Source organism: Actinomadura logoneensis (assembly GCF_003428695.1).
Classification (GTDB): domain Bacteria; phylum Actinomycetota; class Actinomycetes; order Streptosporangiales; family Streptosporangiaceae; genus Spirillospora; species Spirillospora logoneensis.
Map to the genome: position 1 here is coordinate 1 of NZ_QURH01000180.1, position 57,499 is coordinate 57,499.

Sequence of the window (57,499 nt, forward strand, 5' to 3'; positions counted from 1 at the left end):
CCAGGACGGCCGTCGTGCCGCGCGCGGGCGGGTGGGGCGCGCGGCAGACGCGCAGCGGACGGTCCGGCTCGTAGGTCCGGACCAGCATCACCAGATCGTTCATGTCGTCCCCGTTCACCGGGTCAGGAAGGGCGGGTCGGCGGGCGGCGTCCCCGCGATGGTCGGCGGCTGCGGCAGGCGCAGCCGCCGGTAGACGAGGCGGCGCATCAGCCGGTCGAACCGGCCGGGCCGGGAGGTGATGCGCGCGACGACGTCGCGGTGCCGGTCGGCGGAGAAGCCCTCGGCGGCCTGCGCGAGCTGGCGGGTGAGCGAGGCCCGCCCGATCCGGGGCACGACCTCGGCCAGCCTGGCCGCCGCCGAGCCGGGCGCGACCTCGCCGGCCGCGTAGCTGCCGAGCAGGACCGGCACCCCGGCCGCCGCGCCGTACACGGTCGCCGAGCCCTGGTCGCCGACGATCCAGTCCGCGGCGGCGAGCACCGCGATCCAGTCCGCCTCCGGCGGCACCAGGCTCAGCCCGCGTCTCAGCCGGCCGGCGAGCCACGTCCGCACCTGGAAGGAGCCGTGCGCGGCCCACACGTGCGGGTGCAGGAGCGTGACCACCTGGTACTCGTCCTCGGGAAGCTCGTCCAGCAGCCGCGACCACAGGTCGGGACGCCGTCCGAGCAGCGACTTCGGGCCCCAGGTCGAGCACACCACCACCAGCTTGCGGCCGTCGCCCGCGCCCAGCGCCACCTGGTAGGAGGAGCGCCGCGCCAGGCTGGCCGCCAGCACGTCGAAGCTCGGGTCGCCCACGACGTGCGCCGCGGGCACCGCCTCCGGGCAGGACCGGCCGAGCGCGGCCAGGTCGTCCTCGTGCGGCAGCACCAGCGCGGCGGGGACCAGCGTGCCGTCCCGGACGAGGCGCTGCGGGTCCAGCCCGTAGGCCACCCGCTCGCCCACCGCGCGGCCCACCCCCCGCCGGACCAGCTTGGTGTGGCCGATCCCGTGCGGCATGACGACGACGGGGGCGTGCAGCTCGGCCAGGCCGCCGTAGCCGGCCGCGAGCGCGAGGTCGAACTCGGTCCGCACCGCCTGCCGCCACGGCACGCGGGCCGCGCCGATCCCGTCGAGGAACTCGTCCACGCCCGCGCCGAACGCGTCGGGCCCCCGGGTGAACACGACCTGCACCCGCAGGTCGTTCTCCACCAGCCGCGCGGCGGACAGCAGCCGCTGCCCGGACGTCACGGTGTGCACCACCACCAGCAGCGTCTTGCATCCACTCCGGGTCACCCACCGGCCGGCGTCCATCCCGACCGGGAACGGACGCCACTCGCTGTCGGACATCTGGCTCCGAACCCCCTTCCGGGCGGCTCCACCACCGCCCACTTTGTACGACCCCGCGCTGATAGTCCGGAATGCACCTTGCGGCGTACCTTGCGGGGACGCTTGCGGCGGACGGCGCGGAAGCGGCCCGAAGTGGCCAGGGAACAAAGGGCTTGCTTCTGGTCCCCGGCGCTTGACAATGAAATGATCCGAATGTCAAAAGGCCACCCCAGGAAAACTTCCGCAGGGAGCGCGGATGGAATTCCGAATTCTCGGCCCGGTGGAGGCCCGGGTGGCGGGCAGGGCGGTCCCGCGCGTGTGGGCGAAGGAGCGGATCATTCTCGCCTCGCTCCTGCTGGCCGGCGACCGGCCGGTGCGGACCGAGACCCTCATCGGCCGGATCTGGGACGGCGAGCCGCCGCCGAACGCCCGGAACCTGCTCTACCCCTCGATCGCCCGGCTCCGGCACCAGCTCGCGCGCCCCGACGCCCGCGACCGCCTGACCCGCGCCCCAGGCGCCTACCTGCTGGACGCCGGCGCCGACGATGTCGACTACCGCCGCTTCTCGGAGCTGCGGAAGCAGGCCCGCGCGCTGGCCGGGCACGGCGAGCGCGCGGAGGCGGCGCGGGTTCTCGCCGACGCCGAGCGGCTGGTCTCGGGCACGCCCCTGCAGAACGTCTCGGGGGACTGGGCCGCCCGGACGCGCCGGAGGCTCGCCGAGGAACTGCTCCGCTCTGCCATTGAGAGATTCGAACTCATTCTCGAACTCGGCCGCCATGAAGAAGTCGCGGGGGAAGTCCCGGAACTGGTCGCCGCGAACCCGGAGAATGAACGCCCCGTCGCGCTGCTGATGCTCGCCCTGCACCGTTGCGGACGTTCCGGAGAAGCGCTCGCCGAATACGAGAACGCCCGCCGGCGGCTGGACGAGCGCCTCGGCGTCGCCCCCGGGACCGCGCTCCGCGAACTGCACCGGCGGATCCTCGCCGGGGACCCCGCGCTCGACCCGCCGGCCTCGTCCGCCGCGTCCGTGGCCTCGCGGTCCCCGGCGCCCGTCAACGACCTGCCCCGCGACGTCGGCACCTTCACCGGACGCCGGCGCGAGATGGAGGCCCTGCTCGCCCTCGCCGACGACGACAGCGTCTCGGTCATCGCGATCGACGGCATGCCGGGCGTCGGCAAGACCACCCTGGCCGTCCACCTCGCCCACCGGATCGCCGCCCGGTACCCCGACGGCTGCCTCTTCCTCCACCTGTACGGGCACAGCCGGGACCGCCGCCCCGCCGACCCGGCCGAGGCCCTCGGCACGCTGCTGCGCAAGATCGGCGTCGAACCGGACCTTGTGCCCGCCGACACCGACGGCCGCTCGGAGCTCTGGCGATCCCGGCTGGCCCACCGCCGCGTCCTGGTCGTGCTGGACGACGCGCTCGGCGTCGCCCAGGTGAACCCGCTGCTGCCCGGCGGCGCGGGCTGCCTGGTCATCGCGACCGGCAGGCGCGCCCTGGCCGGGCTCGACGACGCCCGTCCGCTGCCCCTGGACGTCCTCCCGCCGGACGAGGCCGCCGCGCTGTTCGTCCGGGTCAGCGGCACCGACCTCGCGCCGTCCGGCCCCGAGGTGGCCGAGATCGTCCGGCTCTGCGGCCACCTCCCGCTGGCCCTGCAGCTGACCGGCAACCGGCTGCGCCACCGCGCCCGCTGGACGGTCGCCGACCTCGCCCGCCGCCTGCGCGCCCGCCCCGGCCGGCTGGCCGAGATCCGGGCCGAGGACCGGCGCCTGCGCACCGCGTTCGAACTGTCCTTCGAGGGCCTGCCCCGCCCCCTGCAGGACGCCTTCCGGCTGCTCTCCCTGCACCCCGGCCCGACCATCACCGCCGAGGCGGCGGGCGCGCTGCTGAACATGCCGCAGACCCGCGCGGAGGCGGTGCTGGAGGAACTGGCCGACCACCACCTGCTGGCCGAGACCGAGCGCGGCCACCACCGCTTCCACGACCTGCTCCACGAGTACGCGCAGGAGCTCGCCGACCCGCCCCCGCCGCCCGCGGTGCCCGGCTCGGTGCGCCGCCTCCTCGGCCACTACCTCGCCCTCGCCGAGAGCGCCGACCGGACGCGGCTGGAGGAGGAGTCCGGCAACCTCGTCCCGGTGACCGCCTACAGCGCCGCGCACGGCCTCGACGACTACACCGGCCGGTTCGGCGACGCGCTGGCCGACCACCTGGAGGAGTCCGGACGCTGGGACGACGCGCTGCACGTCCACCGCGCCGCCGTCCGCGCCCGGCGGGCCCAGGGGGACGACGCCGGCACCGCGCGCGCCCTGGCTCACCTGGCCAGGACCCAGTGGCGGACGGGCGACCAGCCCGCAGCTCTGGAATCGGCCGCCGAAGCCCTCCGCATCCACCAGCGCCTCGGGGACGAGGAGGGCACCGCGGGGGTCCTGGACCAACTCGGCCTCATCCACTGGACCCGCTCGGAATTCGATGTCGCGTCCGGATATTTCGAGCAGGCGCTGCGACTGCGACGCTCTCTGGGCGACCAGAGCGGCGAAGCGACGACTCTGGACCACGCCGCCATCGTCAGATTCCATCAAGGGCGCTACGCGGAGGCCGTCGGACTTCTGCGGGAGGCTTTGAAACTGCACGAGGCCGCCGGTGACAGGGTCGGGGAAAGGAAAACGCTCAACAATCTCGCTGAACTGGAAATCACCTTCGAGCGCCCGCGGGCAGCACTGTCCTATTTTCAGCGCATCGGAAACATGGCCGGACTGAGTAGGCAGCACCGGGCCAATCTGCTGCACAATTTCGGCAGGGTGTACGACAAGCTCGGCCGATACGACGAAGCCCTCGTGAACTACCGCGACGCCCTGGCGATCTATTCCGAGATAGGGGACCGCCGGGGAGAGGCCGACTGCCTGGTCAACCTCGGCGAGCACTATGCGAACGCCGCCGGGCGGGACGGCGAGGCCCTCCTGCACCTCAACAAGGCGCTGCAACTGGCCCGCGACATCCGTGAACCGTTCCAGCAGGTCCGGGCACTCCTGGGCCTCGCGCGCACGCACCACCGGGCGGGTCGTGCGTCCGCGGCGCTCACCGCTTTCGAGGAGGCCCGCGACCTGGCCCGCTCCGTCGGGGACGCCAACCAGGAAGCCTGGGCGCTATGGGGGATTGGTTCGGTTAAGGCCGTATTGCACGGAGAAGTGGCGGCGCGTCCTTTCCTTCGGCGGTCCCTCCAGCTCTTCACCGCTCTCGGCCTCCCGCCGGCCGACGCCGTCCGAGCCCAACTCGAAGGCGGCACCGACGCCTCCTCCCACGCCTGAGTCGAAACATTCTTCGATAGCCCGGTTCTTACTTACCGGTTGGTAAAAGTCCGCCCGAGCGAGATCGTCGATCAAGGTGCGCCCTCGCTTCGATCTTGTGTAGAGTCGCCGGAGTTCGGGGGAGTAGCCCGCGTTGGCGGGAAAAGCCCGTCTTGTGGAGAGGAGGTCGAGTGCTGCCGGCACTGCTGCACGTCGTCTCGATCGTGACGATCTTCATGACGTGATCCCATAGATGAAGCGTGGCCCTCGCCGATTTCGGCAGGGCCGCGTTTTTCCTTTTCCTGAGGGAACGGGCGTGAACCGGGGCGGGATCGGGTGGCCTCCCGGCTCCGCTTCCCTCGCATCGCACCGGGTTTGAGGGGCGTGACCTGCGGGTTCGGCTGTGCGGGCGGCGAAAATCCGGTATCGATGGGGTGACCGATGGTGACGATGAGAGGCGTCCGAACCGTCGGGACAGGCGACGGCCCCGTCCCCGCGAGGTGATCGATGTTGCTCACCACTCCCGTCCCCGCCACGTCGGCCGCGCCCATGTACTGGCGGCGGACGTTCCCCGGCGACCCGGTGCAGGCCAAGGCGGCCCGCGCGTTCGCCGCGCAGCTCCTGCACGGCTGCCCGATGCTGGACGACATCCTGCTCGTGCTGGACGAACTGGCGGTCAACGCCGTGCGGCACACCCGCTCGGGGGAGGACGGCGGCTGCTTCACCGTCGAGCTGAGCCAGGACCCGCGCCAGGTGATCGTCGGGGTCGCCGACCAGGGCGGGACGTCGGTGCCCCGGCTGCGCCGGCCGTGCGTGCCGGGAGACCTGGCGCGTCTGGAGGAGTGCGGTCGGGGTCTGCTCACCGTGGACGCCCTGGCCGCCCGCTGGTCCTGGACGGGCGGTGAGCAGGGACGCACCGTCCGCGCCGTGTTCGGGAACCCGCCCGGTTGACGCGCGGGGCGACGGGGCACCGCCGGTCAGGCCACCCACGAGGGGACGATCTGACCGAGCCGGGCCGGCGAGGTCAGACCGCGGATCGCGGTGACCGCGCCGTCCGCGACCGTGAACGCCAGCACCGTGACCGGCCGCCCTCCGATGGTGATGAGGACGCCCGGAACCCCGTCCACGAGGGCCGGGTGCGCCACGGCGTCCGGATTCGCGAACCGCGTCGCCTGCGCGGCCACCTCCCGCGCGCCGCGGACGACGGCCAGACCTCCCCGGCCCTCCGTCCGCAGCTCGACCTCCGGGGCCAGCGCGTCGAGCAGCCCCGCGACGTCCCCGCGGCCCGCCGCCGCGAGGAACGCGTCGATGACCTCCCGCGCCGCGGCGTGCGAGTCGGACGCGGACGTGCCCGAGCGCAGCCGCCCCCGCGCGCGGCTGGCGAGCATCTTGGTGGCCGCGGTGCTCCGCCCGAGGACGGCCGCGATCGCGTCGAACGGAACGTCGAAGACGTCGTGCAGCACGAACGACACGCGCTCCGCCGGCGTCAGGGCGTCCATCACGACGTACAGCGCCAGTCCCACCGAGTCGGCGAGGACGGCCTCCTCCTCCGGATCGACGCCCGCGTCTCCCGGAATCCCGGACGGCAGCGCGCCGATATGGAGTTCGAGCGGCTGCTCGCCGCGCACGCCGCGCCGCCGCAGCGCGTCCAGGCAGATCCTGCCGGTCACCGTGGTGAGCCAGCCGCGCAGTTCATCGATGTCGCCGCGTCCCGTCCGCGCGAGCCGCAGCCAGGCCTCCTGGACGGCGTCGTCGGCGTCGGCGTGCGAGCCGAGCATGCGGAACGCGATCGTGTGGAGGTAGGGGCGGTGGGTCTCGAACTCGGCGGCGAGGCCGTCCTGGTCGGTCACTGTTCTCCTCGGCGTGCGGCGGTGTCACCACCACGACGTGCCGCACCCCGGAAAGGTAACCGGCCGCCCCGCGTTACCTTCCGGCGGACCGGGACGTCGTGGGGGCACAGAACATCCCGACGCGGAGGAACCATGACGGCACGCATCAAGAACACGGCCGGCGGACCGGACATCACCAAGGGCGTCCAGCACATCTTCAAGGAGGTGTACTCCGGCGGCGTCCCGAAGGAGACGCTGGAGCTGGTGCATCTGCGGGTGAGCCAGATCAACGGCTGCAGCGCCTGCGCCGACGCGGGCGTCGCGAGCGCGGCCAGGGCCGGGATCGACACCGGCACGCTGCTCGCCGTCGCCACCTGGTACGAGAACCCGGTCTTCGACGACGCGCAGCGGGCCGCGCTGGCGCTCGCCGAGGCCGCGACCCGGCTGGCGGACCGTCCCGGCGCGGTCACCGACGAGATCTGGGACGCGGCGGCCCGGCACTACGACGAACGGCAGCTCGGGTCGCTGGTGCTGATGGTGGCGATCACCAACTTCTTCAACCGGATCAACACCACGTTCCGGATCCCCGCCGGGACCGACTGGAGCTGACGCCGGATCGGTGCCGTGCCCCCGTGACACGTCACCGACCCACGCACCGGGGACGGACGGGCCTCTCGCCGTCCGTCCCCGTACCGGCGACACGCGAAGCGCTCGCAAGTTCGCGTCACCCTTCGGTGGCTGCCGCCTCCAGGACCGCGACGTCCATCCCCGGCGCGGCGGGGACCGGTCCGGCCACCACCGCGCCGCGACCCCGGCCCTCGCGGGCCGCGATGCGGACGACCGGACCGACGGCCAGCCCGCTGAGCAGGAACATCCCGCCCAGCAGCAGCCAGCCCGGCGCTCCCCAGCCGATCAGCAGGGAGGTCGTCACCAGCGGTCCCGCCATCCGCGCGATCTGCGGAGCCATGCTGAAGAAGCCCTGGTACTGGCCCTGCCTGCCGTCCGGCGCGAGCCCGAAGCCGAGTTCGGCGGCGCTCGCGCTGTGCGCCATCTCGGCGAACACCTGGACCAGCGCGCCGGCCAGCAGGAGCGCGACGGCGAGGCCCGCCCCGGAGGGGAACGACGACAGCGCGAAGACGGCGCAGGCCGCGACCATCAGCGTCCCGGCCCGCCGGGACGCCCGGGCGGCGCCGCGCGGACCGTCCACCCGCCGGCTGACCCGCACCTGGAACAGCACGACGCCGAGCATGTTCACCACGAGGATCACCGCCGCCACCGAGCCCGGCGCGTGGGTGTGCCCGACGATCCACAGCGGCAGCCCGAGGCTGAGGATCGGCATGTTCAGGTACATGACGGCGCTCAGCAGCATGAGCATCGCGTACGGACGGTCGCGCAGCACCACCAGTCGCGGCCCGCCGGTGGACGTCCCGGCCGCCGGAGCCACCTCCGGAAGCCGCCGCAGGACGAGTGCCGCGATGACGAAGCTCGCGGCGTCCATCCCGAAGACGGTCAGGTAGGCCGGGGCGGTGTCGACGGTCAGGGCGAGGCCTCCCAGGCCCGCGCCGACCGCCAACCCCGCGTTCAGGGTGGACTGCAGGTGCGCGCGCACGACCGTCCGCCGCGCCGGTTCGACCAGCCCGGCGAACAGGGCCTGCCGTGCCGCGTTCAGCCCGCCCTGGCAGCAGGCGTACACGCTCACCAGCAGCAGGAACAGCGGGAACGACCGCACGGACATCAGCCCGGCGAGCGCCGCGCCGGTGGCCAGGGCCAGCTCCACGGTGGTGCGGCGCGGGCCCCGCCGGTCGGCGAGGTGGCCGAGCGGGACGCCGGCCAGCATCCCGCAGCCCCAGCCCACCGTCAGCGCGACGCCCACCTCGGACGGCGACAGGCCGACGACGCGGGTGAAGAACAGCGCCGAGGTCGCGTAGAACGCGCCCTCCCCGACCGCGTTGGCCAGCTGGCCGAGCGCGAGGAGGCGGGCCGGGCCGGCGGGCGGGAGCAGGCCGTTCATCCGACCCGCGGGGACTCGGTGCGACCGCGCTTCAGCTCGAAGAAGCCCGGCGAGCCGGAGACGAGCAGGACGCCGTCCCACAGCCGTCCCGCGTCCTCGCCGCGCGGGACGGGCGTGACGACCGGTCCGAAGAACGCGTTGACGCGCCCGTCCGGGCCCGGGACGTGGATCGCCGGGGTCCCGAGGTTCTCGCCGACCGGGTCCAGGCCCGCGTGGTGGCTCGCCAGCAGGGCCTCGTCGTGGTCGGCGGTGTCGGCGGCGTCCGCCAGCCCGGTGTCCAGGCCCGCCGCCTCCAGCGCGCTCACGTACAGCGCCGGTCCGATCGGCATCCTCTCGTGGTGGATGCGGTCCCCGAGCGCGTTGTAGAGGTCGCGCAGGGCGGGCGTGCCGTACTTCTGCTCGGCGGCGATCGCCACCCGGACCGGCCCGAGGGTGTCGGCCAGCCACCGCTCGTACCACTCCTCCAGCCCCTCGCGCCCCTCGTTCAGCAGCCACAGGCTCATGACGTGGAAGCGCACCTCCACGTCGCGGACGCGCTCCACTTCGAGCAGCCAGCGCGAGGCGTTCCACGCCCAGGGGCATTTCGGGTCGAACCACATGTCGACGGTGGTCAAGGGGGTACTCCTCGGTCGTTCACGGTTTCGCGCGTCCCAGTCAACGGCCTACGATTGGCGCCGGGTAGTGCCAATATCCGCGTAACTCGATGGGCCAATCGCGATCGACCTGCACATCAGCCTGGACGGCTCGGGCGACCTCACCGCGCGCATCCACCGGCAGCTCCTGGACGCGATCCTGGACGGGCGGCTGCGCCCGGGGGAGCGCCTGCCCGCCACCCGCGAGTTCGCCCGGCGGCTGGACGTGTCGCGCAACACCGTCGCGGTCGCCTACGAGCGGCTGACCGCCGAGGGCCTGCTGGTCGCCCGCGTCGGATCCGGCACGTTCGTCGGCCACGCCCCCGTCGGCCGGGCCCGCACCGCCCCGGAGGGCGACGCCGTCCGTCCGCGCCCGCTCTGGGACCACCCGCCGGAAACGGCGCCGCCCGTCCCGGCGGTCCACGACTTCCGCGTGGGCACCCCCGACGCGGAGCTGTTCCCCCTCGCCGTCTGGCGGCGGCTGCTCGCCGGGGAGTGGCGCGCGTCGGCCGTCAGGACCGCCGGGTACGGCGACCCGGCCGGGCACCACGGCCTGCGCGAGGCCGTCGCCCGCTACGTGGGCCTCGCCCGGTCGGTCCGCGCCCGCGCCGACGACGTCCTGGTCACACAGGGCGCCCAGCAGGCGCTCGACCTCATCGGACGCGTCCTCATCGAACCCGGCGACGTCGTGGCCGTGGAGGACCCCGGCTACCCGCCCGCCCGCCGCCTGTTCCGCTCGCTCGGGGCGCGCGTCGCGCCCGTCCGCGTCGACCGCGAAGGCCTCGACGTGGACGCGCTCCCGGCCGGCGCGCGGCTGGTCTACGTGACGCCCTCGCACCAGTTCCCGCTCGGCACCCCGATGTCCCTCGACCGCCGCGCCGCGCTGCTCGACTGGGCCGGACGCCACGACGCGGTGATCGTCGAGGACGACTACGACAGCGAGTTCCGCTTCTCCGACCGTCCGCTCGACCCGCTGCAGAGCCTCGACCGCGCCGGACGCGTCGTCTACGTCGGCACGTTCTCCAAGACGCTGCTGCCGCTGCTGCGGATCGGCTTCCTCATCGCGCCCACCTCGCTGCGCCCGGCGCTGCACGCGGCCAAGCGGCTCTCCGACTGGCACGGCGATCCCGTCACGCAGGCGGCGCTCGCCCGGTTCATCGACTCGGGCGAGCTGCCCCGCCACGTCCGCAAGGCCACCCGCGTCTACGCCGCCCGCCACGAGCGGGTCGCCGAGGCGCTGGACGGACCCCTGTCGGCCTGGCTCGACCCGATCCCCTCGACCGCCGGCCTGCACCTGTGCGCCCTGCTCGCGTCCGGCGGCCCCGGCGACGTGCGCGCGGTGCTGACCAGGGCGGGGGAGCTGGGTGTCGCCGCCGAGGACCTCTCGGCCTACTGCGCCGGCGACACCCCGCTCCCCGGCATCGTGCTCGGCTACGGCGCCGTCCCGACCGAACGCGTCGCGACGGGCCTCCGCCTGCTCACCCGTGCGTTCCGGGAGGTCATGCCACGCCCGCCCGGACGGCCGTGAAACACCGTCCCGGCGGGCGTGAAACACCGTCCCGGCGGCCGTGGCGTACCGTCCGGACGGCCGTGACGCACTGTCCGGGCGGGCGTGTCGCACCGTCCGTCGGGTTCGGGCCCGGCTACTCCGCCGCGTCCTCGGCCGTGCCCGGCGCGGTCAGGTCGTACTTGGGGTCCTGGAACCGGAACGAGTGGCCGCCGGGCGGCAGGTGGCCGATCTCCCACCAGTTGCGGTCGAGGTCCTGCAGGTAGAACGCGTACGTCCCGTGCTGGTCGACCGGCCGGGTCAGCTTCCGGATGCCGTACTCCTCGCGGACGGCCGAGAGCTTGGCGTGCGCGTCGTCAACCTCCTCGCGGCTGCCCACGTCGATCCCGTTGTGCCCGAGCAGCGGCATCTCGTGCTGCTCGGCCTTCGGCGTCTCCACGCACACGTACACGTGGTCGCCCCCGAGCCGCACCAGCAGCCCGATCGGCGCGTGCTGGATCACCTCCAGCCCGAGGACCTCCTCATAGAAGCGCCGCGAGGCCTGGAGGTTCACCACCTCCAGCGTCCCGTGCGACAGGAACCGCGTCTTCAGCAGCGGTTCCTTCTCCGACCGCCGCGTAATCCCGGCCATGAATCTCCCTCACCCAACGTCTCCACCCCGAAGAGCCGTCCCCGCGCCCGAAGTCTGTCACCTCCCGGACCGGCGCGGACCCCCTTCCAACCAGTCAGTTGGCCGAATTTGTCCTGAAATGGCCGCAAGCGATTCCCCGCCGCGGGTCCCCGGCACACCACGTGTTTCCTTGATCACGTGCCGGTCCCTCCCAGCTCCGGAGGGCCGTGGGCGGGCCGCCGGTGCGCCGCCGTCCCGGCGAGCGCGACGCCCACCGAGCAGCCCGGAACAGTGCCCCCGCCAGGACGCACAAGTAACGCACCAGTGAGACAAGGCAACAGCGGCCGTCTCCGGAGAGGACGCCAGCAAGCTTCTCCGGGCGGGGGCGGGGGGGCGAGGAGAAGGATGGCCGATTCACTCTCTTCGCGGCGGCGGCGCATGGATTCGCCTTTCTCCGCCCGGTGAAACCATTCCGGGACTCTGGCCGACATTGGACGGCACTCGCCTTTACGGCGACAAGGCACTCGCCATGGCGGCAACGCCGTGCCTACGAGACGTGGGGGGCACCACGAGCGGCGAGGCCGCACCGGCAGCAGGTGCCCGCCGGATCGTCCAGCCGGGCCGAAAATGCGAAATGCAGGCCGGACATGTCGTCTGACCTGCATCGCGATAGTGGGCGATACTGGGATTGAACCAGTGACCTCTACCGTGTCAAGGTAGCGCTCTCCCACTGAGCTAATCGCCCGGAACGTCCACCTTGGGAGGGTGGGCCGGAGAGCGGAAGACGGGATTTGAACCCGCGACCCTCACCTTGGCAAGGTGATGCTCTACCCCTGAGCCACTTCCGCGTGTGCTGCTCGGTGCCTTCCCTTTCGGGCCGGTCCCTCGCGGCGACAAGGAAAACTTTAGCGTGGATTCCGAGTGGATGTGACATCGAGGCCCAGCCGGTCAGGGCCGCCGACCGGCTCGGCCGGGGGAGGCGCGGACGGTCAGCGGCGCCTGGCGGTGAAGCCGTGGCGGCCCGCGTAGGCGGCCAGGTCGTGCCAGTCGTCGCCGGTGTGGGCGTGGGGATCGAGGCAGCCGACGGTGGTCGGCCGGGGGACGGTGTAGCGGGGCGCGTGCAGGTTCGGCTCGGACTCGAAGTCCAGGACCTCGGCGATGTTGCGCGCGGCGGCGTCCCGGACCGACAGCGGCTCCAGGCCCCAGCGCCACTCGACGGCCTTCAGGACGGACGTGTGGTCGTAGACCTCGTGCGCGACCGAGCGGCGCCGGGCGCGCGGGGAGATCAGCAGGCAGGGGACGCGGAAGCCGCGCAGGCCGGTGCCGAGGTCGGGGCGCGGGTCCGGGCCCACGGGCGGCGGGACGTGGTCGAAGAAGCCGCCCCACTCGTCGTAGTTGATCACGAAGAGGGTGCGCGGCCAGTTCGGGGACGTGGTGACGGCCGTGTAGACCCGGTTGAGGAAGCTCTGGCCGAGCCGGATGTCGGCGAGCGGATGCTCGTCCTCGGACATCCCGGGCAGCGCCTCACCGAGGAAGCCGGGCTCGACGAAGCTGACGGCGGGCAGCCGTCCGGCCCTGGCGTCGGCGTAGAACTCGGCGATGCCCCGGCTGATGTCCAGGTGCCGCAGACCCCACAGCGCCGTGAACGGGACGTCGCTGAAGTAGTAGCGGCACGGGATCCTCTTCGCCTTCAGCCGGTCCCAGATGGTGGTGAGCCGCGAGATCGTGAAGGTGTTGGACGTCCGGTCGGTCTGCCCGGCGTGCTGGAAGATCCGGTTCGGGAAGGTGGACGACATGATCGCCGGGAAGTAGCGGTCGCAGACCGTCCAGTCCCGTCCGGCGTGGCCGTGGAAGCCCAGGTCGGCGCCCTTGTAGTAGCCGATGGCGAACACGTCGTTGCTCCCGGCGCGCAGCCAGCCGTCGCACTTGCCGCCGTTGTACTCGACGCGTCCGCCGCCGTAGGAGTGGTCGGGGTCGTTGAACCCGCACCCCCACGGGACGGTCAGGTGGTGCGTGGCGTGCTCGGCGCCCCGGGCGTCGGTGAAGGTCAGCCCCTCCTGCCTGCCGTCCGCGCCCGGCAGCCAGCCCATGTAGTGGTCGAAGGAGCGGTTCTCCATCATCACGACGACGATGTGGTCGATGCCCGAGCGGGACGGTTCGGGGAGCGCCGAGACGGGCGCGCGGGTGGACGGGCGGGTGGAGGCGGACGCCTCGCCCTCGGTCCCGCCCGCCGCCAGGACGGCCGCCGCGCCCGCCGTTCCCGCGAGGAATCCGCGCCGTGTCAGGTCGTCGATGCCCATGGGGGTCCCTCCGCTCGCCGGGCCGCGTGAGGAGTATCACCGCGTCTGAGAAGGAATGGGAAGAACGCGACTCGGAGGCTGGAGGACAAAATCCCGAAAAACCCTCACCCGAATTGTTCCGGCATGCTTTGTCACACTGGGGGAGTGCGAGACGAGGACGCGGGGGCCGAGGCGGCGTCGCGGGTCGAAGCCGTCCGGGACGGCCCCCCGGCCGGACGCCTGCGCCTCGCCGCCGCCTTCTACCGGGGCCGCCACGCCCGGTACGGCCGGGCCGAGCTGAGCTTCCTGCGCTGGACGATCCTTCGCGGCGTCCTCGACCCACCGGACGGCGATCCGCCCGGAAGCCCCTGGTGGCGGGCCGTCAACGAGCGCCTCCTGCTCGACAAGACCGAAGCGGCCCTGCTGGACGGCTCCCCGGCGTCCGATCCGCGCGTGGCGCTCTGGCAGCGGTTCCTGCGCGATCCGTCGCCGGCGTCCTGGTACCGCGCCCACAACGCCAGCGTCGTGGCCGGCTACCTGGAGAACCTGCACCTGGCGGTCGCCGAACTGCCCGCCGAACGCTTCATGATGAACGTCGCGCTGATGCGGGTCCTCTACACCCACGCCATGGTCGCCCACCCGCGCCTCGCGCTCGGGCCGCTGGCGCCGCTCGGCCCCTTCCTCGGCGACCCGCGCAAGGGCACGGTCGGGTTCTTCCTCGACCTGCGCCGCGCGTTCCCCGAGCGCTACCCGCTCACCGGCCTCAGCGCCGAGTCGCTGATCGGCGCCCAGGGCGGTCTGCCCCGGCTGCTCGACCACGGAGTGATCAAGGACCGTACCGCCGCCCTCTACCGCTTCACCGCCCGTTCCCTGGACGAACCGCGCGTCGCCGACCTCCACCACGACGGCCTGCCCGACTACGCGTGGCCCGCCGAGTGGCTTCCCGTCCGCCCGCCCGGAACCGTCCACCCCCGGACCCGCATCCTCCGGCTCGCCGCCCGCGCCACCCGTCCCGAACCCCCTCAGGGCCGCTGAGGCGGCTGTCCCCGGACGTCACTCCCTGGTGATCTCCCAGAGGATCGCCTTACGGAGAGTTACTGATTCGCCTCACCCGGCTATCAAGGGGGAGTCGACGCGTCCAGCGTCACCGGCCGCCCGCCTGCGCGCGGACGGCCGTTCCACGGTCGAAGGAGAACACGGGATCATGAGACGAGCACTGGCAGCCCTCTTCCTGGCGGCTCCGGCCCTCGCGGGCGTCGCGCTGAGCGCGTTCCCCGCCTCGGCCTCGGCGCCGCCTTCCGCCGCCCGGACGGCGTCCGCCCGCGCCCTGAACGACATCACCGAACAGCAGTGCGTCGAGGGAGGCGGCAAGGTCGTGCGGAACCCGTTCGGAGCCGTCTGCGTGGGCGGCGTCTACGACGGAATGTGGATCTTCTAGCGGGCCGTCCGCCGCGCCCGGGAGCCTGGCCCCGGGATCAGAGTTCGACGACCTTGCCGTCCTCGACGCGCAACCGCCGGGTGGTGCGGACGGCGTCCAGCATCCGGCGGTCGTGCGTCACCAGCAGGAGCGTGCCGGTGTAGGCGTCGAGCGCCGACTCGAGCTGCTCGATCGCCGGAAGGTCGAGGTGGTTGGTCGGCTCGTCCAGGACGAGCAGGTTGACGCCCCGGGCCTGGAGCAGCGCCAGCGCCGCGCGGGTCCGCTCGCCGGGGGAGAGCGTGGCCGCGGGACGCAGCACGTGGTCGGCCCGCAGCCCGAACTTCGCCAGCAGCGTGCGGACCTCCGCGGCGGCCATCTCGGGGACGGCCGCGCCGAACGCGTCGAGCAGCGCCGCGTCGCCGAGGAACAGCCCGCGCGCCTGGTCGATCTCCCCGACCAGGACGCCGGGGCCGAGCGCCGCGTGCCCCTCGTCCACCGGGACCCGCCCCAGCAGGGCGCCGAGCAGCGTCGTCTTGCCCGCGCCGTTCGCGCCCGTGATCGCGACCCGGTCCGCCCAGCGGATCTCCAGGTCGGCGGGGCCCAGCGTGAACGGCCCGCGCCGGACGACCGCGCCGCGCAGGGTGGCCGCGACCGCGCCCGAGCGCGGCGCCGCGGCGATCTCCATGCGCAGCTCCCACTCCTTGCGGGGCTCGGCGACGACCTCCAGCCGCTCGATCGCCTTCTCCGTCTGCCGCGCCTTGGCCGCCTGCTTCTCGCTCGCCTCCGACCGGAACCTCCGTCCGATCTTGTCGTTGTCGCCCGCCTTCCGGCGCGCGTTCTTGACGCCCTTGTCCATCCACGCCCGCTGCGTCTGCGCCCGGTCCTTGAGCGAGGACAGCTTGTCCGCGTACTCCTCGTAGTCGGCCCGCGCGTGCCGCCGCGCGACCTCCCGCTCGGCCAGGTACGACTCGTACCCGCCGCCGTACGCCTTGATCTGCTGCTGCGCGAGGTCGAGCTCCAGGACGCGGGTGACCGTCCGGGCCAGGAACTCGCGGTCGTGGCTGACCAGGACCGTCCCCGCCCGCAGGTCGGCGACGAACCGCTCCAGCCGCTCCAGCCCGTCCAGGTCCAGGTCGTTGGTCGGCTCGTCCAGCAGGAACACGTCGTACCGGCTGAGCAGCAGCGACGCCAGCCCGGCCCGCGCGGCCTGCCCGCCCGACAGCGACGTCATGGGCTGGCCGAGGTCCACGGTGAGGCCGAGCTCGGCGGCCACCTCGCCCGCCCGGTCGGCCAGGTCGGCGCCGCCCAGCGCGAGCCACCGCTCCAGCGCCTCGGCGTACGCGTCGTCCGCGCCCTCGACGGCGTCGACCAGGCCCTTGGTCGCCTCGTCCAGATCGGCCTGCGCCGGGGTGACGCCCGTCCGGCGCCCCAGGAACGCCTCGACCGTCTCCCCGGGCCGCCGCTCGGGCTCCTGCGGCAGGTACCCCACCAGCGCGTTCGGCGGACTGAGCCGCACGCTCCCGGCCTCCGGCGCGTCCTCCCCGGCCAGCAGCCGCAGCAGCGACGACTTGCCGGCCCCGTTCACCCCGACCAGCCCCACGACGTCGCCGGGGGCGACGACCAGGTCGAGCCCGGAGAACAGAAGCCGGTCGCCGTGCCCGGCGGAAAGGTCCTTGGCGACGAGAGTGGCGCTCACCCTTCAACGGTACCGGCCTGATCAGCCCGGTCCGATCGCGTCTCCGGCGCCATGTTCCCTCAGCAGGTTCGTGAACTGATCCCTGTCGTTGCGCCAGGGGAACGGCTCGTCCGGTACGGGCTTCTCCAGGAAGGCGCACAGTGGTTCCCACCCGTCGGCGGCCTGGAAGAGGAGCAGCCGATCGGCGGGCAGCGATCGCTGAACGTCGACCATGTGTTCTTCGAAGACCCGCAGTGCGTGCTCGCGATCGGCGAATCGTCCGTCGAACAAACCGTCCCAGACCACCTCGCGGGACATCTCCCGCATCTCGGTGAGGACGGAGGAGGCCGCGGACGAGGTGTCCACGGCGGCCCGGTAGATGGTGCCGAGGGCGCTCTCGTACCAGGAATCGGGGTCGCGAACACCAAGGATGACCTTGGCCTCGGGGAAGTGGCCGGCGAGTTCACGCCAGAAGCGAGCGCCCGGCCAGTCCACGGTCGACCGGTAGCCGCGGTAGACCTCGTCCCAGTCCACGGTTCCACCGTTGGCGGCGGCACGCCAGAGTCGGATCTCGGCGGGCTTGTGCAGCATGCCGAGCATGTGATGACAGGGGCCGAACCCAAGCCGTTCCAGGGCGGCCTGGAGAGACAGGGTTCCGGTTCTGCCGAATCCTGCCCCGATGACTTCGAGCATGGGGATCTCCTTTTGATCAGAGGCGGGTCAGGCGCCCCTCAGCAGCACGGCCCAGACGGTGGCGCCCGGACCGAACGCGACGGCGACGCCGTACTGGCCGGGCGCGAGCGGGCGGGTGGCCTGCAGCCGGCCGAGGACCGCCATGACGGCGGGCGCGGCCGTGTTGCCGTACTCGCGCATCACCGCACGCGCCACGTCGGTCGAGGCGGAGGGCAGGTCGAGCTCCTCGCCCACCCGGTCGATGATGCGGCGCCCGCCGGGATGCAGAGCCCACCAGCGGACGTCGGTTCGCCGCAGGCCCGCCCGGGCCAGGAGCCGGTCGACCGGTGCGGCCACCGCGGACGCCGTGACATCGGGCATGGTGGGGGCGAGCCGGATGCGCAAGCCCGAATCCCCGAGGTGGACCTGGAGGTCGTCAGCGAACTCGGGCACGTACAGCATCTCGGTGTCGAGGATGTCCAGGCCGGGCGAAGACGTCCTGTCCGGCCGCAGGACGATCGCCGCGGCGCCGTCGCCGAAAAGGGTGAGTACCACCGCCTGCTCCTTGTCGTAGGGCGGGGCCTGCACGTGGGGTGAGAACAGGTCGACGAGGAGCAGGACGGCCGGGCGGTCGTGCACGATGACCCAGTTGCGGACCGTCGACAGCGCGGGCAGTGCCGCGTAGCAGCCCATCGGGCCGATGGACTGGAACTCGGTGCCGGGTGCCATGCCGGTCTCGTGGACCAACGTGTCCAGACCGGGCGCGGAGTGGGTCGTGGTGGTAGCCGTGGCCAACAGGCCGATCTGGTCGGGACGCAGTCCGGCATGGCCGAGGGCGCGGCCTATCGCTTCCCGGCCGAGAGCGCGGGCCTCCGCCAGGCTCACGGCCATCCGGCGGTCGGTTCCCCAGGAACCGGGATCATCCGTGAACGGATTGACCGCCATTCCCTTGGACTCGATGGCGGAGTTGCCGATGGTGTCCACGACATGTCGGCCACCGGGACGATCGGCGAGATGGCCCGCGATCTCTGCCATCTTGACCTGCGGAGGGGTGACGAATTCGATGGTGGTGATGCGCGCGGTGGGCATGACAGGCCTCTCCGAGGAATGCCGCGGCGGGAACGACTCCGTCTGCGACGCCGGAATCCGGCGACCGGGTCTACCGGCCGATGCGGGGGGTGGGGTTCGAGGAGCCCATCGGTTCGCCCTGAGCGTCCAACGCCTCGACTTTGACGAGCGAGGCGTCGGCGGCGGACGGAGGAAGCGGGATTCCGGTGTCCAGTCCGTTCCACGCCGTGTCGGCGACCGGCTTCATGGAACTCTGGGCCGATCCGGCGTACAGGCGCCAGCGGGCGACGCCGGTCGCGCCGTTCCAGACGGCGTGCACGGTCTCACCCTGGACGACCGCGGTCGGTGGCGATTCCGGCTTGGCGTGCCAGGGGAACCGGAACATCCGGTACGTGCTCCAGTCCTTGTCGAGCGCGGCGTCGAACAGCAGCCCGCCGCCCTGGGAGAACTCGGAGATCCGGCCTGCGGGACCCCAGCTGACGGCTGTGTTGCCGTTCGGCAGGCTCTGCGCGTTGCCCTCCTGGATGCTGGAGAGATGTTCGGGGTGGGTCACCTGCTTGACGAGCCTCGTGGTCTTCCGCTCGGGGTCGACCTTGATCCAGGCGACCCGTGACTCGTACCCGTCCCAGAGGAACAGGCAGCCGTTGTCGAACAGCTTGATCGTGTTCTTGCCGGCCCACTGGGCGTCGTGCTGCCAGGAGAAGCGGACGCCGATTCCGAGCGGGAAGGAGCTGCGGCGCCCGCCCAACCGCCATTCGATCTCCCCGGTCCGCCGGTCGATCTTGAAGATGGTGGAGACGAAACGGCCGGAGACCAGAAGATCGCCTTCAGCGTCCTCGTCGACCGAGTTGATGTGGAAGTAGTCGTAGGGGGCGCCGTCGGGCCGCGCGGCGTACGGCAGGTCGGTCTGGGCGACCGGGACGTGGTCGAGGGCGCTCCATCGCCACAGCGGTCTGCCGGTGGCTATGTCGATCTCTTCGACGACCCCGTCGAAGACGGTGCCGTCCTTCGGGCCGCCGACCGCGGTGAGGTCGCGCGTCGCGCGCGGGTACAGGGTCAGCAGTGCGGTTCCGCGCGAGGTGAGCCGGAACTCGTGGAGGTCGGCCGGACTGCTGGAGCCCTTGACGGTGGCGATGACGCGGTAGTTCTCGTCCGCGATGTAGCCGACGCCGCCCCCGGAACCCACGTCGACGAGCCTGCCCTGCCACCAGGTGATGACCCTGCGGCCCTGGTAGGTCTGGACCCGCAGGTCGGTGGCGATCTCCCCGGCGGGAACCGGGCGGAACCATACCGGCCGCCCCTTCCCGTCAGTGATCGTCGGGCCGTGGGGGACCGCCAGGTCCGTCGGGTTCTGGGGGGTGGTGAAGAACAGGCCGGGCGCGGTGCCCGGACGACTGCGCAGCACGGTCACCTTGGGCGCAGGCGGCAGCCCGGAGGCCGGCGAGAAGGCGCCGGCTCGGACGGCGTGGCCGGGGCGGGCGCGGTCGGCTCCCGCGTCATGCGCGAGGACGACCGTCAGGATCGTCGCCGCACCGATGGCGGGCAGTGCCCATCGCGCGTTCGAGAACAGCATGAGGAGGGTCTCCTTAGGGCTCGGCGGGAGGACGTTCGATCGGTTCGATCTCCGCCAGGCGCAGGTCGCCGTCGACCAGCGAGAGCAGGAGCCGTTCAATACCGAACAGAAAGGCGCGGATGGTGGGCGGAGGCAGGTGGGCGGTGTCGGCGAGAAGGCTCAGCCGGATCACGGACGTGTCCGACAGGTCCTCGTGGACTTCAAGGAAGAACGTGACCGTGGCCCGGTCCCGTTTGCGCTCCCAGTGGAACGTGGTGGGGAGCGGGGCCTCGGGACCGGGGAGGCCGGGGTCACGGACCGGCGTCCAAAGATCGTTGAACGCGATGGCGAGATCGACGTCTGATCCCGCGGTCAGAGCGGCGACGTCGTCGGCGTCGAAGCGGCCGTTGCGCTGCACGCGCAGGGAGGCCGCCCAGGTGTTCCGCACGACTTCCCCGAAGGTGTCGCCACTCAGGTCGATGACCGTCAGCACCTCTTGCGCCAGGTTGCCGACGGCATGGCGGAGCGCAGGGGAGACGCGGTTGCCCGCCATGAGCCTCACCGCGCAGCGGTCCACGCCGGTGTGGCGGCCCAGGAGGACGGCCGTTGCGGCCAGCATGACGTGCGTGGGCCCGGCCCGGTAGCGCTCGGCGAGGACGGTCAGGGCAGTGGGGAGGGCCTGGGAACGAATACCGCCGCGCCAGTAGCGTGGCGTCTGAGGTTTGTGGCGCGCCGCCGGAAACATCCTCGGCGGGGCCGCAGCCAACTCCCGGCGCCAGTGCTCCAGACCCCTCGCCAGAGCGCGGCGCCCCCGGGGTGAACGCTCTTCCTCGGCGACGTCGACGGGCGCCAGGCCCGGCGGGTGGTCGAGCCCGCCTTCCAGCAGGTGGACCAGTTCATCGGCGAGAATCCGGCCGCTGATGAAGTCCGCGGCGAGATGCGACATCCACAGTTGGAAGAACACCGGCCTGCCGTCGAGCATCCCGATCCGCGCGCCGAAGGGAATCATGGTCGCGGGGTCGTGGGGGGCCTCCGCGCAGAACGGGGACCAGTCGCCCACCGTCTCCTCCGGACCGAGCGCCGCCAGGTCGACGAACCCCACGTCGACCTCCCCCTCGGCGACGACCTCCTGAACGAGGGTGCCGTCGTCGGTGAGTCGGAACAGGGTGCGGAGTGACTCATGGCGTTCGACCAGGGCACCGAGACCCGACAGGATCGTCGCGATGGAGATGCCGTCGGGCAGCGTCCCTCCCGCGGTCATGTCGCCGAACGAGGGCTCGTCCGGACGGTGCGTCCGCAGCCAGAAGTCCCACTGTCCCACCGTGCAGGGTGCCGTGACCGCCCGATCACCACGGAACGGGATACGGCACGGTGAATACCTGGTCATTGCTTTCCCTCTCGCCGACGGAGCAGCGCCGCCCGGCGCACCGCCCTGTAGTGGTGCTCCATCCACGCGGGCAACGCGGCGTGCGGAGAAATGCAGAAGGGGAACAGCTCCCGGCGGTGGGTCGGCCAGCTCGTCCGGGCGCGGTGCACCCGCGTTGAGGCCGGAAGCGTGAACGCTGGAGGATCAGTGGCTCCTCCCGCCCAGCGTTCGGCGAGCTCGAGCCGCCGGACGGCCTCCGGGAGAGGGAGGTGTGCGAGCCCGGTCCACGCCACCGCCCGGCTGGTGAAACGCGCGCCGCGCAGTTCGGGACGGTGTTCCGCACCGAGCACGATCGGCAGGACGGCGCGGGAGGTGAGCTTCTCGCACGCGAGCATGGACAGTTCCGGCTGGTCGTCCGTGCCGCGCATCGGGGCCGGCCAGCACCTGTCCGCACCGCTCACGCCGCAGACCGGACAGGTGACGAGGCGCACCCGGACGGATGGGCCTGCTCGTCCGGTGGGCGTGAACGGAGGGGCCGTGAGTTCACTGCGGGCCTCCCTGACGGCCAACCGCGCCAGCAGCTCACGCAGTTCAGCGGACATGGGCACCACCATGGGCGGCGAGGGCGCACCGTACGGCGGCGACGCCCAGGTCGATCAGCGGGTCCAGGGCGAACGCGGTCCGGTCGGGTTCCGCTAGTCCGCTCTCGACCCAGGAGGAGACGGCCGGGCGGGTCAGCGGACCACCGCAAGTGGGAGGCGGGGCGAGCGCGGAGGCATGGGCGACGTCGGCGCCGAGGAGATATCCGGCCGCCCACACCTCGACGGCCACGGGGACCTGATCGCTGGGGACCGCGCTCAACCACGGCTCCGCCCGGTCGAGGACCTCCTCCGGGTCCGGACCGATCGACGAGCACGCGTCGTACCAGTACCAGCCGTACCGGTGCTCCACCGGCTCGCCGTGCACGATCCGGACAGCGCAGAGGGAGTCGAGGAGCTCCACGGTGTAGGGACCGGGTTCGAGGCCCTCCCTTCGCCGCCAATGCCCGTCGCGGATCGGCATGCCCGGTGTGTGGACAGTGGCGTGCAGGCGGCCATGATGACCGACGATCGTCGTTTCGTGGCCGTGGTCGAGCAGATGCGGCACGGTCGCGACGACCGGGATCCCCTGTTCGCGGCAGAAGATGACCACCATCTCGTCGTCGTCCTGCGCTTCGTCCGGCATGTCCGCCAGGAAGGCGGCGAGTCGGCGGGCCAGGTCAACGGGAAGGACGAAGCCCTGGGTGGGAGTCCACTCCGTTGACGAGAGCGGCGCATAGGCCCGGTCGGCGACGGCTGCGCGGCGGGTGAGGTAGGAGTTGTGCGGGCTGTCCCAGTGGGAGTACATCGCGATGCCGTGGGCGGGGAGGGCGGTCACCGCCTCGTGCAGGTGCCGCGCGAAGTCCGGGGTGGGAACGGCGTCGTCCTGAAGCACCAGGTGGTGGGTCGCCCCGTCCTCGATCTCCGCCCAGGCTCGCTTCGCCGTGCGCAGGGGACTCGGGGGGCCGAGCGGATCCGGGTCGGGGACGACCCGGGGCCTGAGCGGCTCGAAGGACGCCAGGACCGCCGGCAGCCGCCCGGCGCGGCGTGGATGGTGCATCATCGCGACGCTGAGCCGGACCGAGGCCGTCCGCGAACCGCCTGCCATGGCGTCTCCCGTTCACCCGGTGGCACGAAAGGCCGCTCCGGGCGACCACGCCCTCATATTCGCGGTCATCGCCGCCGGCGGTGAATGTCCGTGTGGACACGCCAATGACCGGACGATCAACCGGATCCGACGGGCATGCCCGTCCTGTCGGCCGCGGCCTTGACGGGGGGTCTTCCGGCGGGGGCGAGCGTGCGGAACCCCGGGCATGCCCATGCGTCCATGGGGAACGTTCGTCCGTTCGCGGCTGGCAGGGGGAGCGTTCCGCGGCCAAGAGTCGTCAGAGTGAAAGAGACGGAGAGCGCCGCCCAGACGATGGTCTTCATCGGAGGGCTGCACAGGAGCGGCACGACACTGTTGGCCTCGGTCATGGCCACCCACCCGGCGATAGGCGGGTTCAGGCACACCGGAGCCCCCGAGGACGAGGGGCAACATCTCCAAACGGTGCTCCCCATCGACGAGCATCACGGTGGCCCAGGAAGGTTCGCCTTTTCCCCGGATGCTCATCTCACAGAGTCATCGCCCTATGGTTCGGCAGCGGTGGCCCGGCGGCTTCGCACCCAGTGGAACCGCTACTGGGATCTGTCAAAACCCCTGCTGCTGGAGAAGTCGCCGCCGAACCTGACCCGGTTCCGCCTCCTTCAGGAACTCTTTCCGGACTCGAAGTTCATCCTGATGATGCGAGACCCGGTCTCCGTGACGCTCAGCACTCGCAAGTGGACGCCCGCGCTCTCTCACCGCGACCTCGTGAGGCACTGGCTCCAGGCCCACCGGATCGCCTTCGAGGACTCGCGGTCGCTGCGGCACTTCACAGTGGTCCGCTATGAGGACCTGATGGATGCTCCTGAGAAGACCACTGAATCCCTGGCGGATTTCCTCGGCATCGCCGACGAGTTCGACACCTCGCGCATCAGGTCCTCCCTGGACGGCCTTTACGCCGCCAGGTGGAGATCCGAGGTGGACCAGGCGACGCTCGACGACCTCCGGGACGCCGTGGCGGAACACGGCTACATGCTGTGACCGGAAGAGGGGGCCGACGGATGAAGCCGAGCGAAGACGCCTTCGGCCTCACGCCCGGCCCTCCAGCTCGGCGTCACGCGAACGCCAGAGCCCTCGCCAGGAACGGCCTCGGAAGTTCGCCTTGGCGAGCCTCATCCCCAGTTCGAAACGGCTGTCCACACCGAACTCCTCCTTGGCCTTCCTCACATGACGCTGGACCGTGCGCGGTGAGACCCCCAGTTCCTTGGCGACGGCCTGGTCGGTGAGTCCTGCGGCCAGCCTGCCGAGGATCTCCCGTTGCAGGGTGTCGGCGGTGTTGGAGGTCTTGTCGAACGTTCGGCCGTGCCCCCAGCACCGCTCGAAGGCGGCCACGAGTCTCGCGATCTGCGAACGAGCTTCCAGCACCTGGAGCGCACACCCCTCTCCGATGAGGACGGCTACTTCCCGGTCGGCCAGCAGCAGGTGGGACCTGAGTTCCGGATTGATGCGGACGTCGCTGGTACACGCGGGCGGGAGGTGGTTCATCGCGCCGCGGGCCTGCTCCACATCACCGACGACCATGCGCAGTCTCCGACTCGCTCCCGAGCCGATCGTCGGCCCGATCCCGGTCCAGTCACAGGCACCCGCCGGAAGCAGGATGAGGAGTTCGTCCCGTGCGAAGGCGGCGACGGCCTCGATCAGAATGTGGTGGTCGGGCGCTGGGGAGTACTCGGAGGCTCGCCGATCAGACGAGGGCGGGCGGACGGCGCGGGTGGGCGGCACCCAGGGCTGGGCCTCGCCAAGCGGGCTCACCGACCGCTCACCGATGTGTTCCGGTACCGGCGGCGGCGAATCTCGCGGTGCCGTCGGCCGGCAGGTCGGGTAGACCGGCAAGCCGGCAGACGAAGCCCAGCTCGAGGCGGCTGCGGGCGCCCAGGAGGTTCATCGTGGTGGTGATGTGTCTTTGCACTGTGCGGGTCGATAGGCCCAGCCCTTCGGCGATCTCCTCGTCGGTCAACCCGGCCGCGAGTCCGATGAGGATCTCCTGCTGCACCGCAGAGACCTGCCCGCGAGCGGCGGCATGCCGTCCCGCGCGGCGCCACAGCCACTCGAAGAGCGAGACCAGGGAGTCGACCGCCGCGTTCGGTCGCGTGATGCCGGTCCAGTGAGTGCCCCCCTTCGACGCGGACACCCAGGCGATGGTGCGGTCCACGACGATCAGGCACATCGGGACCTCTGGCGAGAAGCGGACCTGGCGGTGCGGAACGGCGGCGTGCTCCTCGGCGAGCGGTGGCGTCGGGCCGTGCACGATGAGCCGGGTGGCGATGCTCGTCCACGGACCTGTGATGTCGTAATCCGCGGGGAGGATCGCAAGAATCTCCTGGCGAGCAGCGGCCATGAGTTCGGTCGCTTCTCTCTTGTCCCCATCGGAGCCGTTCGGAGCCGTCGGCCTCATTCACCCCTCCCCGCCGAGCAGGGGCGCCGATGATGGGAACAGGGCAGGTGAGGTCCTGTACAAGAAGGCGCCGGAAGAGAACAAACCATCCTCCAGTGATCATCAACACCAATCCGCCCACTCCACGTCGTCGGCCATGACGGAGGGTTTCAAGGCGAGCAATCCTCATGTCAGCGGCGGGGGAGTGCCGTGCGGATGTGCCCTGAACCTCGTCTGCATGGCTGGCGCTGCCTTGATCAGGATCACACGCAGGATGGATTGGACGCCCCCTGAATGGCCGATTGCGGACGAAGGCGGATCGAAGTCCGATCGGGGGGCGCTCCAGGTGACGGTCAGCGGCACATCTGTGACATACAGTATTTCATATTATTTTGGTCGGAAATATACATTGACTGACCAATAGTCGGCTTTGTCGGAAAAACGACAACTGTCTTGCTCTGCTGCCGCTTCGCCGATGTGATGAGGCTCACTCGGAGGATGTGGCATCCACGGGGGCGCGTCGAAAGGTGAGCATGTCGTCATCAGCATCAGCAGCAGCAGAGGACACGGGGACGAGGGGCACGGAAGCCGGGACCGGCTTGAGAGTGGCACTGGATGTGGGGAACGAGGTGCTCGCGCGGGGACTGGCCGACGCACTCGGTCAGCTCGCGGAGGTCGCCGGTGTCACCTGCCGCGGCGGAGGCCCACAGGCCCAGCCGCCGTGGGGCGGGGAGAGCGCGGACGTGGTCATCATCACCAGTGCGCGAGCGGCCCGGCTGCGTGACGACCCGCACCCGGCCGGCTGCCCGCGCCCGAAGATCCTGGTGCTTCTCGACGAGGCGGAGGTCGCCCGGTCCTCGGCGGCCGCCCTGCCCGCGGACGGCTTCCTGCTCCAGATGGACCTCACCGTGGACGCCCTGCGCGACGCGCTCGCGCGCATGGCCAGGGGAGAGATCCCCATGCCGGCCAGGCTGACCAGGGACCTCCTCTCCCGCGCGGGGTCGCCGGTGCACGACGTGATGCCGCGGCTGGTCAGGCTCACGGCGCGCGAGAAGGAGACGCTGACCCTGCTGGCCGAGGGGTTGAGCAACAAACAGATCGCCCGGCGACTCGCGATCTCCGACCACGGAGTGAAGCGCCTGGTGACCAGTGTGCTGCTCAAGCTCGGCGCACCGAACCGCACCGCGGCGGTGGTGACCGCCATCGGGGTCGGCATCATCGGGCATCCGCGGGACTCCCAGCCGGCCTAGCGCAGGCCGCCGGACGTGGTTTCGAAACCGTCATCCCCCAGAACCGACACCGACGGGCCGGTGAGAAGTCGTGAAGACCACTCGTGCGGAGGGTGACGGCGGTGCCGAGGAGGCCGCCATCGAACTCGTGGAGGTCGCCGCGCGTTCCGCCGTCATGGCCGGTCGCCATCTCGCCGGCCATTTCCAGCGGGAGGTGGGCACACGACAGAAGACCGGTGTCCACGAGCATGACGTCGTGACGGTGGTGGACGGAGAGGCGGAAGCCCTCATCCGGCGCGAGCTGACCACCGCCTTTCCCGCATCGGTGATCATCGGCGAGGAGGAGGGGACCAGCGGCGCCGGCGACATCTGCTGGTTCGTGGACCCGATCGACGGCACCCACAATTTCTCCCGCGGTATCCCCCTCTTCTGCTGCTCGATCGGCGTGACGGTGCGCGGACGGCCTGTCGGCGGTTGCGTGTACGACCCCGTCCACGATGAGCTCTACACCGCCGACCCCCGGGGCCTGCGGCTCAACGGCGCGCCGGTGGCCGAACCCCGGGCACGGCCGGTGCCCATGGTGCTCACCGACATTCCCAACGCCGGGATGACCAACGACCCGGTGGAGCTGGAGCTGTTCACGGCGCTCCTGGCGGCGGCCGACGTCCGGCGGATCGGGTCCTCGGCGCTCGCGCTGGCCTACGTCGCGACCGGCCGGGCGGACATGGCCCTCAACGCCGATACCTTCGCCTGGGACGTCGCGGCGGGCCGCGCTCTGGTGACCGCCGCCGGCGGCACCTTCGTGGCGGTCCCCGAGCCGCCGCCCACCACGCGGCCCGGAGGGTTCGTCGCCTGGCGCCGAGGATTCGACGAAACGGGAGCCGCCGCTCTGACGGCGCTGAACAGCATTCCCGCCCTTCGGTAAGGCCGAAATGCAGTGTCCTGGGGCGGGCCCACGCCCCCCGCCGCCTTCGGCACGCCCCTGCGCGAACGCAGCCGAAATGGTGGGAATCGGCGAGACGCCCTCACGAAAGCCGGTCGTTGGCCGTGGGCCGGCATGAAGCGGAAGAAAGCAAACGGCTCAGCCGAGTCATTCTCGGACGAAGGGCCACATGGGCATGGCCGTTCGTCCGGAAGAAAAGGAAGTCGTCGGGGCATGACACAGGCGCGGCCAGGCGAACGAGGATGACAGAGGCTGAGCACTCTTCCGCATGGCCGACGCAGCGGCGTTGCCGAAAGAAAGGCGAAAGCATGTCCGAGACGCTCGAACCGGGGATTCGGCATCCGCGCGACCGGTCGTCCGAGCATTGGCAGGCCGAACAGGAGGTCCTCGGGCCGGGCCTTCAGGCGGTCATGCTGTGGTCCGAACTGTGCGTGGAGAAGGCGTCCGGCACCGTCCTGACCGACCTGGACGGCAACCGGATCCTCGACCTTCAGGGGGCGGGAGGCGTCAACTCCATCGGTCACGCGCACCCTCGGATGGTGGACGCGCTCACCGCCGAGGCCGCCACGGCCCCGGCGGGGGCGTTCGGGTCCCGAGCCCGCCACGCCATGACCGACTCCCTGCGCAAGGTGCTTCCCGGTGGACTCGACCGGATCCAGCTCTACAGCGGCGGCACCGAGGCCGTCGAGGCGGGTTTGCGGCTCGCCAAGTCCGTCACCGGCAAGCACGAGTTCTTGTCGTTCTGGGGCGGTTTCCATGGGAAGACCGCCGGCAGCCTGGCCTTGACCGCAGGTGCGCGCACGAAGCTCGGCCCGCTGCCGCCCGGGTACTTCAGCGCTCCCTATGCCAACTGCTACCGCTGCCCGTTCGCGCTGGAGCCGACGTCCTGCGGTTTCGCCTGTGTGGATCACGCCCGCGATGTGATCAGGGAGAACTCCACCGGAGCGCTCGCAGCCGTCGTCCTGGAGCCGGTCCAGGGCCGTTCGGGCAACGTGGTCCCGCCGCCGGGTTACCTCTCGGCCCTGAGGGATCTCGCCACGGAGTTCGGTGCGCTGCTCCTGGTCGACGAGATGATGACGGGCTTCGGCCGCACCGGCGGCATGTTCGCCTTCACCCGGGAGGACATCGAGCCGGACATCGTCACGGTCGGCAAGGGCATGGGCGGCGGCTACCCGGTCACCGGTGTGATCGCTTCGGCCGACACGATGTCGGCCTCCCCGTTCTCTGATCCCAGCGCCAGTTCGTCCAGCTTCGGGGCGTTCCCGATGGCGTGCCGGGCGGTGGCCACCGTCACCGACGTCCTGGTGGAGGACGATCTCCCGGCGCGCGCGGCCAAACTCGGCGCCGAGATGCTGGCCCTGCTCGCCCCACTCGTCGAGGAGGCGCCGCTGGTCGGTGACGTGCGCGGACTGGGGCTGGCGATCGGGATCGAGCTGGTCGCCGACAAGCAGACCCGTGAACCGGTGGGGAAGGACGTCGTGCGCAAGGTGTTCCTGGCGCTCATGGAGGCTGGGGTGCTGGTCATGGTCGGCGGTAACAGCCTCCGTCTGTACCCGCCCCTCACCATTGACGCAGAGGAGGCGCACCAGGCCGTCGCGCTGGTCCGACGCACCCTCATCGGCCTCCCGAGCGGGGGCGCGTGATGGATCTGGCCATCGTCGGATTCGGTACCGCGGGTGAGGCGCGGCTCAGCGCCTACGCCACCATCGAGGACGCGCGCGTCGCCTGCGTCGTGGACCCTTCGCCGGACCGGCGAGCGCGTGCCGCGGCACACGGTCTCGACGGATTCGCGGATCTGGGCTCCATGCTGGCGACGACCACGGTGGACGCGATCGACGTCTGCGCGCCACCGGCCTTCCATGCCGAACTCGTCACCGCCGGGCTGACCGCCGGGTGCCACGTGATCTGCGAGAAGCCCGTGGCGTTCGAGGCGGCACAGGCGGCCGACCTCGTCGCGCGGTCACGGCGGACGGGCCGCCTGCTGTACCCGGCGCACAACTACGGTTTCTCACCCATGATGCGGATGTTCGTCGAGGCGGTGGCGGAACCGATCGGCGGGCCCATGACCGCCTCGTTCACGATCCGACGTCCGACCCATGCCCGCGGAGTGTCGTCCTGGAGGCCGGACTGGCGGCGCGATCCCGCCATGGCGTGCGGCGGCATCCTCCTGGACCACGGCACCCACTGCATCTACATGGCGACCCGGCTTTTCGGCGCCCTGCCCACCAAGGTGTCCTGCACGACGATTCTGAACGATCAGGGCTTGGACCACGCGGCCGAGGCCACGTTGCGTTTCCCGAACGGATCCTGCGAGATCGCGCTGAGCTGGATCAGCGACGAGCGTTCCAACCTGTACGAGCTGAGCGGACCGGCGGGTTCCGTCTCCCTGCACGACGGTCAGGCGCTCATCACGGGACCGAACGGCTCCGAGGTGCGTGAACTCATCTCGCCCACCGGCAGCGGCACGCACGAGGAATGGTTCGCCGACATGTTCGCCGACTTCGCCTACCTGGTCGACCGCCCCCAGGAGTGGGGCAGACCGCTGGACGAGACGCTGGGGACCGCGCAGATCATCGAAGCGGCCTACCGCTCCGCCGCCCGGAACGGGACAGCGGTCTCCGTCGACGGCTGACCGCCCCGTCCACCCCGGTGGCTCGGCCCTCCCCGGGGACTCGGCAGTCCGCGCTCGGGCGGGGAATCGCGGCGCCCCCCGAGCGCGGTCACCGAAAGTCAGCCGGCTGACACGCCGGACCCGGCGAGGTCGAGGGCGCGGAGGAGGGCCCGGCCGAACTCGGGGCTGGCGATGTAGGGGCGCGGGGCGCGAAGGCGGGGGTCGCAGTCCATCACGATGTCCTGGACTCGCCGGCCGTACCGCGACGCGAGGCCCTCACCTCCGGCCAGACCGTCCCCGACATCGGCGAGATTGATCCACTCCCGCACGCGGGGCACGACGGCGCGGCCCCGTCCCGCCAGCGGCGAACCCACGGTGATCAGCGTGGGGGCCGCGTGGTGAGCGGTCGGCCGCCGGGCGAGGACGTCCACGGCCGCGACAGCACCGAGCCCGAATCCGACGACGATCCGGGTGCGGGGTGTGAGCGCCTCACGGACCGCCCGGCGGTCGGCGACCGTGGAGCCGGACGTCACCGCACGGACCGTCCGGATCAGCTCCCCTGGTGGCAGACCGACGAAGAAGCGGGACCGGCCCAGCGCGGCCAGGCGATCGGGTGCGGGCTCCCGGCGGACGGTCTCGTCGTCGAAGCGCGCCGTGTTCCACCACCGCTCGACGACCTCCGCGTCTCGCCGGTTCAAGGGAGGCTCCCCGGAGTGCTCCGTGATTCCGTCAAGGTCGACGATCGTCATTTCGGGTGCCTCAGGCGCGACGACCCCGGCGAGCGCCAGGCCGTCCTGCGCGGAAGTGAGCCACTCCAGCCGCAGCGAGGACGGGTCCCGGCGCGGCCCGCCGGTTCCGTGCACAACGAGAACGGATGTCACCGTCGCCTCCAGGCCCCGAGGAACGAGTACCACCGCTCCTCGCTTTATCAGTGTTTGTCCTCCGCCACGCTAACCGCATATTCGGACGTTGGCTTCCCGGCATCCGGACGGCGGCCCGTGGGCCTCTTGTTCACACAGCTCAGGCTCGGAATGGGAAGTTCGGGCCTACCCGATCGGACGGGGCATCCGTACAGATCCACGGTGCACCCTTTATGGACTTATGAACAATTCCCCCGCTGAGTGATCCTTGGTTACCCAACGACCCACGGAGGCTGGCGGCGCATGAACGAGCACAGCACCCTTGTCGAACTCATGTGCGCCAGAGCGGCCGAGCACGGCGACCGGACGGCTCTGGTCTTCAGCGCGGATCCCTTCCGTCCGGAGCGGGACGAGATCCTCACCTACCAGGGGCTCGACCAGGCCGCCCGGCGGGTGGCCGCGCTGCTCCAGGCCCGGTTCGCCGCCGGCGCCCGCGTCCTGGTGCTCCACCCCACCGGGCCGGCGTTCGCGGAGAGCTTCCTCGGCTGCGTTTATGCGGGCATGGTGCCCGTGGCCGCTCCGACGCCCCATGACAACCGCCGCCTGACGGACCGGGTGGCGGCGATCGCGCGGGACGCGGACGCGGTCGCGGCCCTGGTCGATGCCTCTGACCTGGAGACGCTCACGGCCTGGGCCAAGGAGCGAGACCTCCCCGAGATCACCCTTCTTGCCCCCGCCTCCGAGGTGCTCCCGCCGGCCGACGCCTGGAAGCGGCCGCCGGCCGACCCTGGCGCCCTGGTCTTCCTCCAGTACACCTCCGGGTCGACCAGCGACCCCAAGGGCGTCATGGTCGACCACGCCAACCTCCTGGCCAACGCGCGGCTGCTCTCGTTGGTGCTCGACGTCGACTCCACGACCGTCACCGGCGGCTGGCTGCCGATGTACCACGACTTCGGACTGATCGGGCTGCTGCTGAGCCCGCTGATCATGGGCGCGCACACCGTCCTGATGCCGACGATGGCCTTCCTCAAACGCCCCCACGCCTGGCTGACCCTCATCGACCGGTACGACATCGACTTCTCGCCCGCGCCCAACTTCGCCTTCGAGTTCGTCACCCGGCGCGTCACCGACGCGGAGATCGCCGAACTCGACCTGTCCCGCTGGCGGCTCGCGGTGAACGGTGCGGAGCCGGTCCGCGCCGCGACACTGGAGGAGTTCGCCCGGCGGTTCGCGCCGGCCGGTCTGCCTCCGACGGCCCCGACACCCGGGTACGGCATGGCCGAGACGACGCTGGTGGTGTGCGGCAACCGGTCCGGCCATCCGCCCGTGGTCACCTCGGTGGACCGGGCCGCGTACGAACGGGGCGAGCTGGTGCCCGCGGCCGACGGCGCGAAGGCGCACCGGCTGGTGAGCTGCGGCCCCGCCGAGGTGATCGACATCCTCGTGGTCGAACCCCTGTCCCGCCGCCCCCTGCCCGACGGCCGGGTAGGGGAGATCTGGGTGCGCGGCCCGAACATCGCGCGGGGCTACTGGAACCGTCCCGAGGAGACCGCCCGGGTCTTCGCCGCCGCCACGGCGGACGGCGACTCCGGCTACCTGCGCACCGGCGACCTCGGGGTCCTGTGGAAGGGCGAACTCTACGTCACGGGTCGCCTCAAGGAGGTCATCATCGTCCGGGGCGGAAATCTCTACCCCCAGGACCTGGAGGCGGTGACCCACACCGCGCACCCCTCCCTGGAGCGCGGTGTCGGCGCCGCCTTCGCCGTTTCGGCCCCCGACGAGGGAGTGGTGATCGTCCGGGAGTGCCGCGAGCGGGATCCCGGTGGTCTTGCCGATGTCGCAGGGGCCGTCCGCGACCGGTTGAGCCGCGAGTACGGAGTCAACGCCCACGGTGTCGTCCTCGTGCGCCCGGGCGGGGTGGCCCGGACCACGAGCGGGAAGATCCAGCGCCGCCTCGTCCGCCGCCAGTTCCTGACGGGCGGGTTGGACTGCGTCTACGCGGACCTCAGCCCGGCCCTTCGCGCCGCTCTCCCCGCCGCGAGGACCGGGGAGACGGCACGGTGACGTCCTCCGCTCGGACCTCGGCGTCCGCCCTCTCCCCGGCGTCCGTCCCGTCCACGGGACCGGCGAGGCCCGATGCCTCCGGCGCGGGCGTGGTGACGGCCACGGCCTCGAAACCCGTTCTCAGCGGTGGCACGGTCGATCTGGAGGCATTCGAGCAGGCGCTCGGTGACCCCTTCGATCCGAGCGCGCCGCTGTCGTTCGCCCGCAGCGCCGAGTCGGACCGGCGGGAGCAGTTCCCCGCCGACATGTGCCGGCTGCTCGATCGGCTGGGAATGCCGAGCCTCTACGTTCCGGTCGAGCACGGCGGCGCGCTCGCACGGTACGACGAGTTGACGGCGGCCGTCCGGTCGGTCGCACGCCGCGACCTGACCCTGGCGGTCGGACATGCCAAGACCTTCCTCGGCGGCGTCTGTGTGTGGCTCGCCGGGAGACCCGAGCAGGCTCGCGCGCTCGGCGCGGACATCGTCGCCGGCGTGCCCGTCGCATGGGGGCTGACCGAGCACGGTCACGGCAGTGACCTGCTCGCGGGCACGATGCAGGCGCGGCGCGACGGGGACGGCTACCGCGTCCGAGGTGAGAAATGGCCGATCAACAACGCCACCCGGGGTGACCTGATCTGCCTGCTGGTCCGGACCCGGCCCGAGGGCGGACCACGCGGATTCAGCCTGCTGCTGGTGGACAAGCGGCGACTTCCCCACGACCGGTACCGGCACTTGCCGAAGGTGCCCACCCACGGCATCCGGGGAGCCGACATCAGCGGCCTGGCGATGGACGACTGTCCCGTTCCGGCCGGCGCGCTGGTCGGGACGGAGGGCGGAGGGTTGGAGACGGTGCTCAAGGCCCTCCAACTCACCCGGACGGTGTGCACGGCGCTCTCGTTGGGGGCGGCCGACCAGGCGCTCCGGATCACGGTGGAGCATGCCGCGCGGCGCGGTCTCTACGGCCGCACCATGGTGGACCTGCCGCACGTCCGGCGGGCGCTCGGCCGAGCCCACGCCGCGTTGTTCACGGCCGAGGTCGTCAGCGTGTTCGCCGCACGCGCCGTGCACACCATGCCGGAGGAGCTGAGCGTGATCTCCGCGGTGGCCAAGGCGTACGTTCCGTCCCGCGTCGACGAGCTGATCATGACGTGCGAGGAACTGCTGGGAGTCCGGGGGTTCCTCGCCGACTACCACGAGCACGGCGCTTTCCAGAAACTCCATCGCGACCACCGGGTGGTCGGCGTCTTCGACGGCAGCACCTTCGTCAACCGGCACTCCCTGATCAGCCAGTTCACGCTGCTCGCGCGGGGCCACGCACGCATCACGGCGAACCCGGCCGGGGTGGAGGGGGCCGCCGACCTCACGGCTGCACTACCCACCCCGCGGATGCACCGGTTGAGCCTGACGGCGCGCGGCGGTTGCGGCCTCACCCAGGGCCTGGCCGGTGCCGCTGCCGACCTGCGCGGCCTGACGGCCGACGGGCGGGCACCCGCACGACTCGCTGATCTCGCCGACGAATTGAACGGCCACTGTGAGCGCCTTCATGAGGAACTGGCCCTGTGTCCGCCCTCGTCCCAGTTCGCCCCGCCGGAGGCGTTCACGCTCGCCCGCCGGTTCGAGCTGTGCTTCGCCGGCGCCGCTGCGCTCCGGGTCTGGCTGCACAACGCCGCGGCCGGTCATGACGGGCTCTGGCTGGAGGCGTGCCTCGTCCACGTCCTGCAGTCCCTGCGTCCTGCCCGGACGGCGGCCGACGAGGCGGTCTTCGACCGGCTCTTCGACGCGTTGCGAACCGGTGCCCCCGTCGCACCGCCCACCACGGGAGGAGGACTGTGACCGCCACGGAGCTGGCACGCCGCCTCGGCGACCCGTGGGACACCGCCAATCCCGCCGGGCACACCGCTGTGCTGGCCGCCGACGAGCGAGGGGAGCCGTTCGGCGCCGGGGAGCAGATCCTTGACGCCATCGGGCTGAACGCCGAGTTCGTCCCGGCCGACCTCGGCGGAAGGCTGGCCCGCCTTGACGATCTGATCCGAGTGATGCGGCAGGTGTTCCGCCGTGACCCCGCGCTCGGTCTGGGGTACGGGGCGAGCAGCCTGATCGCCGCCGTGAACGTCTGGACCGCCGGGGACGGACGCCAGCGGCGCCGTGCCGCCGACCTGCTGCTCGGAGGCGGCCGGATCGCGGCGGGCTACCACGAGCTCGCCCATGGCAACGACTTCGCCGGAAGCGCCTTGTCCGCGTACGCCGGTCCGGATGGACGGCGCCGCCTCGACGGGCGCAAGGAAGTGATCGCCAATGCCGCGCGCGCCGAGGCCCTGGTGCTCTTCGCGCGCACGTCCGCCTCGCCCGGAAGCCGCAGTCACTCGCAGCTCCTGGTGGAGCGGGCCGACCTGCCCGCGGCCGGGTGTCGCGACCTCCCGCGCTTCCTCACGTCGGGGATGCGCGGGGTGCTCCTCGGCGGCCTGGCCTTCCGGGACTGCCCCGTCCCGGCCGATGCCGTCCTCGGCGAGCCGGGCCGCGGGATCGAGACGGCCCTGCGGTCGTTCCAGATCACCCGTACCGCGCTGCCCGCGATGGCCGTCGGCGTCCTCGAGGCCGGTCTGGACGCCACCGCCCGTTTCACCGACGCGCGCGTGCTGTACGGGCGGCCTCTGGGCGACATGCCGCTCATCCGTTCCGTCCTCGCCGACGCGTACGCCGACCTGCTGATCTGCGACTGCCTGGGACTGGTGGCGGCGCGTTCGGCGCACCTCGTCCCCGACCAGATGAGCCTTTACGCCTCTGCGGTCAAGTACTTCGTCGCGACACTGCTGACCGACGCCATGTACGAGCTGTCCCGGGTGCTGGGCGCGCAGTTCTACATCCGCGACGGTGAGTACGGCATCTTCCAGAAGCTTCTGCGGGACCTTCCCCCGGCGGGTTTCGGACACGCCGCGCGGGCGGCCTGCCTGGGGACGGTGCTCCCGCAGCTGCCCCGTCTGGCGCGCAGGGCATGGCGGGCGGGTGACGTCCCGCCCGTCGAGACGTACCGGCTCGGCGGGTCGCTGCCACCACTGTCATTCGACCGGCTCACTGTCACCTCCGGGGGGCGCGACGGCCACAGTGCGGCGCTCACCCTGGCGCTCGACGCTCCGGACGTGCCCGCCGAGGTGCGTCGGCTCCTGCACATCGTCGCAGTCGAGTTCGACGCCTTGGTCCGCGAGTGCGCCGCCTTGCCTCCCGGCGACCTGAGCGTGGACGCCCGACCCGAAGCCCTCGACCTGCCGGCGCGGTACGCGGCGGTGCTGGCCGCGACCGCCTGCGTGAACGTCTGGCTGCACAACAGGGACCGGGGTGGGGAGTTCCTCGCCGATCCGCGGTGGGTCGTGGCTGCGCTGCGCCGCATCGTCATACGGCTGAGGAGGGACCCCGGGCCCCGGTCCCGCGACCAGGACCGCGTGCTGGCGGCGGAGGCCCTCGCCCGGCACCACCGCAACAGCGGCTTCGGCCTGTCGGACGAACGATGACCGCCGCGTCAGTGGCGCCTCCGGGCGGCTCCGCCCGTCACGACAAGGAGAGTGTGATGAACGGTTCGGAATCTGATCCGCTGGAGCCGGGACTGGGGCATTGGTTGCGCGAGCGCGTCGCCCACTACGCGCAGCGCGAGCCCGCTGAGATCGACCCGTCGGCCAATCTGACCAGCTACGGCCTTGACTCCGTCTACGCGCTGAGCCTCTGCGGCGATATCGAGGACCGTCTCGGACTCGTCCTCGAGCCCACCGTGGCGTGGGACCATCCGACGATCGAGGCTCTGGCCGCGCACGTCGAGGGCATGCTGACCGACGCCCGCCGACCGCAGGACGCCGGATGACGTCCCTGGAGGACGTGGCAGCGTACCTGCCGTCCGAACGGGTCCCCGTGAGCGACATGACCGAGGAGCTGGGGCTCGGCCCCGACGAGGCGAAGGTCTTCCAGCGGTTCTACGGGCTGTCGGAAGTCCGCCGGGAACCCGGGGGCACCCTCACCGATCTGCTGCTGGCGGCCGCCGGGAAACTCACCACCCTGCGCGGACGGGAGCACCATGTCCGGTACGTGGTGCAGGCACGGACCATGCCGGTCGTCGTCCCGCACCCCGTCAACCCCGTCCACGAGGTGCGGGACGCGCTCGGACTGCGCCACGCGCAGGCGTTCGCGCTGACCCACCACGCGTGCGCGTCCGGGCTCCTCGCGGTCGATCTGTGCGGCAAGCTGCTGGGCGCTGACGGCCACCCGGACGGCCTGGCCCTGGTCCTCACCGGAGAGAAGACGTTCACGCGTGCCGCGCGGACGGTCCCGGGCACCGCCATCAACGGCGAGGGGGCCGCCGCCGTCCTGGTGGGGATCCGCGGCGATCGGGACCGGATGCTCGGATACGCCACACGAACGATCGGCCGCTTCTACGAGTGCCTGTCGCTCGCCGACGCGCTGTTCACCGAGTTCCGGCAGATCTACGCCGACTCGCTGGCCGAGGTGATGCTGGCCGCCGTCGAGGCGGCGGGGCTGGCTCTCGACGACATCGCCCTGGTGCTCCCGCACAACGTCAACCGGGTGTCCTGGGTCCGGCTGGCCAAGGGCCTCGGGCTTCCGCTCGACCGGGTGTTCCTGGACAACATCCCGGTCACCGGTCACTGCTTCTGCGCCGATCCCTTCATCAACTACCAGACGGCCGTGGAACTGGGCCGGCTCCACTCCGGAGACCGCTACCTGCTGGCCACGGTCGGGCTCGGGGCGACCTTCTCGGCGATGGTCTTCGAGCACTGAGGAGAGTCAGTGGATTTCAACGAGCGGCTGAAGTCGGCTCTGACCGGCGAAACCACCACGAGTCTGGTCCTCCTCGGCAACTTCGAGGTGGAGGACCGGTGGGCGCGCGGAGAGGTCGGACTGCCGCGCCTCGCCTTCGGGTCCGACAACGTGATCGTCAACAGGATGGACGAGTTCGCCCTGCTGTTGGCGGCCAAGGGGGACCACGTCCTGCTGAAGGCCGACCCCGACGCCGACTTCCTGGCCTACCTGGAAACGCTGGGCTTCGAGATGCCGGCCGTCCTCACGCCTTCCCGCCACGACCCCCGCAAGCTGGTCACCGAGGATGCGCTCGACGACCCCGGGTTGTGCGCCGAGCTGGGCGAGCTGGGCGCCCGGGGCGCCGTCCTCAGCCCCCACGGGGTGTCGGAACTGGAGGAGCAGCTGGCCGGAGCGGCCGGCCTCCCGCTCGCCGCGCCCTCCGCCGCCGTCTGCAAGGCCGTCAACAGCAAGATCTACAGTCGGCGACTGGCCGACGCTCTCGGCGTCCGCCAGGCGCGCGGCTGGACCTGTGACGACGTCGCCGAGATGGAGGAGGCGTTCGGCGCGGCGCGCACCCTGCTGGCCGCCGGGCGGCGCGTCGTCGTCAAGGACGCTTTCGGCGTCTCCGGCAAGGGCATCGAACTCGTCGAGGCCGAACCCCGGCTGGACCGGTTGCTTCGCATGATCAGCAGAAACGTGCGGCGGGCGGGCGGCGACCGGCTCGGTGTCGTCGTGGAGGAGTGGGTCGACAAGCGCGCCGACCTGAACTACCAGTTCACCGTGGGCCGTGGCGGCAGCGTGCACTTCGACTTCGTCAAGGAGGCATTGACAGAGTCAGGGGTGCACAAGGGCCACCGTATCCCCGCGCGGCTCGCCGAGCACCAGGTCGCCGAGCTGAAGGACGTCTCCCACCGCCTCGGCGAGAAGCTGGCCGCGGACGGCTACTACGGAGTGGTGGGCGTCGACGCGATGGTCGATCCGGACGGCGGTCTCTATCCGGTGGTCGAGATCAACGCCCGGAACAACATGTCGACCTACCAGGCCGCCATCCAGGAGGCGTTCCTGGAGGGGTGGGGAGGGAGGACGGCACTGGCCCGGCAGTACCCGCTGCGGCTCACCCGCCCGCTGCCGTTCGGCCGGTTGCGCGACCTGCTGACCGACCTGCTGTTCACCCACGCCTCCGGAACGGGACTGCTGGTCAACAATCACGCGACGGTCAACGCGGCGGCGCCGGAGGACGGCGCGGCAGCGGTCGGCGCGTCCTCCACCGCCGGGCCGGGCGAGTCGTTCGCCGGCCGCCTGTACGGCGTGGTCATCGCGTCCTCGGACGCGCAGCTGACCGCACTGGACGGCGAGATCACCCGCCGGCTGGCGGCTCTCCGAGAAGGGACCTCGTCCGATGCCGCGTGAGTACCAGGTGCAGGGCGTACCGGTGTCCGACCTCGCCCGCAGATACGGCACACCCTTCTTCGTCTACGACGGGCAGGTCCTGCACGACCGTTTCCACGGTCTGCGCCGCCGGCTGCACTCGGCGGTCGAGATCTTCTACTCGCTGAAGGCCAACCCCAACGTCTCGGTCTGCGCCCTCCTGCGGTCGTTCGGCGCCCGCGCGGAGATCTCCTCGCTGGTGGAGCTGCGGACGGCGCGTCGTGCCGGCGTCGCGCCGGAGGACATCATCTTCCTCGGGCCGGGAAAGAGCCGCCAGGAACTCGCGGCCTGCCTGGACGAGGGCGTCTTCGCGATCGTCTGTGAGTCCTTCCCCGAACTGGCGCTGGTGGACGAGCTGGCCCGCGACCGCGGCGTGCGGGCCCCGGTCGCGCTGCGGATCAACCCGAGCTTCGCGGTCAAACGGTCCGGGCTGGCGATGGGAGGGAAGCCCCGGCAGTTCGGCATCGACGAAGAGCAGGTGTTCGCCGAGGCCGGCCTCGCCGGGCGGTTCCCCGGCGTGGAGGTCATCGGCGTGCACGTCTACATGGGCACCCGCATCCTCGAAGAGGACGTGGTGGTGGAGAACACCACCCGCATTCTGGAACTGGCCGAAAGGGTCGCCGCCCACCTGGCCGTGCCCCTGCGGATGGTCGACGTCGGAGGCGGGCTGGGCGTCGACTACTTCTCCGGCGAGACCGGCCTGGATCCTGCCGTGCTGGCCGGGAAGCTCGACCCCGTGATCGCCGGATTCACCGCCCGGCACCCCGGCACACGACTGATCATGGAGGTGGGGCGGTACCTCACGGCCGAGTCCGGCACCTACGTGGTCGCCGTCCGCTATGTGAAGACCTCCATGGGCGAGCGGTTCGCGGTCGCCGACGGCGGCACCAACCACCACATGGCCGCCGTGGGCATCGGCTCCTTCGTGAAGCGCAACTTCCCGATGGCGGTGCTCAACCGGCTCGACGAGCCCGCCACCGAGGACTGGAACATAACCGGACCGCTGTGCACGCCCAACGACACCCTCGGTAAGAAAGTGCCGCTCCCGCCAGTGCGCGCCGGTGACCTGATCGGCGTACTGCGGTCCGGGGCGTACGGCCCCACCGCCTCACCCGTCCTCTTCCTCAGCCACGGCTATCCCGCCGAGGTGCTCGTCCACGAGGGCAGGCCGCATCTGATCCGCGAACGAGACCTCCCCGAAGACCTCATGGCCCGGCAGCGCCTCTACGACCCGGCCGAGCCGGACCCCGCGGCGCGGAACGCGACCGACATCGTCCCGTGAAGCCCCTGCACACGAAAGGTGACCTTCTGATGGAGAACACGACCCCGGGTAACGCCGCCGACCTGCACGGCAGGGTGGTCGGCACGATCGTGGCCGCGCTCGCCGAGGCGACCCGACTCGACCCCCGCACGATCGGTGAGGACAGCACTCTCTTCGACGAGCTGGGGCTCGACTCCACCACGGTGCTCGGGCTGCTCATGACGATCGAGGAGGAGCTCGGGATCGAGTTCGACACCGACTCCCTCGAACAGCACCACTTCGAGTCGGTGGGCACCCTCGCCGCGTTCGTGGAGACGCAGGTGGTCGAGCAGGTGCCCGATCTGGCCGAAGCGTAGCCGCCGATGTACCTCGCCACGGCCCCTGGCCCGGGGGCCCTCGATCCGGCCGCTCGGACGCCCCTCCGCCTGTCACGTCTCCTGAGCCTGACGTTCGGGGCGGGGCAGCCGTTCCACCCCGACCCGATGGAACCGAGTCTGGAACGGATGCAGACGGACCTGCTCCGTCCCTATCGGAGGGAACTGCGCGCGGAGGTGCTCGCCCAGGGGCGACGCAACACCTTCACCGAGATGAGCCAGGCACTGCTGGCCGCGCTCGGGCCGCTCAAGGACCCGCTCGACATGATCCTGGTGGTCAACAGCGTGCCGGACGCCGACCCGCGCCGGTCGCCGTCCTGTCACCTCACCGACGTCGCGCCCGGCGACGCACTGGCCTTCAACCTCTCCGACCAGGGGGCCGCCGGACCCTTCACAGCGCTGCGGCTGGTCACCGAGTACGCCAAGGTCAGCGGCTTCCGTCATGCCCTGGTCGTCGTCCTGGACCAGCGGACCTTTCCCTACGACGTGACCGGGGCCGACGGCGTCCCCGAGCACGACTGCGCGGTCGGCCTGCTTCTCGGCCCCACCGGGCCCGCCGGAGAGCCGGCCGTCCACCAGCGGGCGGACGTCGCCCCTGAGGAGGTCCCCGCCCACCTCAACGCCGAGGGCGAGACCTCTGCCGTACTGGTGGCAGGGGAGGGCATCGAGCCGGACTGGATCGCGCCGGGACGGTTCACCGAAGTGATCTGGGCGCCCGAGGGGCGTCCCTGTACCGGTCCATGGTCCGCGCTCGCCGCCTCGCTGCCGCGCCTCGCCGCGCGCGGCCCCGACCACCTCGTCGTCGCGGACTACGACCGCGCCCAGCGGTACCTGTGTCTGAGCAGCATGGACTTGGAGGAGGCCCTGTGACGAGTCTGGAGACGCCCGACACCGAAACGGTCACAGGCACATGGAGGAGACTGCGGGGGCTCGCCCGTGGAGCGGGGGTGGTTCCCGCTCTGACCGCGCTGCGGACGGCCGTCTGCCCGGAAGCCCTGCCGTGCGGACCGGCGGGGCACGCGCTGGTCCCGGAGGACATCGCCGAGACCTTCGACCACGGCTGGGCCGACGGCAGCGGGGCTCCCCGCGCCGCGGACCGGGAGGACAGGCTGACTGAAATCGCCGTATCCGGCGGTGTCCTGGTCGCGCTCCGGAGGAGGGACGAGGCGCCGGTGGACGTTCACCGGGCACCGGTACGGGCGTGGACGCTGGGCCTGGCCTGGGTGCGCCTCGGCCTCTCGGAACAGATGCTGGACACCTGCATGACCTACCTCAGGGGCCGCGTCACCGGTGCCGGCACACTGCTCAACCAGCAGATGGTCAAGGGATCGCTCGCGGAGGTGGCCATCGAGCATCTCGAGATCGAGACCATGATGGACGGCGCCCTCCCCGGTGACCTCGACATCGCGGCGACGGTCCACCTGCACGCCCAGATCACCCGTGCCGACCGGATGCTCCTCCGGCTGCTCGGCGCCTACGGGTTCCTGGCCGATGGTCCGGGCCAGGTCGCCTGGGTGTCGGAGTTGCTCGCGGATGTCTATGTCGGTCCACCGGCGGAAGGCGGCCCACGATGATCGAGCTGGACGACCGGACGAGGGCGATCCAGCGACGCGCCCGCGAGTGGGCCCGGGAGCTCAAGCCACTGGCCTTGGAGCTGGACGGGGACCCGGACGCGATCTACCGCCACCTCGACGTGGCGATCGTGTCGTACCTGACCCGGATGCCGGTCCCCCCGCGACACAACCCCGACCCGGTGGTCATCGACGGGCACAGGTTCTATGGCACCGGAACGCTGGAACGAGTCGTCTTCGCCGAGGAGGTGGCGGTCGGTGACGCCGGGATGCTGCTGGCCGCGCCGGGCCCGGTGATGTCGGGTGTCCTGGTCGACTCACTGGGCGACGAACGGCAGAAGGAGTGGTTCTACAGCCGTATCCTCCAGCGCCCCACCTGGACGTTCTTCGCGTTGACCGAGCCCGCGCGCGGCTCTGACGCCGGGGCGATGGAGACCACCCTCGCGCCGGACGGTGACGGTTATGTGTTGAACGGCCGTAAGAGGTACATCGGCAACGCCGCCCGCGCCGACATCGGTGTCGTCTTCGCCCGGACCCGGCCCGGTCCGCTCGGGGTCACCGCGGTCCTCGCCGAAACGTCCGACCCCGGGTTCACCGCCGAGCCCCTCGAAACCATCGGACTCCGTGGTCTGCGCATCACGAACGTGACGCTGGACAGAGTGCGGATCTCTGCGGGAAACGTCCTCGGCCAGCATCTGCGGCCCACGCAGCGGGGCATGTGGAGTGCCGTCCAAGGGCTGAACCGGCTCCGCCCCGGGGTCGCCGCGTTCGGGCTGGGCATCGCCCGTTCGGCGTATGAGTACGTCCGGGAGAACCGGCCCGGCCTCCCGCTTCGGGACCGGGAACGGCTGGACGACCTCGGCCGCCGCATCACCGGCGTCCGCCAGCTGATCTGGCGGGCCGCCCTCGCGGTCGACGCCGCCCGTCCGAGCGCGGGGTACGAGGCCTCCGCCGCGAAGGCGAAGGCGTCCCGACTCGCCGAGGACGCGACCATGGAGGCGCTCGGCTTCTTCGGAGCCGGCGCCCGGCTGGAGCATCCGCTTCTGGACAAGCTCGCCAGGGACGCCCGCGCCGTCGAGTTCATGGAAGGCACGGGCAACATCCAGAAGCTCAACCTCTTCACCGGCCTGCTCCAGGGCCGTCTGCACCGTGGCTGACGCGGGTCCCGCCCTGGTGGGCGGTGAGGAGGCGGGCCGTGAGGAACCGGGCCGCGGGAGAAGGCGCCGCGAGATCCGCAGGCTCGCCGGACCCATGATGCTGGCCGGAACGGCCGGGGTGCTGGTACCGACTGTGGTTTTGGCCCTGGTCTCGCGGTTGGGTGCCGACGAACTGACGATCCGAGCCCTCTACACTCCGCTGGCCTTCCTCTTCCTCGCGCTCCAGATGGCCTTCGACCTCAGCAACCAGGCCGGCGCCGCGTTCCATTTCGGGCGGGGGACCGATCGGTACGTGCCTTCCCACGCGGTCAGCCTGCTGGGGATCTGGGTCGGCCTCGCGGTGGCCATCTGCGTTCTGGTCGCGGCGGCGGCCCCCGTCCTGACCGGCGTCCTGCATGTGGAGCCGGCGGTGGGGCCGCGATTCGAGGCGTTCCTGCGCTGGATGGCGATCGCCCACCTCGCCCTGCCCGGGTCGGTTCTGGCCGCGTCCTGCCTGCGCGGAACGGGAAGGCCCCGGGCGGCGGCGTCGATCACTGTGACCAACGCCGTGGTCGAGATCGGCGCCGTCGCAGCCCTCGGCCCCGGCAGTGGTCTCGGGATCATGGCGGTGCCGGTGGCGACGGCCCTCGCCGGGCTGTCCGGGACCGTTCTCGGCCTGGTGCACCTGCGCCGGGCGGGCCTGTGGGGACGGCCGCTCGGGTGGCGGCCGGACGCCATCGGGCGCCTGGTGTCGGTGGGACTGCCGGTCGGCGCCTCCTACCTGGTCCTCTTCGCGATGAACCTGGCCCTGTTGTGGGTACTCGGCCCGTTCGGCCGAGATGTCCGCGATGGATTCGCGGTCGGTGCCGTCGTGCAGAGCCTGGTCGTCATCCCGGCGATCGCGCTCGGATCGGCTACGGCGATCGTCATGAACCAGCAGCGCGGCGCCGGGAAGCTGCCGTGGCTGGAGGACACGCTGAGGGCCGGGCTCCAGGTGGCCTTCGTGATGTACGCGGTCCTCGCCCCGGCCGTCTGGCTCGGGAGGGAGGTCCTCGGCGTGCTGCTGGCAGGGGACACCCGGGTGGCTGAGGAAGGCGTCCGCTTCCTCGGCGTCGTCGCCCCCACCTACCTGGTCTTCGGCATGGTCCTGGTCGCCGTCACGGCCATCGAGCAGATCGGAGGAGGCGCCCTGGTGCTCGGCATGAACGCCGCCTACACGGTCGGGATCGTCGGACTGGGCGGCCTGCTGGCCCGGTGGCTCGACGCTCCCGGCGCCCTGTACACCACGATCGCGCTCTTCAATCTCGCGGGAATCGGGGGAGTGGCACTGACCCTCCGGTTCGTCCGCGGTCTGAGCAGGGGGCGCCCGTGCCCGGCCGAGTGACGAGGAGGGCCGCCGGTGGTTGAAGTCCTGCCGGCGAGCGGCGCTGTGGAGGTCTGGAGAATCCCCCTGGACCTGCCGTCAGAGGCCGTGGTGCGACTACGGGCGACCCTGGACCGGGAGGAGACGGAAAGGCTCCATCGCAGCCGCTGCGCCCGTGAACGGCGTCGGCTCATCGTCGCCCGCGGCACGCTACGGCAGATTCTCGCGGCCTACCTTGGGGAGGCCCCGGGAGAGCTGCGCTGGACGCGGGGTCCCTACGGGAAGCCCGGGATCGCCCGGGTGGACACCGAGCTCCGGTTCAACCTCTCGCACGCGGGGGAGGTGGCTCTGGTCGCGGTGACCTCCCGTGACGAAGTCGGGGTCGACGTGGACCTACCGCGGCCCCGAGTGCCGGTTCGGCCGTTCTCCGCCCGCTACTTCCCCCCTGCTGAGGCGGCTTTGGTCGACCGAGCGGACCCGTCCCACGCCCGGACCGCCTTCCTGCGGCTCTGGACCCGCAAGGAGGCGGTGGTCAAGGCGGCGGGAGCACGCGTGACGCAGGGGCTGCGCCTTCCGGTGGCCACGGGCGGCCCCGCGGGGGCGTCCGGGGCCGTAGTGGTGCGTGATCCCACCGGTGTGATCGCGGGGACATGGACGGTGCAGGATCTGCCGATGCCGGGCGAGTACGTGGCCGCGGTGGCCGTCGAGGGACGACGGGCGCCACGGGTCGTCATCAGGCGCGTCGACCGCTGGTGGTGAGGTTCAGCCGAGTGTCGTCTCTGAGGGCAGTGTCGCCTCTGAGGGGAGTGTCGTCTCTGAGGGGAGTGTCGTCTCTGAGGGGATGAGCGACGGTCGGTGAAGTAGTGGGAGTCGGATCGCGATTTGCCCGTCATCGAGCGCCGGGCCGCGGTCACCGAGGGCGGCCAGTACCGCCGCGAGCGAGGCCCGCCGCGACGCGGCCACCGTACGCGACGGCTCTCCGGAACCCGTGAATTCGGGCGAGTCGGACCGCTAGGTTGACCCTCACTGAGAACCCCGGTCGAAAAGGGACTGACTCATGGCCGATCCGAACGTCGTGCCCGACCCCACCGTCCCGCATTCGGCGCGCGTGTGGAACTACTGGCTGGGCGGCAAGGACCACTACCCGGTGGACCGCGAGGTCGGCGAGAAGGTGCGCGAGGTGTACCCCGCGATCGTGGACGTCGCCCGGCACTCCCGCAGGTTCCTCAGACGGTCGGTCAGGTTCCTCACCGAGGAGGCGGGCATCCGGCAGTTCCTCGACATCGGGACCGGGCTGCCCACCGCCGACAACATCCACCAGGTCGCGCAGCGGGCCGCCCCCGAGTCCCGCGTCGTCTACGTCGACAACGACCCGCTGGTGCTGGTCCACGCCCGGGCGCTGCTGTCGAGCACCCCGGAAGGGGCGTGCGACTACCTCGACGCCGACGTCCGGGACCCCGAGGCCGTCCTGCGGCGGGCGGCGCGGACCCTGGACCTCACCCGCCCCGTCGCCCTGATGATGCTGGGCATCCTCGGGAACATCTGGGACGACGACGAGGCGATGGCGATCCGCGACCACCTCGTCGACGCCCTCCCGCCGGGGAGCTACCTCGTCCTGGAGGACGGCACCGACGCCGTGGACCCCGACGCCGCGGCCGACGCCGAGCGCACCCGGGCGGAGGCCGGAGACCCCTACCGCCTGCGCACCCCCGAGCAGATCGCCGCGTACTTCCACGGCCTCACCCTCGTCGAACCCGGTGTCGTCTCGGTCTCCCACTGGCGCCCCGACCCCAACCGCTGGGGCCTCCCACCCGAGGTCACGGCGTACTGCGGAGTAGCCCGCAAACCCTGACCCCGCGAACCCGGCGAGGTTCCGCCGCCGGCGTCTCCCATCGGCCAGGGCCCGTGGTCCGCGACCCGTGCGAGCCGCCGTGGGCATTCCGGGATAGGGGAAAGGGACTTGGATGATCAAACATGCGACCCCGCACAGGCCCTGGCGGCCATGGTGTTCGTGAAGCCTGCCTGGTTGGAGGGGCTGGTCGCGGGGCACGAGGTCACTCGGTGAGGGCGTCGGCCGGGGTGTTCGGGGTGGGGCGGTAGGCGGATGCCTGGAGGTCGTACAGCTCGGCGTACAGGCCGTTCGCGGCGAGCAGGGCGGGGTGGTCGCCCTCCTCGATGACCCGGCCGTCCCTGAGGACGTAGATGTGGTCGGCGTGGCGGACGCTGGCGAGGCGGTGGGTGATCAGCAGGACGGTCCGGCCGTGGCGCCGGGCGTGGACGCGGATCCGCTCGAACATGCGGTGTTCGGCGCGGGCGTCCAGGGCGGCGGTCGGCTCGTCGCAGACCAGGAGCGGCGCGTCGCGGTAGAAGCCGCGGGCGGCGGCCAGGCGCTGCCACTGCCCGCCGGACAGCTCCTGGCCTCCTTCGAAGCGCTTGTCCAGCAGCGTCTCGTACGCGTGGGGGAAGGCGCCGATCATCTCGTCGGCGCCGGAGTCCGCCGCGGCGGCGAGCATCCGGTGCCTCACCCGGGCGTCGGTCAGGTCGTCGCCCATGACGATGTTGTCGGCGGCGGTCATCGGCCAGTGGGTGTGGTCCTGCGCGACGACCGCGATGTCGCGGCGGACGAGGTCGGGGTCGAGCCTGGTGACGACGGTGTCGTCCCAGCGGACCTGTCCGCTGTCGGGCGCGTACAGCCCGGAGATGATCTTCGCGAGGGTGGTCTTGCCCGATCCGTTCTCACCGACCAGCGCGACGATCTGGCCGCGCCGCAGCCGCACCGACACGTCGCGCAGGGTGGGCTCGTCACTGCTGGGGTAGGTGAAGGTGACGCGGTCCACGGTGATCTCCCGGAAGGAACGCAGGGCCCGGCGTGTCTCGGCGTCGTCCTCCGGGACCGAGGGCGGCGCCGGGCGGGACGACGGCTCCCCGGCCGTCTCGACATAGGCGAGGTAGTCGGCGAAGTACAGGCCGTCCTCGTAGGTGCGGTTCAGCGCGTGGACGAGGTTCAGCAGCGACTGCTGACCGGTGCGGATCGCCAGGACGGCGGTCCCCGCGACGGCCAGCGGCATCATGCTCCGCCACAGCAGCACCCCGAGCACCACATACAGAACGGCGGTCGCGAGCCCGCGCAGCACGTCGCCGTAGCCCTGGACCAGGGTCCGGCTCCGCGCGACCCCCACCAGGACGCGTTGGATCCGGTCGGCGAGCACGGCGTACTGGCGGAGCAGGTAGGCCCGCACCGTGAACGACCGCACCTCCGCCGCGTGCCGGCGTTCGGTCATCAGGTCGGAGAGGATCCACGCGCGCCGCCGGACGGCGATCAGCGAGAGCTGCGCGCGGTAGCCCAGCCGCGCCGAGCGGACGGCGGCCCACGCCTCGGGGAGCGCGGTCAGCACCAGCAGCGGCAGCAGGACCGGGTGCAGGACGCCCAGCGCCCCGGCGGCGGCGACGACGCCCACGGCGGCGGTGCCGAGATCGACCGCGTTGTCGACCATGGACGACGCGGACTGCAGTCCGCGGATCTGCGCGCGGTGCAGCGCGTCCTGGTGGTCGCTGTCGTCGAAGCGGGCCAGGTCGACCACGGTGGTCGTCTCGTACAGCCGCTGCTCGACGATGCGCGCGACCCGCGGACGCAGCCGCTGCTGCGACCACTGCGCGACCAGCGCCAGCGCGGCGCGGACGGTGATCGCGGCCCCCACGAGCGCCAGCCCCGGAGCCGCCGCGCCGACCCGCTCGGGCGTCGGCCCGGCCGCGAACAGCGCGGTCAGGACGCGGGTCGTCGCCAGCAGTCCGAACGCGGTGAACACCCCCGCGACGGCGTTGCACACGACCGTGATGAGCAGGTCGCGCCGGTCGGCCCGCCAGCCGAGCCGCACGACCTGCCCGATCAGGCGCGGCAGCTCGCGGGCCATGGACAGCGTGCTGGTCTCGGCCATCTCCTTCGACCGGCGGTCCCAGCCCCTCGAGGGGACGAACCGGGGCCCCGCGTCCACGGGGGGTTCCTCGGCGGACGGCCGAAGTCGGGTGAGCAGCCGGGTGATACGCGTCATGGGCGGGCCTCCTCGCGCGGCACGGTGAGTTCGGTGGACGGACGGTTCGGCGTCCGAGCGGCCCCGGCTGGGAGCCGAGTCCCAGGTGACCTCAAACGCGTCCGTCGCGGCAGGACGACGGACGCACCCGGACGGCCGCCTCCTCGACCCCTGCGGACACGCGATGGACGAGCGCCGAAGACGAGCCCCCCGTCCCCGTCTCGGACGCCGTCGGACACCTCCGGACGGTCGCCTTCCGAGACGCAACGGCGCGGCGGGAACAGTCGTGGGGGAGCAGGCCGCCGCGTCCGAGGACGCGGAGAACGAGGACCGGCGTTCAGCGGGGCACGGGTCAGCGGGGCACGGGTCAGCGGGCGGGGCGGCTGCCGGTTTCGATCGCCTGGAGTTCGCTCGTGACGAAGCGGAAGAGGTCGCCCGGCTCGCTGCACACCAGCACCGGCACCGCCGCGGCTCGGGACCGGCCGTGGCTGTAGAGGCCGAGTACCGCGGTGGTGTCGAAGCGGTAGCAGGAGAACGCCCGGTCGCCGGGCCAGTAACGCACGTCCACCTCGGCGCCGCCCGGCACGGCCAGCGCCTGGTAGTCGCGCCTGGTGTTCTCGATGCGGCTGACCAGTTCCGGAGGGTCGATCGCGAAACGGTCGGACAGGACCCGGACGGTCAGCGCGTCGGCGGGGTCGGCGAGGAAGACCCGGATCCTCGCCCCCGGACGCCGCGCGAGCTCGGTCAGCTCCGGAGCGTGCAGGTGCCGCCAGGTCTGGCCGTAGACGACGAAGATGTCCAGTTCGCCGACCGTCGCGAACAACCGCTTCCACTCGAAGTCGGGAAGGTAGGTGGTGCCGAGCCGGAGCAGGCCGGCCGTCCGGATGTCGGCGGCGAGCCGGTCGGGAAGGTCCTTCGGCGCGGCGGCGACGCCGCTCCTGTCGGCGGCGAGCAGCGTCCATGCGGCCAGCCACCGGGTGTCTTCGACGGGGTCCACGCCGCAGGCCTCGAGGAACGCCAGCAGCAGCTCCCGCGACGGCAGCCGTCCGCCCCTCAGCAGATCCGACACGCTGCTGCGCGCGAGCGGCCTGCCGTTCTGCTGCCCCCACAGCTCCAGCCGGCGGAGCGAGGGGTTCCCGGCCTGTGCCCGAAGCCGCCGCAGGCACTCCGCGAACCCCGCGACGGTCGTCCCGCCCCGCAGCGGATCAAGTCTTCGTTCCATGACGGTCACCTGCTCACGGTGTGTTCCGGCGGATCCTTCCAACATCGCCCCGGACGCATCCGCGCGGGAGCGAGAAGCGCGCCGTCACATGTGCGGAGGCGGGGGCGCCGCGGTCAAGGCCGTCATGCTCGATCCCAGCCGAGGTTGCTCTGCAGGACGCCACGACGGAAGGCGGCCAGGCCGTGGGCTGTGTAGGGATAGGTCGCGTCCGGAAGCCGGTCCAGCGGGAACCAGCCGATGCCGGAGCACTTGTCCGGCTCGGCGTTGTGAGGCTCGCCCTGCCATCGCCTGACGTGGAAGAAGGTTCCCATCCGGGCGTGGCCGGTGTCGCTGCGGTAGTGGATGAGGTGGACGAACTCCAGGTCCGGTTCGGCGATGTGGACGCCGATCTCCTCCCGCGCCTCCCGGACCGCGGCCCGGGTGATGCTCTCACCGTGTTCGAGCTTGCCCGAGGGCAGGTTCCACTGCCCGTCGGCGTACCCGGTCCCCGCGCGCCGGGCCAGCAGGACCCGGTCGTCCCGGACCAGGATCACCAGCGCGTCCATGATCGTGCTGTACGGGGCCGGCCGGGCGGGTGTGCTGGGGCTCATAGGCCGGTCAGGTTAGCGAGGTGACCAGGCCCGCTGTCGCCTGACGCGCGGAATTCGCATGACGCGTGCCAGCCCTCCAGCCCGAACGTCAGAACCTTGGCACCCGAGGGCTACGACCTTCCGTCCAGTGGTGCCGTCGAACCAGTGCGCAGTGCTGGACGCTGCGGGCGCAGCGACGGTGGACGACTCCGGGCCGTGGGCAGTCCGGCCCGGAGCCCCCCGGCTCGTCACGCGGGAAGGCGAGGACTCGAAGTCAGTTCAGTGTCATGAGGGGTTCGCCGTTGGCGTTGGTGCCGGTGCCCGTCCGGGTGCAGGCGCCGCCTCGGGGGGAGCCGCTGTTGTACGCCTGGCGCAGGCAGTTGCGCAGCGCGAGCTGGCCCCAGTAGTTCGGGTGGATGGATTCCTGGATGTAGTAGTTCGAGCCGATGGTGGTCACCGTGCGGATCTGGTTGATCCACTCGGTCCTGTCCACCGCGCCGGGGCTCCGCCAGGAACTGAGGCCCTTCTCCTCCACGAGGCCGACGGTGTTCTCGCACAGCCGCCGGGAGTTGAACGCCGAGGCCAGGCGGAGGGTGACCAGGTTGGACAGGCCGCTGTCGGACGCCGCGCCCGCCACCGCCTGGTCGATCACCGTCAGCGCGGTGGAGTTGGCGTAGTTCGCGTCGGCGTTCCAGAAGCCGCAGCCGCCCGTCGACTGCCGGGTGTAGCCCGACTGCGAGTAGCGGAAGCCCGAGCTCGCGGGGATCGGCGACGGGTAGTCCTGCGCGACGATCGTGTAGGAGGACGGGGAGTACCCGGCGTTCGCCATGGCCTGGGCGACGTTCCGGAACGCCTGCGCGATCTTGGCCCGCTGCGCCGCGACGTTGGCGGAGGTGAAGTTGGACGTCACCGCCGAGTCGTCGTTGCAGTAGTTGGGCAGCCACGAGGGCGAGGTCAGGAAGTCGGTGACGCACTTCTGCACGATCGGGCCGAAGCTGAAGTCGTTCCCGCCGATGGACACCACGACCATCCTGACGTTGTGCGACGCGGCGAAGTTCTGCAGCATGAGCGCCTGGCCCTGGTTCCCGCCGCTGCTGTAGAAGTCGATGCCGGGCTTGAAGTTCCCGCTGGAGTCGGTGTGGGTGCCGGTCGTGGCCCCGGAGCAGGCGAGGTTCATGCCGTTCACACCGCCGCCGATGTGCACCTCGGCCGACCGCGAGCGGTGGCACCGGGTGATCTGCTCGGCCGTGTGGGCGGCGTTGTCGTAGTAGGCCGTCGGGCCCAGCGCGTCGACCAGCGACTCGCCGTCGTTGCTGTTGCCCGCCCAGCGGCCCGCCTCGCCGGAGATGTAGGAGTCGCCGAGGCTGACGACCCACGGCGTCCCGGATCCGGGGCCGTCGGCGAACGCGGGTGGGGCGGCGGTGAGGCCGGCGGTCAGCAGGCCCGCCGCCAGGGCGAGCGCGCGGACGCGTCGGAGAGCAACACGAGATCGGGCCACGGCCGGTCCTCCAAGAAGGCTGGTGCGTCGGGACCCCCTGAGGGCCGCGCACGCAGCCATCCCGGCCGAAATGTGACATCGCGGAGTGAACGCGACAAGAAGGCGGTTTGATCTGTTGCCTGTTCGTGTCCGAAGCCCGCGGGGGAGAGGCGTGACGCGGTAACGCCCGGCGACTTCGCGCACCGGCACTTGATCGAGCGCAATGAGAAATGCAGGCCAGGCACATGGCCTGACCTGCATTCATGTGGTGGGCGATACTGGGATTGAACCAGTGACCTCTACCGTGTCAAGGTAGCGCTCTCCCACTGAGCTAATCGCCCTTGGAGGTGGAGACGGGATTTGAACCCGTGTACACGGCTTTGCAGGCCGTTGCCTCGCCTCTCGGCCACTCCACCAGAGCGAGGCCGTGTCCGGCCTCTCAGAGCGGAAGACGGGATTTGAACCCGCGACCCTCACCTTGGCAAGGTGATGCTCTACCCCTGAGCCACTTCCGCTTGCCGTCCGGGTCTCCCCGGCGACACAGAGAACATTAGCGTGTCCGCGCCGCTTCCCCAAACCGGATTCCGCGAGCCGGCGCGCGAGGACGCTTCCACGGGCGTCGAAACGTCCACCGTCTAGGCTCGCGGGCATGAGCCAGGTCTACGACTCCGACATCGCCCCGGTGGCCGTGCTGATGGCCGACCGGGCGCGGGCGGCGATGCTGACGGCGCTGCTGGACGGGCGTCCGCTGGCGGCCGGGGAGCTCGCCCGGGTCGCCGGGGTGAGCCCCCAGACCGCGAGCGCGCACCTCGCGAAGCTGCTGGACGGCGGCCTGGTCGGCGTCGTCGCGCAGGGCCGGTGGCGGTACTACCGGCTGGCCGGGGAGGAGGTCGCCGCGGTGATCGAGGCCCTCAGCCGGATCAGTCCCGGCGTCGAGGTGAAGGGGCTGCGGCAGTCGCGGCTGGCGCGGCGGCTGCACACGGCCCGCACCTGCTACGACCACCTGGCCGGGGAGGCCGGGGTGGCGCTGTTCGCGGCGCTGCTGGACGGCGGCATGATCGAGCCGGACGGCGGCCGTCCGGTGGAGACGGGCGTTCCGTACGAGACGACGGAGAAGGGCGAGCACCGGTTGGCGGAGATCGGGCTCGACGTGGCCGCGCTGCGCGGCGGGAGGCGGCGGTTCGCGGGCGCCTGCCTGGACTGGACCGAGCGCCGCCCGCACCTGAACGGGGCGCTCGGCGCGGCCCTGACCGACCGGATGATCGACCTCGGCTGGTTCGAGCGGGGTGCCGAGCGGCGCGCGCTGACCGTCACCGCGGACGGCCTCGCGGGCCTCGCCGACTCCTTCGGGTGCGTCCTGGCGGAGCACTAGGCTGTGTTTCAAAGTCCCGGCCCACTTCGCTCGCCTGGCGGCTCGCTACGTGACCGTGCCTGGGCGAACGCGGCATCGCTTCGCGATCTGCCCGGCTCCGCTCGCCTCCGGCTTCGCTCCACCGGGCAGGTAACGCGTTCGCGCGCGTGGCCGAGGCCACTTCGAGACAGACCCTAGGACCCGGCGGGGCCGCAGGCCCTGCCCTGCCGCGCTGCGGCGCCCCGCCGTGCCCTTGCCCCGCCGCGCTGCGGCGCGTCGTCGCGGGCTTACCGCCGGGGCGGGGGTGGCGTGGACGGGGGTGTGCCGGGGAGGCGGCAGACTGGGGGCCATGTTCGCGCATGTCGGGGGGATGCTCGCGACCGGGCTGGCCGAGGTGACCAGCGATCCGGCCGCGCTCGACTCGCGCGGCTGGTGGGCGGTCGTCGTGAGCTACGAGGGCAAGATCACCTGCGCCCGGTTCGAGGACGTCCGGCCCGCTCCGCATCCGGACGGCCCGTGGCGTCCGCCGGGGGAGTGGCGGTCGTCGCTGGACCGGGACGAGTACCTGCGGGGCGTCGAGCGGATCCGCGCGGCGATCGCCGACGGCGTGGTCTACCAGGCGAACCTGTGCCGGGTGCTGTCCGCGCCGCTGCCGGACGGCGCCGGCATCGCGGGTCTCGGCGCGCGGCTGGCCAGGGGGAACCCGGGCCGGTACGCGATGACGGCGCGGCTGCCGGGGATGGCGGTCGCGTCCGCGTCGCCCGAGCTGTATTTGGAGCGGGCGGGGCGGGTCGTGACGTCCAGGCCGATCAAGGGCACCGGGCGGACCGAGGCCGACCTGCTGCCCAAGGACCGGTCCGAGAACGTGATGATCGTGGACCTGGTCCGCAACGACCTCGGGCGGGTCGCGGCGGTCGGGTCGGTGACGGTGCCCGAGCTGCTGGCGGCCGAGGAGTATCCGGGGCTCGTGCACCTGGTCTCGACCGTCCGGGCGGAGCTGGAGCCGGGCGCGGGGTGGCCGGAGCTGATCGACGCGACGTTCCCGCCGGGGTCGGTGACCGGGACGCCGAAGGCGAGCGCGCTGGCGCTGCTGGAGGCGCTGGAGCCGGTCCCGCGCGGGCCGTACTGCGGCGCGGTCGGCTGGGTGGACGCGGACCGGCGGCGCGGGGCGCTCGCGGTCGGCATCCGGACGTTCTGGGCCGAGGACGGGCTGCTGCGGTTCGGGACGGGGGCCGGGATCACCTGGGGGTCCGACCCGCTGGGAGAATGGGACGAGACCGAGCTGAAGGCGGCTCGGCTTCTGGAGGTGGCATCCGGTGAGCGGTGAGCGGGCGAAGGTGTGGGTCAACGGGACCCTGCTGGATCCCGACGAGGCGGTCGTGTCGGTCTTCGACCACGGCGTTCTGGTCGGCGACGGCGTGTTCGAGACGGTCAAGGCGGTGGACGGCGAGCCGTTCGCGCTGACCCGGCACCTGGCGCGGCTGAGCCGGTCGGCGGCCGGGCTCGGGCTGCCCGCCCCGGACGAGGCGGCGCTCGCCGCCGGGGTCCGGGACGCCCTCGCCACCGCCCCGGACTGGCCGCTGGCCCGCGTCCGCGTCACCTACACCTCCGGTCCGGGGCCGCTCGGCTCCGAGCGCGGCAGGGAGGGCACGACCGCGACGATCATCGTGGCGGAGCAGACCCCGTTCCCCGAGACCGCCGACGTGGTCGTGGTGCCGTGGGCGCGCAACGAGCGCGGCGCGCTGGCCGGGCTGAAGACGACGTCCTACGCCGAGAACGCCCTGGCGCTCGCCTACGCCAAGGAGCGCGGCGGCGGCGAGGCGATCTTCGGGAACATCGCCGGGAACCTGTGCGAGGGCACCGGCACCAACGTCTTCCTCGTCCTGGACGGAGAGCTGGTCACCCCGACGCTGGAGGCGGGCTGCCTGGCGGGCGTGACGCGCGCCCTGGTCCTGGAGTGGTGCGGGGGCGTCGAGCGCGACGTGCCGCTGTCGGAGCTGTACCGCGCGGAGGAGGCGTTCCTGGCCTCCACGACCAGGAACGTCCAGCCGATCCGGAAGGTGGACGGGACGCCGCTGCCCGCCGCGCCCGGCCCGCTCACCCTGAAGGCGATGGAGGTCTTCGCGGCCCACTCGGCCGAGCTGACCGACCCGTGACCGGGCGCCGGGGCGGAACGGAGATCCTTTAGGGCCTTTACGTCACGCGCCTCATCAGTCACGTTAGCGGTGACGCCTGTTGGAGGTCACCGTGCACATCTCCGGACGGTCCACGAGCTCCCGACCCCACCCCCGGCTCACGGCCGCGCTCGCCCTTCTCCTGGCGGGCGCGGCCGTCTCGTCCTGCGGGGGCGGCTCGTCCTCGACCGACCCGCAGCGCAACGCCAAGGCCAGGACGTTCACCCTCACGATCGCCCGCAACGCCATCGTCGGCGGCAAGAACGACGCCGAGGCGTCGTGGATCACCAAGACCGTCATCCCCGGGTTCGTGGCCGCGGAGAAGGCCAAGGGCCTGCGCGTCAAGGTCGTCTACCACGGCTACGGGGTGGACGACGACGCCTACAAGACCAAGACCGCGCTGGACCTGAAGTCCAAGGCGGGCGCCGACATCGTCAGCCTGGACGGGATCTGGGTCGGCGAGTTCGCGCAGGCCCGGTACATCAAGCCGCTCGCCGACGTGGTGGGCGCGCGGGCCGACTCCTGGGACGGCTGGAGCCAGATCAGTCCTTCGGTCCAGCAATTGGGATCGTTCCAGGGCAAGCGGTACGGAATCCCGCCGTCCACCGACGGACGGGTGCTGTTCTACAACAAGAAGCTGTTCGCTCGGGCGGGGCTTCCGGTGAACTGGCAGCCCCGGAGCTGGGACGAGATCCTCGCCGCCGGACGGGCGCTGAAGAAGCTGCCCGGGGTCACGCCGCTGCAGTTCGACGCCGGTACGGCGATGGGCGAGGCCACGACGATGCAGGGCGTCCTGCCGCTGCTCGCCGGGGCGGGCGCGCAGATCTACTCCGGCGGCAAGTGGACGGGCGGCGGGGCCGCGATGAAGCAGGTCCTCGGCTTCTACCAGCACCTGTACGGGCCGGAGGGGCTCGGCGACCGGAAGCTGCAGCAGGAGGCCAAGGGCCGCGACAAGTCGTTCGAGGAGTTCGCGAACAACCGGATCGGCGTCCTGCTGGAGGGCGTCTACCTGTGGCGCGCGGTGCTGAACCCCAAGGACGGCATCGCCAGGATGCCGGACCGCGACCAGGCGGTCGGCTACGCGCTGATCCCGGCGGTGGCGCCCGGCAAGGGCGTCCAGGGGCGGTCGTTCGTCAGCATGTCCGGCGGGTCGGTCGCCACGGTCAACCCGCACACCAAGTACCCGCAGCAGGCGTTCGACCTGCTCGCGTACCTGAACCGGCCGGACGTGGTGAAGGCGCGCATCGCCGGGAACCCCGAAGTCACCTCGCGCAATGACGTCAACGCCGAGGCGCTGAAGAACGACCCGTTCCTGTCCTTCGTCGCGCAGAAGGTGCTGCCGGTCACCCTGTTCCGGCCGGGGCTCGCGGCGTACACGCAGGTGTCGACGGCGCTGCAGGAGGCGACGGCGGGCATCGTCGCGGGGCACAGCCCCGACGACGCGGCCGGGCAGTACAACGGGAAGCTGGAGGGGATCGTCGGTGGTGCCGGCAACGTCAACGCCGGCTGAGCCCGCCGGGGCCGCGCCCGCGAGGGCGGAGGCCGCCGACGTCGTCGGGCTGGGGCGGCGCCGCGCCGCGGCGTTCGTCGCCCCGGCGCTGGTGCTCGTCCTGGTGTTCCTGGTCTTCCCGGCGCTCTGGACGCTGTACCTGGGCGTCACCGACTACCGGCTGACCGGTCTGGCGGCGACGCGTCCGCACTTCGTGGGCGTCCGCAACTACACCGACGTGCTCGCGGACGGGCGGTTCCACGACT

Annotated in this window: 50 protein-coding genes and 5 tRNA genes (1 of these 55 cut by a window edge); 30 read left to right on the forward strand and 25 right to left on the reverse strand. The window is 71.7% G+C overall.

Features of this window, described 5'->3' with window-relative positions; genetic code table 11:
- Positions 1–114: 114 nt before the first annotated feature.
- Positions 115–1,323, reverse strand: coding sequence for a hypothetical protein (locus tag DZF91_RS09345; RefSeq protein WP_117357077.1), 1,209 nt, complete (start codon positions 1,321–1,323; stop codon positions 115–117).
- A 235-nt stretch (positions 1,324–1,558) separates the two neighbouring features.
- Here DZF91_RS09345 and DZF91_RS09350 point away from each other — a divergent pair, with 235 nt between their 5' ends.
- Positions 1,559–4,609 (forward strand): AfsR/SARP family transcriptional regulator, encoded by a 3,051-nt coding sequence (locus DZF91_RS09350; protein ID WP_117357078.1) that lies wholly within the window; start codon positions 1,559–1,561, stop codon positions 4,607–4,609.
- Between the two features lie 486 nt (positions 4,610–5,095).
- Positions 5,096–5,539: an ATP-binding protein gene (locus DZF91_RS09355; RefSeq protein WP_117357079.1), complete on the forward strand. Its 444-nt coding sequence runs from the start codon at positions 5,096–5,098 to the stop codon at positions 5,537–5,539.
- 26 nt (positions 5,540–5,565) lie between these two features.
- On the opposite strand, the gene DZF91_RS09360 is transcribed toward DZF91_RS09355, so the two are convergent.
- The gene (locus DZF91_RS09360) at positions 5,566–6,438 is read right to left on the reverse strand and encodes a sigma-70 family RNA polymerase sigma factor (RefSeq protein ID WP_117357080.1); all 873 of its coding nucleotides are present in this window, start codon (positions 6,436–6,438) and stop codon (positions 5,566–5,568) included.
- 132 nt (positions 6,439–6,570) lie between these two features.
- On the opposite strand from DZF91_RS09360, the gene DZF91_RS09365 reads away from it, so the two are divergent.
- A complete protein-coding gene (locus DZF91_RS09365) occupies positions 6,571–7,026 on the forward strand; it encodes a carboxymuconolactone decarboxylase family protein (protein ID WP_117357081.1) in 456 nt (151 codons plus the stop codon).
- Positions 7,027–7,141: 115 nt separating this feature from the next.
- Here the strand turns inward: DZF91_RS09365 and DZF91_RS09370 are convergent, their stop codons facing one another.
- Both DZF91_RS09370 and DZF91_RS09375 read right to left on the reverse strand, forming a co-directional pair.
- Positions 7,142–8,428 (reverse strand): MFS transporter, encoded by a 1,287-nt coding sequence (locus DZF91_RS09370; RefSeq protein ID WP_117357082.1) that lies wholly within the window; start codon positions 8,426–8,428, stop codon positions 7,142–7,144.
- A complete protein-coding gene (locus DZF91_RS09375) occupies positions 8,425–9,027 on the reverse strand; it encodes a DsbA family protein (RefSeq protein WP_117357131.1) in 603 nt (200 codons plus the stop codon). The genes DZF91_RS09370 and DZF91_RS09375 overlap by 4 nt, the downstream gene beginning before the upstream one ends.
- 166 nt (positions 9,028–9,193) lie before the next feature.
- Between DZF91_RS09375 and pdxR the strand changes: the two genes are divergently transcribed.
- Positions 9,194–10,588 carry a MocR-like pyridoxine biosynthesis transcription factor PdxR gene (pdxR, locus tag DZF91_RS09380; protein WP_235834187.1) on the forward strand — a complete coding sequence of 465 codons (1,395 nt, stop codon included), beginning with the start codon at positions 9,194–9,196 and terminating at the stop codon, positions 10,586–10,588.
- 115 nt (positions 10,589–10,703) lie between these two features.
- Here the strand turns inward: pdxR and DZF91_RS09385 are convergent, their stop codons facing one another.
- The 4 genes from DZF91_RS09385 to DZF91_RS09400 form a co-directional block, all read right to left on the reverse strand.
- On the reverse strand, positions 10,704–11,198 hold the full coding sequence (locus tag DZF91_RS09385; RefSeq protein ID WP_117357084.1) for a VOC family protein: 495 nt from the start codon (positions 11,196–11,198) through the stop codon (positions 10,704–10,706).
- A 652-nt stretch (positions 11,199–11,850) separates the two neighbouring features.
- Positions 11,851–11,922 (reverse strand) — tRNA-Val (locus tag DZF91_RS09390).
- A gap of 31 nt (positions 11,923–11,953) precedes the next feature.
- Positions 11,954–12,025, reverse strand: a tRNA-Gly gene (locus DZF91_RS09395).
- A 141-nt stretch (positions 12,026–12,166) separates the two neighbouring features.
- Complete coding sequence (locus DZF91_RS09400) at positions 12,167–13,477, reverse strand: alkaline phosphatase family protein (RefSeq protein ID WP_117357085.1); 1,311 nt, start codon at positions 13,475–13,477, stop codon at positions 12,167–12,169.
- A gap of 144 nt (positions 13,478–13,621) precedes the next feature.
- On the opposite strand from DZF91_RS09400, the gene DZF91_RS09405 reads away from it, so the two are divergent.
- Complete coding sequence (locus tag DZF91_RS09405) at positions 13,622–14,491, forward strand: hypothetical protein (protein WP_117357086.1); 870 nt, start codon at positions 13,622–13,624, stop codon at positions 14,489–14,491.
- 169 nt (positions 14,492–14,660) lie between these two features.
- Positions 14,661–14,894 carry a hypothetical protein gene (locus DZF91_RS09410; protein ID WP_117357087.1) on the forward strand — a complete coding sequence of 78 codons (234 nt, stop codon included), beginning with the start codon at positions 14,661–14,663 and terminating at the stop codon, positions 14,892–14,894.
- Positions 14,895–14,931: 37 nt separating this feature from the next.
- On the opposite strand, the gene DZF91_RS09415 is transcribed toward DZF91_RS09410, so the two are convergent.
- From DZF91_RS09415 to DZF91_RS09445, 7 genes are all read right to left on the reverse strand, one after another.
- Positions 14,932–16,569: an ABC-F family ATP-binding cassette domain-containing protein gene (locus DZF91_RS09415; RefSeq protein WP_117357088.1), complete on the reverse strand. Its 1,638-nt coding sequence runs from the start codon at positions 16,567–16,569 to the stop codon at positions 14,932–14,934.
- A 21-nt stretch (positions 16,570–16,590) separates the two neighbouring features.
- Complete coding sequence (locus DZF91_RS09420) at positions 16,591–17,241, reverse strand: sulfotransferase family protein (protein ID WP_117357089.1); 651 nt, start codon at positions 17,239–17,241, stop codon at positions 16,591–16,593.
- 27 nt (positions 17,242–17,268) lie between these two features.
- Positions 17,269–18,309 (reverse strand): type III polyketide synthase, encoded by a 1,041-nt coding sequence (locus DZF91_RS09425; RefSeq protein ID WP_117357090.1) that lies wholly within the window; start codon positions 18,307–18,309, stop codon positions 17,269–17,271.
- 70 nt (positions 18,310–18,379) lie between these two features.
- Positions 18,380–19,861, reverse strand: coding sequence for an arylsulfotransferase family protein (locus tag DZF91_RS09430; protein ID WP_117357091.1), 1,482 nt, complete (start codon positions 19,859–19,861; stop codon positions 18,380–18,382).
- A 13-nt stretch (positions 19,862–19,874) separates the two neighbouring features.
- On the reverse strand, positions 19,875–21,101 hold the full coding sequence (locus DZF91_RS09435; protein ID WP_158587888.1) for a condensation domain-containing protein: 1,227 nt from the start codon (positions 21,099–21,101) through the stop codon (positions 19,875–19,877).
- Positions 21,102–21,223: 122 nt separating this feature from the next.
- Positions 21,224–21,808, reverse strand: coding sequence for a hypothetical protein (locus DZF91_RS09440; RefSeq protein WP_147341076.1), 585 nt, complete (start codon positions 21,806–21,808; stop codon positions 21,224–21,226).
- Positions 21,798–22,892 carry a hypothetical protein gene (locus DZF91_RS09445; protein ID WP_117357094.1) on the reverse strand — a complete coding sequence of 365 codons (1,095 nt, stop codon included), beginning with the start codon at positions 22,890–22,892 and terminating at the stop codon, positions 21,798–21,800. Before DZF91_RS09445 ends, DZF91_RS09440 begins: the two co-directional genes overlap by 11 nt.
- Positions 22,893–23,174: 282 nt before the next feature.
- Between DZF91_RS09445 and DZF91_RS09450 the strand changes: the two genes are divergently transcribed.
- Positions 23,175–23,909 carry a sulfotransferase family protein gene (locus tag DZF91_RS09450; RefSeq protein WP_158587889.1) on the forward strand — a complete coding sequence of 245 codons (735 nt, stop codon included), beginning with the start codon at positions 23,175–23,177 and terminating at the stop codon, positions 23,907–23,909.
- A gap of 48 nt (positions 23,910–23,957) precedes the next feature.
- Here DZF91_RS09450 and DZF91_RS09455 read toward each other — a convergent pair whose 3' ends face one another.
- Both DZF91_RS09455 and DZF91_RS09460 read right to left on the reverse strand, forming a co-directional pair.
- Positions 23,958–24,680 (reverse strand): helix-turn-helix transcriptional regulator, encoded by a 723-nt coding sequence (locus DZF91_RS09455; RefSeq protein ID WP_117357096.1) that lies wholly within the window; start codon positions 24,678–24,680, stop codon positions 23,958–23,960.
- Between the two features lie 7 nt (positions 24,681–24,687).
- On the reverse strand, positions 24,688–25,266 hold the full coding sequence (locus tag DZF91_RS09460) for a helix-turn-helix transcriptional regulator (protein ID WP_158587890.1): 579 nt from the start codon (positions 25,264–25,266) through the stop codon (positions 24,688–24,690).
- 641 nt (positions 25,267–25,907) lie between these two features.
- Here DZF91_RS09460 and DZF91_RS09465 point away from each other — a divergent pair.
- The 4 genes from DZF91_RS09465 to DZF91_RS09480 all read left to right on the forward strand — a co-directional run bounded on the left by DZF91_RS09465 (position 25,908) and on the right by DZF91_RS09480 (position 30,106).
- Positions 25,908–26,552 carry a response regulator transcription factor gene (locus DZF91_RS09465; protein ID WP_158587891.1) on the forward strand — a complete coding sequence of 215 codons (645 nt, stop codon included), beginning with the start codon at positions 25,908–25,910 and terminating at the stop codon, positions 26,550–26,552.
- A 70-nt stretch (positions 26,553–26,622) separates the two neighbouring features.
- The gene (locus tag DZF91_RS09470; protein WP_117357099.1) at positions 26,623–27,456 is read left to right on the forward strand and encodes an inositol monophosphatase family protein; all 834 of its coding nucleotides are present in this window, start codon (positions 26,623–26,625) and stop codon (positions 27,454–27,456) included.
- A 326-nt stretch (positions 27,457–27,782) separates the two neighbouring features.
- Positions 27,783–29,117 carry an aspartate aminotransferase family protein gene (locus DZF91_RS09475; RefSeq protein WP_158587892.1) on the forward strand — a complete coding sequence of 445 codons (1,335 nt, stop codon included), beginning with the start codon at positions 27,783–27,785 and terminating at the stop codon, positions 29,115–29,117.
- Positions 29,117–30,106 (forward strand): Gfo/Idh/MocA family protein, encoded by a 990-nt coding sequence (locus DZF91_RS09480; protein ID WP_117357101.1) that lies wholly within the window; start codon positions 29,117–29,119, stop codon positions 30,104–30,106. The genes DZF91_RS09475 and DZF91_RS09480 overlap by 1 nt, the downstream gene beginning before the upstream one ends.
- A 98-nt stretch (positions 30,107–30,204) precedes the next feature.
- Here the strand turns inward: DZF91_RS09480 and DZF91_RS09485 are convergent, their stop codons facing one another.
- A complete protein-coding gene (locus DZF91_RS09485; protein ID WP_147341079.1) occupies positions 30,205–30,783 on the reverse strand; it encodes a hypothetical protein in 579 nt (192 codons plus the stop codon).
- 465 nt (positions 30,784–31,248) lie between these two features.
- Between DZF91_RS09485 and DZF91_RS09490 the strand changes: the two genes are divergently transcribed.
- The 14 genes from DZF91_RS09490 (at position 31,249) to DZF91_RS09555 (ending at position 46,775) form a co-directional block, all read left to right on the forward strand.
- Positions 31,249–33,009, forward strand: a complete 1,761-nt coding sequence (locus tag DZF91_RS09490; RefSeq protein WP_117357103.1) for a fatty acyl-AMP ligase — start codon at positions 31,249–31,251, stop codon at positions 33,007–33,009.
- On the forward strand, positions 33,006–34,823 hold the full coding sequence (locus DZF91_RS09495) for an acyl-CoA dehydrogenase family protein (RefSeq protein WP_117357104.1): 1,818 nt from the start codon (positions 33,006–33,008) through the stop codon (positions 34,821–34,823). Before DZF91_RS09490 ends, DZF91_RS09495 begins: the two co-directional genes overlap by 4 nt.
- Positions 34,820–36,496, forward strand: coding sequence for an acyl-CoA dehydrogenase (locus tag DZF91_RS09500; protein ID WP_117357105.1), 1,677 nt, complete (start codon positions 34,820–34,822; stop codon positions 36,494–36,496). Before DZF91_RS09495 ends, DZF91_RS09500 begins: the two co-directional genes overlap by 4 nt.
- Positions 36,497–36,552: 56 nt before the next feature.
- Positions 36,553–36,840, forward strand: a complete 288-nt coding sequence (locus DZF91_RS09505) for an acyl carrier protein (RefSeq protein ID WP_117357106.1) — start codon at positions 36,553–36,555, stop codon at positions 36,838–36,840.
- Positions 36,837–37,769: a 3-oxoacyl-[acyl-carrier-protein] synthase III C-terminal domain-containing protein gene (locus tag DZF91_RS09510; RefSeq protein ID WP_117357107.1), complete on the forward strand. Its 933-nt coding sequence runs from the start codon at positions 36,837–36,839 to the stop codon at positions 37,767–37,769. The genes DZF91_RS09505 and DZF91_RS09510 overlap by 4 nt, the downstream gene beginning before the upstream one ends.
- Before the next feature lie 9 nt (positions 37,770–37,778).
- Entirely contained in the window at positions 37,779–39,200 is a 1,422-nt protein-coding gene (locus tag DZF91_RS09515) for a preATP grasp domain-containing protein (protein ID WP_199486519.1), read from the forward strand.
- A complete protein-coding gene (locus tag DZF91_RS09520) occupies positions 39,190–40,500 on the forward strand; it encodes a type III PLP-dependent enzyme (RefSeq protein ID WP_117357108.1) in 1,311 nt (436 codons plus the stop codon). Before DZF91_RS09515 ends, DZF91_RS09520 begins: the two co-directional genes overlap by 11 nt.
- A gap of 29 nt (positions 40,501–40,529) precedes the next feature.
- Positions 40,530–40,835: an acyl carrier protein gene (locus DZF91_RS09525; protein ID WP_117357109.1), complete on the forward strand. Its 306-nt coding sequence runs from the start codon at positions 40,530–40,532 to the stop codon at positions 40,833–40,835.
- Positions 40,836–40,982: 147 nt separating this feature from the next.
- Positions 40,983–41,723 carry a hypothetical protein gene (locus DZF91_RS09530; protein WP_117357110.1) on the forward strand — a complete coding sequence of 247 codons (741 nt, stop codon included), beginning with the start codon at positions 40,983–40,985 and terminating at the stop codon, positions 41,721–41,723.
- 77 nt (positions 41,724–41,800) lie between these two features.
- Positions 41,801–42,427, forward strand: a complete 627-nt coding sequence (locus tag DZF91_RS09535; RefSeq protein WP_117357111.1) for a hypothetical protein — start codon at positions 41,801–41,803, stop codon at positions 42,425–42,427.
- Positions 42,424–43,581 carry an acyl-CoA dehydrogenase family protein gene (locus DZF91_RS09540; protein ID WP_117357112.1) on the forward strand — a complete coding sequence of 386 codons (1,158 nt, stop codon included), beginning with the start codon at positions 42,424–42,426 and terminating at the stop codon, positions 43,579–43,581. The genes DZF91_RS09535 and DZF91_RS09540 overlap by 4 nt, the downstream gene beginning before the upstream one ends.
- Entirely contained in the window at positions 43,574–44,944 is a 1,371-nt protein-coding gene (locus DZF91_RS09545) for an MATE family efflux transporter (RefSeq protein ID WP_147341081.1), read from the forward strand. The genes DZF91_RS09540 and DZF91_RS09545 overlap by 8 nt, the downstream gene beginning before the upstream one ends.
- A gap of 15 nt (positions 44,945–44,959) precedes the next feature.
- Positions 44,960–45,682: a 4'-phosphopantetheinyl transferase family protein gene (locus tag DZF91_RS09550; protein WP_117357114.1), complete on the forward strand. Its 723-nt coding sequence runs from the start codon at positions 44,960–44,962 to the stop codon at positions 45,680–45,682.
- Between the two features lie 298 nt (positions 45,683–45,980).
- On the forward strand, positions 45,981–46,775 hold the full coding sequence (locus tag DZF91_RS09555) for an SAM-dependent methyltransferase (RefSeq protein ID WP_117357115.1): 795 nt from the start codon (positions 45,981–45,983) through the stop codon (positions 46,773–46,775).
- A 202-nt stretch (positions 46,776–46,977) separates the two neighbouring features.
- Here the strand turns inward: DZF91_RS09555 and DZF91_RS09560 are convergent, their stop codons facing one another.
- The 7 genes from DZF91_RS09560 to DZF91_RS09590 all read right to left on the reverse strand — a co-directional run bounded on the left by DZF91_RS09560 (position 46,978) and on the right by DZF91_RS09590 (position 52,734).
- A complete protein-coding gene (locus DZF91_RS09560; RefSeq protein WP_117357116.1) occupies positions 46,978–48,972 on the reverse strand; it encodes an ABC transporter ATP-binding protein in 1,995 nt (664 codons plus the stop codon).
- A 346-nt stretch (positions 48,973–49,318) separates the two neighbouring features.
- Positions 49,319–50,173: a helix-turn-helix domain-containing protein gene (locus tag DZF91_RS09565; protein WP_147341082.1), complete on the reverse strand. Its 855-nt coding sequence runs from the start codon at positions 50,171–50,173 to the stop codon at positions 49,319–49,321.
- 122 nt (positions 50,174–50,295) lie between these two features.
- Positions 50,296–50,763, reverse strand: coding sequence for an NUDIX hydrolase (locus DZF91_RS09570; protein WP_117357118.1), 468 nt, complete (start codon positions 50,761–50,763; stop codon positions 50,296–50,298).
- Between the two features lie 253 nt (positions 50,764–51,016).
- Entirely contained in the window at positions 51,017–52,240 is a 1,224-nt protein-coding gene (locus tag DZF91_RS09575; protein WP_199486520.1) for an SGNH/GDSL hydrolase family protein, read from the reverse strand.
- Between the two features lie 245 nt (positions 52,241–52,485).
- Positions 52,486–52,560, reverse strand: a tRNA-Val gene (locus DZF91_RS09580).
- 1 nt (position 52,561) lies between these two features.
- Positions 52,562–52,635 (reverse strand) — tRNA-Cys (locus DZF91_RS09585).
- Between the two features lie 27 nt (positions 52,636–52,662).
- A tRNA-Gly gene (locus DZF91_RS09590) sits at positions 52,663–52,734 on the reverse strand.
- Positions 52,735–52,868: 134 nt separating this feature from the next.
- Here DZF91_RS09590 and DZF91_RS09595 point away from each other — a divergent pair.
- The 5 genes from DZF91_RS09595 to DZF91_RS09615 form a co-directional block, all read left to right on the forward strand.
- Positions 52,869–53,591, forward strand: coding sequence for an ArsR/SmtB family transcription factor (locus DZF91_RS09595; protein ID WP_117357119.1), 723 nt, complete (start codon positions 52,869–52,871; stop codon positions 53,589–53,591).
- Between the two features lie 328 nt (positions 53,592–53,919).
- A complete protein-coding gene (locus DZF91_RS09600; protein WP_117357120.1) occupies positions 53,920–54,897 on the forward strand; it encodes a chorismate-binding protein in 978 nt (325 codons plus the stop codon).
- On the forward strand, positions 54,887–55,726 hold the full coding sequence (locus tag DZF91_RS09605) for an aminotransferase class IV (RefSeq protein ID WP_117357121.1): 840 nt from the start codon (positions 54,887–54,889) through the stop codon (positions 55,724–55,726). Before DZF91_RS09600 ends, DZF91_RS09605 begins: the two co-directional genes overlap by 11 nt.
- 79 nt (positions 55,727–55,805) lie before the next feature.
- The gene (locus tag DZF91_RS09610) at positions 55,806–57,254 is read left to right on the forward strand and encodes an extracellular solute-binding protein (protein ID WP_235834184.1); all 1,449 of its coding nucleotides are present in this window, start codon (positions 55,806–55,808) and stop codon (positions 57,252–57,254) included.
- On the forward strand, positions 57,229–57,499 hold the start of the coding sequence (locus DZF91_RS09615; RefSeq protein ID WP_117357135.1) for a carbohydrate ABC transporter permease. Its footprint extends 659 nt past the window's final position; the window shows 271 of its 930 coding nt (coding positions 1–271); its start codon is at positions 57,229–57,231; the stop codon falls past the right edge of the window. The genes DZF91_RS09610 and DZF91_RS09615 overlap by 26 nt, the downstream gene beginning before the upstream one ends.

Coding starts and splice junctions, on each gene's coding strand:
- DZF91_RS09420 (WP_117357089.1), bottom strand. CDS start 17,241: ATGCTCGAAGTCATCGGGGCAGGATTCGGCAGAACCGGAACCCTGTCT.
- DZF91_RS09475 (WP_158587892.1), top strand. CDS start 27,783: ATGTCCGAGACGCTCGAACCGGGGATTCGGCATCCGCGCGACCGGTCG.
- DZF91_RS09480 (WP_117357101.1), top strand. CDS start 29,117: ATGGATCTGGCCATCGTCGGATTCGGTACCGCGGGTGAGGCGCGGCTC.
- DZF91_RS09345 (WP_117357077.1), bottom strand. CDS start 1,323: ATGTCCGACAGCGAGTGGCGTCCGTTCCCGGTCGGGATGGACGCCGGC.
- DZF91_RS09425 (WP_117357090.1), bottom strand. CDS start 18,309: ATGCCCACCGCGCGCATCACCACCATCGAATTCGTCACCCCTCCGCAG.
- DZF91_RS09350 (WP_117357078.1), top strand. CDS start 1,559: ATGGAATTCCGAATTCTCGGCCCGGTGGAGGCCCGGGTGGCGGGCAGG.
- DZF91_RS09525 (WP_117357109.1), top strand. CDS start 40,530: ATGGAGAACACGACCCCGGGTAACGCCGCCGACCTGCACGGCAGGGTG.
- DZF91_RS09460 (WP_158587890.1), bottom strand. CDS start 25,266: ATGGCCGCTGCTCGCCAGGAGATTCTTGCGATCCTCCCCGCGGATTAC.
- DZF91_RS09555 (WP_117357115.1), top strand. CDS start 45,981: ATGGCCGATCCGAACGTCGTGCCCGACCCCACCGTCCCGCATTCGGCG.
- DZF91_RS09430 (WP_117357091.1), bottom strand. CDS start 19,861: ATGCTGTTCTCGAACGCGCGATGGGCACTGCCCGCCATCGGTGCGGCG.
- DZF91_RS09440 (WP_147341076.1), bottom strand. CDS start 21,808: ATGTCCGCTGAACTGCGTGAGCTGCTGGCGCGGTTGGCCGTCAGGGAG.
- DZF91_RS09565 (WP_147341082.1), bottom strand. CDS start 50,173: ATGGAACGAAGACTTGATCCGCTGCGGGGCGGGACGACCGTCGCGGGG.
- DZF91_RS09560 (WP_117357116.1), bottom strand. CDS start 48,972: ATGACGCGTATCACCCGGCTGCTCACCCGACTTCGGCCGTCCGCCGAG.
- DZF91_RS09595 (WP_117357119.1), top strand. CDS start 52,869: ATGAGCCAGGTCTACGACTCCGACATCGCCCCGGTGGCCGTGCTGATG.
- DZF91_RS09400 (WP_117357085.1), bottom strand. CDS start 13,477: ATGGGCATCGACGACCTGACACGGCGCGGATTCCTCGCGGGAACGGCG.
- DZF91_RS09505 (WP_117357106.1), top strand. CDS start 36,553: ATGAACGGTTCGGAATCTGATCCGCTGGAGCCGGGACTGGGGCATTGG.
- DZF91_RS09600 (WP_117357120.1), top strand. CDS start 53,920: ATGTTCGCGCATGTCGGGGGGATGCTCGCGACCGGGCTGGCCGAGGTG.
- DZF91_RS09510 (WP_117357107.1), top strand. CDS start 36,837: ATGACGTCCCTGGAGGACGTGGCAGCGTACCTGCCGTCCGAACGGGTC.
- DZF91_RS09355 (WP_117357079.1), top strand. CDS start 5,096: ATGTTGCTCACCACTCCCGTCCCCGCCACGTCGGCCGCGCCCATGTAC.
- DZF91_RS09375 (WP_117357131.1), bottom strand. CDS start 9,027: ATGTGGTTCGACCCGAAATGCCCCTGGGCGTGGAACGCCTCGCGCTGG.
- DZF91_RS09520 (WP_117357108.1), top strand. CDS start 39,190: ATGCCGCGTGAGTACCAGGTGCAGGGCGTACCGGTGTCCGACCTCGCC.
- DZF91_RS09540 (WP_117357112.1), top strand. CDS start 42,424: ATGATCGAGCTGGACGACCGGACGAGGGCGATCCAGCGACGCGCCCGC.
- DZF91_RS09530 (WP_117357110.1), top strand. CDS start 40,983: ATGCAGACGGACCTGCTCCGTCCCTATCGGAGGGAACTGCGCGCGGAG.
- DZF91_RS09385 (WP_117357084.1), bottom strand. CDS start 11,198: ATGGCCGGGATTACGCGGCGGTCGGAGAAGGAACCGCTGCTGAAGACG.
- DZF91_RS09445 (WP_117357094.1), bottom strand. CDS start 22,892: ATGGCAGGCGGTTCGCGGACGGCCTCGGTCCGGCTCAGCGTCGCGATG.
- DZF91_RS09435 (WP_158587888.1), bottom strand. CDS start 21,101: ATGACCGCGGGAGGGACGCTGCCCGACGGCATCTCCATCGCGACGATC.
- DZF91_RS09365 (WP_117357081.1), top strand. CDS start 6,571: ATGACGGCACGCATCAAGAACACGGCCGGCGGACCGGACATCACCAAG.
- DZF91_RS09410 (WP_117357087.1), top strand. CDS start 14,661: ATGAGACGAGCACTGGCAGCCCTCTTCCTGGCGGCTCCGGCCCTCGCG.
- DZF91_RS09570 (WP_117357118.1), bottom strand. CDS start 50,763: ATGAGCCCCAGCACACCCGCCCGGCCGGCCCCGTACAGCACGATCATG.
- DZF91_RS09370 (WP_117357082.1), bottom strand. CDS start 8,428: ATGAACGGCCTGCTCCCGCCCGCCGGCCCGGCCCGCCTCCTCGCGCTC.
- DZF91_RS09490 (WP_117357103.1), top strand. CDS start 31,249: ATGAACGAGCACAGCACCCTTGTCGAACTCATGTGCGCCAGAGCGGCC.